Source organism: Kitasatospora phosalacinea, from assembly GCF_030268885.1.
In the GTDB taxonomy this organism is placed as follows: Bacteria; Actinomycetota; Actinomycetes; order Streptomycetales; family Streptomycetaceae; genus Kitasatospora; species Kitasatospora phosalacinea_C.
On sequence record NZ_BSSA01000016.1, the window covers coordinates 57025 to 114695 of the forward strand.

Annotated in this window: 46 protein-coding genes and 3 tRNA genes (2 of these 49 only partly in view); 39 read left to right on the forward strand and 10 right to left on the reverse strand. The window is 72.9% G+C overall.

Features of this window, described 5'->3' with window-relative positions; all coding sequences use genetic code 11:
• Both QSK52_RS22410 and QSK52_RS22415 read right to left on the reverse strand, forming a co-directional pair.
• On the reverse strand, nucleotides 1–349 hold the start of the coding sequence (locus tag QSK52_RS22410; protein ID WP_285737912.1) for a hypothetical protein. Its footprint begins 470 nt before the window's first position; 349 of the gene's 819 nt are visible here — the first part of the coding sequence; it begins with the start codon at nucleotides 347–349; its stop codon lies beyond the left edge, outside the window.
• Nucleotides 350–389: 40 nt separating this feature from the next.
• A complete protein-coding gene (locus tag QSK52_RS22415; RefSeq protein ID WP_285737913.1) occupies nucleotides 390–1307 on the reverse strand; it encodes a hypothetical protein in 918 nt (305 codons plus the stop codon).
• Between the two features lie 161 nt (nucleotides 1308–1468).
• Here QSK52_RS22415 and QSK52_RS22420 point away from each other — a divergent pair, with 161 nt between their 5' ends.
• Complete coding sequence (locus QSK52_RS22420; protein ID WP_285737914.1) at nucleotides 1469–4108, forward strand: valine--tRNA ligase; 2640 nt, start codon at nucleotides 1469–1471, stop codon at nucleotides 4106–4108.
• A gap of 272 nt (nucleotides 4109–4380) precedes the next feature.
• A complete protein-coding gene (locus QSK52_RS22425) occupies nucleotides 4381–4911 on the forward strand; it encodes a hypothetical protein (RefSeq protein WP_285737915.1) in 531 nt (176 codons plus the stop codon).
• A gap of 65 nt (nucleotides 4912–4976) precedes the next feature.
• On the opposite strand, the gene QSK52_RS22430 is transcribed toward QSK52_RS22425, so the two are convergent.
• Nucleotides 4977–6521, reverse strand: coding sequence for a chitinase (locus QSK52_RS22430; RefSeq protein WP_285737916.1), 1545 nt, complete (start codon nucleotides 6519–6521; stop codon nucleotides 4977–4979).
• Nucleotides 6522–6688: 167 nt separating this feature from the next.
• On the opposite strand from QSK52_RS22430, the gene folC reads away from it, so the two are divergent.
• The 20 genes from folC (at nucleotide 6689) to QSK52_RS22530 (ending at nucleotide 30977) form a co-directional block, all read left to right on the forward strand.
• Nucleotides 6689–8080, forward strand: a complete 1392-nt coding sequence (gene folC, locus QSK52_RS22435; protein ID WP_285737917.1) for a bifunctional tetrahydrofolate synthase/dihydrofolate synthase — start codon at nucleotides 6689–6691, stop codon at nucleotides 8078–8080.
• A gap of 6 nt (nucleotides 8081–8086) precedes the next feature.
• The gene (locus QSK52_RS22440) at nucleotides 8087–8449 is read left to right on the forward strand and encodes a DUF4233 domain-containing protein (protein WP_285737918.1); all 363 of its coding nucleotides are present in this window, start codon (nucleotides 8087–8089) and stop codon (nucleotides 8447–8449) included.
• Nucleotides 8450–8568: 119 nt separating this feature from the next.
• A complete protein-coding gene (ndk, locus tag QSK52_RS22445; protein WP_285737919.1) occupies nucleotides 8569–8982 on the forward strand; it encodes a nucleoside-diphosphate kinase in 414 nt (137 codons plus the stop codon).
• Nucleotides 8983–9345: 363 nt separating this feature from the next.
• Nucleotides 9346–10371 carry a rod shape-determining protein gene (locus QSK52_RS22450; protein WP_030458241.1) on the forward strand — a complete coding sequence of 342 codons (1026 nt, stop codon included), beginning with the start codon at nucleotides 9346–9348 and terminating at the stop codon, nucleotides 10369–10371.
• Nucleotides 10372–10441: 70 nt separating this feature from the next.
• Nucleotides 10442–11377, forward strand: coding sequence for a rod shape-determining protein MreC (gene mreC / locus QSK52_RS22455; protein ID WP_285737920.1), 936 nt, complete (start codon nucleotides 10442–10444; stop codon nucleotides 11375–11377).
• Nucleotides 11377–12021, forward strand: coding sequence for a rod shape-determining protein MreD (gene mreD, locus QSK52_RS22460; RefSeq protein WP_285737921.1), 645 nt, complete (start codon nucleotides 11377–11379; stop codon nucleotides 12019–12021). The genes mreC and mreD overlap by 1 nt, the downstream gene beginning before the upstream one ends.
• Nucleotides 12022–12042: 21 nt before the next feature.
• Entirely contained in the window at nucleotides 12043–14277 is a 2235-nt protein-coding gene (mrdA, locus tag QSK52_RS22465; protein ID WP_285737922.1) for a penicillin-binding protein 2, read from the forward strand.
• A complete protein-coding gene (gene rodA, locus QSK52_RS22470; RefSeq protein WP_285737923.1) occupies nucleotides 14274–15473 on the forward strand; it encodes a rod shape-determining protein RodA in 1200 nt (399 codons plus the stop codon). The genes mrdA and rodA overlap by 4 nt, the downstream gene beginning before the upstream one ends.
• An 87-nt stretch (nucleotides 15474–15560) precedes the next feature.
• Complete coding sequence (locus tag QSK52_RS22475; protein WP_285737924.1) at nucleotides 15561–17489, forward strand: TIGR03960 family B12-binding radical SAM protein; 1929 nt, start codon at nucleotides 15561–15563, stop codon at nucleotides 17487–17489.
• A gap of 93 nt (nucleotides 17490–17582) precedes the next feature.
• Nucleotides 17583–18245, forward strand: a complete 663-nt coding sequence (locus QSK52_RS22480) for a hypothetical protein (protein ID WP_285737925.1) — start codon at nucleotides 17583–17585, stop codon at nucleotides 18243–18245.
• Between the two features lie 133 nt (nucleotides 18246–18378).
• Nucleotides 18379–19152, forward strand: a complete 774-nt coding sequence (locus QSK52_RS22485) for a TIGR03936 family radical SAM-associated protein (RefSeq protein WP_285737926.1) — start codon at nucleotides 18379–18381, stop codon at nucleotides 19150–19152.
• A gap of 360 nt (nucleotides 19153–19512) precedes the next feature.
• On the forward strand, nucleotides 19513–23172 hold the full coding sequence (locus tag QSK52_RS22490) for an Rne/Rng family ribonuclease (protein ID WP_285737927.1): 3660 nt from the start codon (nucleotides 19513–19515) through the stop codon (nucleotides 23170–23172).
• Between the two features lie 240 nt (nucleotides 23173–23412).
• Entirely contained in the window at nucleotides 23413–23730 is a 318-nt protein-coding gene (rplU, locus tag QSK52_RS22495; RefSeq protein ID WP_285737928.1) for a 50S ribosomal protein L21, read from the forward strand.
• Between the two features lie 37 nt (nucleotides 23731–23767).
• The gene (gene rpmA, locus QSK52_RS22500; RefSeq protein WP_030906548.1) at nucleotides 23768–24025 is read left to right on the forward strand and encodes a 50S ribosomal protein L27; all 258 of its coding nucleotides are present in this window, start codon (nucleotides 23768–23770) and stop codon (nucleotides 24023–24025) included.
• A 102-nt stretch (nucleotides 24026–24127) separates the two neighbouring features.
• Complete coding sequence (obgE, locus tag QSK52_RS22505) at nucleotides 24128–25588, forward strand: GTPase ObgE (RefSeq protein ID WP_285737929.1); 1461 nt, start codon at nucleotides 24128–24130, stop codon at nucleotides 25586–25588.
• Between the two features lie 191 nt (nucleotides 25589–25779).
• Nucleotides 25780–26916, forward strand: a complete 1137-nt coding sequence (proB, locus tag QSK52_RS22510) for a glutamate 5-kinase (RefSeq protein WP_285737930.1) — start codon at nucleotides 25780–25782, stop codon at nucleotides 26914–26916.
• Nucleotides 26917–26996: 80 nt separating this feature from the next.
• The gene (locus tag QSK52_RS22515; protein ID WP_285737931.1) at nucleotides 26997–27485 is read left to right on the forward strand and encodes a hypothetical protein; all 489 of its coding nucleotides are present in this window, start codon (nucleotides 26997–26999) and stop codon (nucleotides 27483–27485) included.
• A gap of 118 nt (nucleotides 27486–27603) precedes the next feature.
• Nucleotides 27604–28911 carry a glutamate-5-semialdehyde dehydrogenase gene (locus QSK52_RS22520; protein ID WP_285737932.1) on the forward strand — a complete coding sequence of 436 codons (1308 nt, stop codon included), beginning with the start codon at nucleotides 27604–27606 and terminating at the stop codon, nucleotides 28909–28911.
• Between the two features lie 193 nt (nucleotides 28912–29104).
• Nucleotides 29105–29767: a hypothetical protein gene (locus QSK52_RS22525; protein ID WP_285737933.1), complete on the forward strand. Its 663-nt coding sequence runs from the start codon at nucleotides 29105–29107 to the stop codon at nucleotides 29765–29767.
• Between the two features lie 151 nt (nucleotides 29768–29918).
• Entirely contained in the window at nucleotides 29919–30977 is a 1059-nt protein-coding gene (locus QSK52_RS22530; protein WP_285737934.1) for a hypothetical protein, read from the forward strand.
• 81 nt (nucleotides 30978–31058) lie between these two features.
• On the opposite strand, the gene QSK52_RS22535 is transcribed toward QSK52_RS22530, so the two are convergent.
• Nucleotides 31059–32135 (reverse strand): M48 family metallopeptidase, encoded by a 1077-nt coding sequence (locus QSK52_RS22535; protein WP_285737935.1) that lies wholly within the window; start codon nucleotides 32133–32135, stop codon nucleotides 31059–31061.
• A 288-nt stretch (nucleotides 32136–32423) separates the two neighbouring features.
• Between QSK52_RS22535 and QSK52_RS22540 the strand changes: the two genes are divergently transcribed.
• The 15 genes from QSK52_RS22540 (at nucleotide 32424) to QSK52_RS22610 (ending at nucleotide 48975) form a co-directional block, all read left to right on the forward strand.
• Nucleotides 32424–32651: a hypothetical protein gene (locus QSK52_RS22540; protein WP_285737936.1), complete on the forward strand. Its 228-nt coding sequence runs from the start codon at nucleotides 32424–32426 to the stop codon at nucleotides 32649–32651.
• A gap of 241 nt (nucleotides 32652–32892) precedes the next feature.
• Nucleotides 32893–33042, forward strand: coding sequence for a hypothetical protein (locus tag QSK52_RS22545; protein ID WP_285737937.1), 150 nt, complete (start codon nucleotides 32893–32895; stop codon nucleotides 33040–33042).
• Nucleotides 33043–33243: 201 nt separating this feature from the next.
• Nucleotides 33244–33939 carry a nicotinate-nucleotide adenylyltransferase gene (nadD, locus tag QSK52_RS22550; RefSeq protein ID WP_285737938.1) on the forward strand — a complete coding sequence of 232 codons (696 nt, stop codon included), beginning with the start codon at nucleotides 33244–33246 and terminating at the stop codon, nucleotides 33937–33939.
• A gap of 19 nt (nucleotides 33940–33958) precedes the next feature.
• Complete coding sequence (locus QSK52_RS22555; protein ID WP_285737939.1) at nucleotides 33959–36064, forward strand: LytR C-terminal domain-containing protein; 2106 nt, start codon at nucleotides 33959–33961, stop codon at nucleotides 36062–36064.
• A 119-nt stretch (nucleotides 36065–36183) separates the two neighbouring features.
• Complete coding sequence (rsfS, locus tag QSK52_RS22560; RefSeq protein WP_285737940.1) at nucleotides 36184–36621, forward strand: ribosome silencing factor; 438 nt, start codon at nucleotides 36184–36186, stop codon at nucleotides 36619–36621.
• Complete coding sequence (locus QSK52_RS22565) at nucleotides 36618–37265, forward strand: histidine phosphatase family protein (RefSeq protein ID WP_285738024.1); 648 nt, start codon at nucleotides 36618–36620, stop codon at nucleotides 37263–37265. Before rsfS ends, QSK52_RS22565 begins: the two co-directional genes overlap by 4 nt.
• Nucleotides 37266–37385: 120 nt before the next feature.
• Nucleotides 37386–37458, forward strand: a tRNA-Ala gene (locus QSK52_RS22570).
• A 38-nt stretch (nucleotides 37459–37496) separates the two neighbouring features.
• A tRNA-Ala gene (locus tag QSK52_RS22575) sits at nucleotides 37497–37569 on the forward strand.
• Between the two features lie 194 nt (nucleotides 37570–37763).
• Nucleotides 37764–37836, forward strand: a tRNA-Ala gene (locus tag QSK52_RS22580).
• Between the two features lie 92 nt (nucleotides 37837–37928).
• A complete protein-coding gene (locus tag QSK52_RS22585; RefSeq protein WP_285737941.1) occupies nucleotides 37929–39221 on the forward strand; it encodes a hypothetical protein in 1293 nt (430 codons plus the stop codon).
• Between the two features lie 234 nt (nucleotides 39222–39455).
• On the forward strand, nucleotides 39456–42335 hold the full coding sequence (gene leuS, locus QSK52_RS22590) for a leucine--tRNA ligase (protein ID WP_285737942.1): 2880 nt from the start codon (nucleotides 39456–39458) through the stop codon (nucleotides 42333–42335).
• Nucleotides 42336–42653: 318 nt separating this feature from the next.
• On the forward strand, nucleotides 42654–43415 hold the full coding sequence (locus QSK52_RS22595; protein WP_285737943.1) for a hypothetical protein: 762 nt from the start codon (nucleotides 42654–42656) through the stop codon (nucleotides 43413–43415).
• Between the two features lie 118 nt (nucleotides 43416–43533).
• Nucleotides 43534–44478, forward strand: coding sequence for a DegV family protein (locus QSK52_RS22600; protein ID WP_285737944.1), 945 nt, complete (start codon nucleotides 43534–43536; stop codon nucleotides 44476–44478).
• Between the two features lie 805 nt (nucleotides 44479–45283).
• On the forward strand, nucleotides 45284–45754 hold the full coding sequence (locus QSK52_RS22605) for a ComEA family DNA-binding protein (protein ID WP_285737945.1): 471 nt from the start codon (nucleotides 45284–45286) through the stop codon (nucleotides 45752–45754).
• A 440-nt stretch (nucleotides 45755–46194) separates the two neighbouring features.
• Nucleotides 46195–48975, forward strand: coding sequence for a ComEC/Rec2 family competence protein (locus QSK52_RS22610; protein WP_285737946.1), 2781 nt, complete (start codon nucleotides 46195–46197; stop codon nucleotides 48973–48975).
• Nucleotides 48976–49119: 144 nt separating this feature from the next.
• Here the strand turns inward: QSK52_RS22610 and QSK52_RS22615 are convergent, their stop codons facing one another.
• Nucleotides 49120–49383 carry a hypothetical protein gene (locus QSK52_RS22615; protein WP_285737947.1) on the reverse strand — a complete coding sequence of 88 codons (264 nt, stop codon included), beginning with the start codon at nucleotides 49381–49383 and terminating at the stop codon, nucleotides 49120–49122.
• A 152-nt stretch (nucleotides 49384–49535) separates the two neighbouring features.
• Between QSK52_RS22615 and holA the strand changes: the two genes are divergently transcribed.
• On the forward strand, nucleotides 49536–50531 hold the full coding sequence (gene holA / locus QSK52_RS22620) for a DNA polymerase III subunit delta (protein WP_285737948.1): 996 nt from the start codon (nucleotides 49536–49538) through the stop codon (nucleotides 50529–50531).
• A gap of 526 nt (nucleotides 50532–51057) precedes the next feature.
• Here the strand turns inward: holA and rpsT are convergent.
• Together rpsT and QSK52_RS22630 are read right to left on the reverse strand one after the other, a co-directional pair.
• Nucleotides 51058–51321 (reverse strand): 30S ribosomal protein S20, encoded by a 264-nt coding sequence (rpsT, locus tag QSK52_RS22625; protein WP_285737949.1) that lies wholly within the window; start codon nucleotides 51319–51321, stop codon nucleotides 51058–51060.
• Nucleotides 51322–51487: 166 nt separating this feature from the next.
• Nucleotides 51488–51793, reverse strand: a complete 306-nt coding sequence (locus tag QSK52_RS22630) for an antibiotic biosynthesis monooxygenase family protein (RefSeq protein WP_285737950.1) — start codon at nucleotides 51791–51793, stop codon at nucleotides 51488–51490.
• 102 nt (nucleotides 51794–51895) lie between these two features.
• Between QSK52_RS22630 and lepA the strand changes: the two genes are divergently transcribed.
• Nucleotides 51896–53764, forward strand: coding sequence for a translation elongation factor 4 (gene lepA, locus QSK52_RS22635; protein ID WP_285737951.1), 1869 nt, complete (start codon nucleotides 51896–51898; stop codon nucleotides 53762–53764).
• Between the two features lie 87 nt (nucleotides 53765–53851).
• On the opposite strand, the gene QSK52_RS22640 is transcribed toward lepA, so the two are convergent.
• The 3 genes from QSK52_RS22640 to QSK52_RS22650 all read right to left on the reverse strand — a co-directional run.
• Nucleotides 53852–54919, reverse strand: coding sequence for an NAD(P)/FAD-dependent oxidoreductase (locus tag QSK52_RS22640; protein WP_285737952.1), 1068 nt, complete (start codon nucleotides 54917–54919; stop codon nucleotides 53852–53854).
• An 82-nt stretch (nucleotides 54920–55001) separates the two neighbouring features.
• On the reverse strand, nucleotides 55002–55922 hold the full coding sequence (sigJ, locus tag QSK52_RS22645) for an RNA polymerase sigma factor SigJ (protein ID WP_285737953.1): 921 nt from the start codon (nucleotides 55920–55922) through the stop codon (nucleotides 55002–55004).
• A gap of 127 nt (nucleotides 55923–56049) precedes the next feature.
• On the reverse strand, nucleotides 56050–57671 hold the 3' portion of the coding sequence (locus QSK52_RS22650) for an ABC transporter ATP-binding protein (RefSeq protein ID WP_285738025.1). It continues 277 nt past the right edge of the window; only the last 1622 of its 1899 coding nucleotides appear in the window; its start codon lies off the right edge, out of view; the stop codon is at nucleotides 56050–56052.

Here is a 57671-nt window from a genome sequence, read left to right on the forward strand (position 1 = left end):
TGTACTTGCCGGTCTTCGAGACGGTGTCGTAGGCGAAGTAGCCGATCACGCCGACGCCGGCCAGGATCACCGCGGACACGATCGACAGCGTGATCCACAGGCCCTTGCGGGACTTCCGCGGCGGAGCCGGGTAGCCGGGGAAGCCGCCCGCCGGGTACCCGGCGGGCGCACCGGCCGGGTAGCCCTGCTGGGGCGGGACCGCCCCGCCGCCCCAGGGCTGCTGGGGCTGCTGCTGCGGGTAGCCGTATCCGGGCTGCGGGGCGGCCCCGCCCTGCGGGGGTACGGGGGCGCCGGGGGCCGGCGGCGGCCCGAAACCGGGCTGCGGCGGGCCGAACTGGTTGTCGGACACGGCTGGGACTCCGTTCGCGCGTGGAGGTGGTGCTGGGGGTCTACTTGGCGACGGTCGAGGCGTCGCGCAGCTGGCGGGCCAGCGCGGCCGTCTCGCTGACCGAGAGCTGCTTGCCCTTCGGGTCCAGGTTGTTGGCGGTCACCGTGCCGATGGTGGAGTGCGTCGCGAAGATGCACACCGGAATGGTCTCCTTGGAGTCCGCCTCGTCGGAGCCGAGCAGGCCGCAGCTCAGCTTGCTGCCCGGGTCCTTCGAGTCCTGGGCGTCGACGGCGGACAGCTTCTGCTTCCAGACCGCCTTGCCGCCCTCGCCCTCGTCCGCGGAGCCGTTCATCGCCTCGTCGAGCTTGCCGGCCACGGCGTCGATCGCCTTGCCGGGGTCGTCGACCTTGCCCCAACTGCCGCCGAAGCTGGCCAGGTTGGTGGTGCTCTTCTGGTAGGTGACGCTCAGCGAGCCCTCGAAGGTGCCCACCCCGTCCAGGCCCTTCAGCGAGCCCTTCTCGCTGGACGACTTCTTGGTGTAGCCCGCCACGCTGTCCTGCGCCGCGAGCTTGTACTTGCCCACGGTGTCGGAGCCGGCGTTGCTGCCGCCCTTCAGGCCCCACCAGACGCCGCCGCCGATCACGGCCAGGCCCACGACGACCACCAGGGCGATGATCCCGCCCTTGCCCTTGGACGGAGCGGGCGGCGGGTAGCCGCCGTAGCCGGGCTGCTGGGGCGCGCCGCCCCACTGCTGCGGGGGCGCCGGGGGCTGCCCGTAGCCGGGCTGCGGGGCCGGGGGCTGCTGCTGGGGGTAGCCGTATCCGGGCTGCTGCTGCGGAGCGCCGTAGGCCGGCGGCTGCGGAGCGCCGTACGCGGGCGGCTGGCCGCCGCCGTAGCCGGGCTGCGGCGGGGGCGCGCCGTAAGGCTGCTGCGGTTGCCCCTGCGGATACTGCTGCGGTCCCTGCCCCTGGCCGTACATCAGTCGTCAGTCTCCCCCGCCGCTTACGAGTTCCGCGGCCGTCTGGTTCGGTCGGTTGGTCGAGTAAGCGGCACGCTATCGTACGGCCCCCCCACCACGCCCGAGTGGTCCGGACACAATCGGTTCGTAACCGCGGTCCGGCCTTCCGTAAACTGTGCGTCGTGACCGACACGACGAACCAGCGCCCCGCGAGCTCTCACCCCGGGGACGACGCAGCCACCCTCCCGACGACCTACGCCCCGGCCGAGGTAGAGGGCGAGCTGTACGAGCGCTGGGTGGAGCGCGGTTACTTCACGGCCGACGCGAAGAGCGAGAAGCCGGCGTACACCATCGTCATCCCGCCGCCGAACGTCACGGGCGCCCTGCACCTGGGCCACGCCTTCCAGCACACGCTGATGGACGCGCTGACCCGCCGCAAGCGGATGCTCGGCTTCGAGGCGCTCTGGCTCCCGGGCATGGACCACGCGGGCATCGCCACCCAGAACAAGGTGGAGCAGCAGCTCGCCGAGGCCGGCCTGTCCCGGCACGACCTGGGCCGGGAGGCCTTCGTCGACAAGGTCTGGGAGTGGAAGGAGAACTACGGCGGGCGGATCCTCGGCCAGATGCGCCGCCTCGGCGACGGCGTGGACTGGTCCCGCGAGCGCTTCACCATGGACGAGGGCCTCTCCCAGGCCGTCCAGACCATCTTCAAGAAGCTCTTCGACGACGGCCTGATCTACCGCGCCGAGCGCATCATCAACTGGTGCCCGCGCTGCCTGACCGCGCTGTCCGACATCGAGGTCGAGCACGAGAACGTCCCCGGCGAGCTGGTCTCGATCCGCTACGGCGACGGCGAGGACTCGATCGTGGTCGCCACCACCCGCGCCGAGACCCTGCTGGGCGACACCGCGGTGGCCGTCCACCCGTCCGACGAGCGCTACGCGCACCTGGTCGGCCGCACCATCAAGCTGCCGCTGACCGACCGCGAGATCCCGGTCGTCGCGGACGAGCACGTCGACCCGGAGTTCGGCACCGGCGCCGTCAAGGTGACGCCCGCGCACGACCCGAACGACTTCGCCATCGGCCAGCGCCACGACCTGCCGAACCTGACGGTGATGGACGAGCGCGGCGTGATCACCGTGCACGGCCCGTTCCTCGGCCTGGACCGGCTGGAGGCGCGCTCCGCCGTGGTCGGCGCGCTGCGCGAGCAGGGGCGCGTCGTCGCCGAGAAGCGCCCCTACGAGCACGCGGTCGGCCACTGCTCCCGCTGCCACACCGTGGTCGAGCCGCGGCTGTCGCTGCAGTGGTGGGTCAAGGTCGCCCCGCTGGCGAAGGCCGCGGGCGACGCGGTCCGCGACGGCCGGGTCGAGATCCACCCGAAGGAGCTGGAGCGCCGCTACTTCGACTGGGTCGACAACATGTACGACTGGTGCATCTCGCGCCAGCTCTGGTGGGGCCACCGCATCCCGGTCTGGTACGGCCCCGACGGCGAGGTCGTCTGCGTCGGCCCGGACGAGCAGCCCCCCACCGGCGAGGGCTGGGTCCAGGACCCGGACGTCCTGGACACCTGGTTCTCCTCCGGCCTGTGGCCGTTCTCCACCCTCGGCTGGCCGGAGCGGACGGCCGACCTGGAGAAGTTCTACCCGACCGACGTGCTGCTGACCGGCCACGACATCATCTTCTTCTGGGTCGCCCGGATGATGATGTTCGGCCTGTACGCGATGGACGGCGAGATCCCGTTCAGGACCATCGCGCTGACCGGCCTGGTCCGCGACGAGTTCGGCAAGAAGATGTCGAAGTCCTCCGGCACCGCCGTCGACCCGCTGGACTGGATGGACGCCTACGGCGCCGACGCGGTCCGCTTCACCCTGGCCCGCGGCGCCAACCCCGGCGCCGACGTGCCGATCGGCGAGGACTGGGTCAAGGGCTCGCGGAACTTCTGCAACAAGATCTGGAACGCCACCCGCTTCGCCCTGATGAACGGCGCCACCGTCCGGGGCCCGCTGCCCGCGCCGGAGGAGCTCACCGCCGCGGACCGCTGGATCCTGTCCCGGCTGAACGCCACGGTCGCCGAAGTCGACGCGCTGTACGAGGACTTCGAGTTCGCCAAGGTCTCCGACGCGCTGTTCCACTTCGCCTGGGACGAGGTCTTCGACTGGTACGTCGAGCTCTCCAAGACCACGCTGAACAAGGGCGGCGCGCAGGCCGACCACGCCCGCCGCGTCCTCGGCGAGGTGCTCGACGTGACGCTGCGCCTGCTGCACCCGATCGTCCCGTTCGTCACCGACGCGCTGTGGACGACGCTCACCGGCGCCGAGTCGGTGGTCGTCGCCGAGTGGCCGAAGGACTCCGGCTACCGGGACGCCGACGCCGAGTCGGAGATCGCCCAGCTGCAGCAACTGGTCACCGAGGTCCGTCGGTTCCGCAACGACCAGAACCTGAACGCCACCCAGAAGGTCCCGGCCCGGCTGGGGCTGGCCGGCCACCGGCTGGAGGTGCACGAGGCCGCGATCCGCTCGCTGCTGCGCCTGACGCCGCCGGAGGAGGGCTTCCACGCCACCGCCTCGCTGCCGGTGGCCGGGGCCACCGTCGAGCTCGACCTGTCCGGCACCATCGACGTCCCGGCCGAACGCAAGCGCCTGCAGAAGGACCTGGCGGCGGCCGAGAAGGAGAAGGCGCAGGCCACCGGCAAGCTCGGCAACGAGGCCTTCCTGGCCAAGGCGCCGGACGAGGTGGTCGCCAAGATCCGCACCCGGCTGGCGGCCGCCGAGGCCGACGTCGAGCGGATCACCGCCCAGCTCGCGGCGCTGCCGCAGGGCTGACCGCGCGTCAGGAAGGGCCGTCGCTCCCCCCGGGGGCGGCGGCCCTCCGCCTTTTCCCGAGTTCTTCCCGGCGGTCTGTCAATTCCCTTGCCCGCGCGTCGCGGTGCGGATCGCGCACCCCCTATTCGGCGTCATTCCCGGGCAATTGGCGTTCCGCGCCAATTGGAATGCATTGCGCCGACCATCCCCGCGCGTTCAGCGACCTTTGCACTTCCGGTGTGTACGGTGGGCGACGTTCCCATTCGGGCGGGGCACGAACGGAGGGTGCGCGCATGATGGCGACCGGGGAGTTGGTCGACGAACTTCCGGACGAACTTCCGAGGGAAGAAGTGGAGGCGGCCAAGGCCAGGGCGGCGACCCTGCTGCTGGCATTCCGGCACGGCAACCAGGTCGCCTTCGACACCGAGCTGGACCGGCTGCTGGCCGAGCACGTCGAGCGCGAGGTGGCCACCCTGCTGGTCTGGATCGCCGCCGAGGCGGTCCGCAAGGCGTACGCCCCCGAGGTCGCCGACCGGGTGCTGCGCGGCCTGGCCCGGCGCGCCCCGCAGGACACCTCCCGGGTGCCGGTGGACGAGGAGGCCGCGGGCGCCGCCCTGCTGCTGGAGGCCGTCGCCGCGGGCGACGTCGACCGGGTGCGCACCCTGGTGGCGGGGACGCCCGACACCACCTACCTGCTGGGCGGCCTGGTGCAGGCGGTGGCGATGATGCTGCCGCTGCTGCCCGAGGGCGAGGCCGAGGAGATCGCCGCCGAGCTGCGCCGCCGGCACGCCGGCCGGCTGCCGACGCCCCGCGGCACGTACTGACGGATCGTCACTGCGCGCCCCGGAGCGGGTTCCCCGCTCCGGGGCGCGCGGCGCACCGCCTCAGGTCACGGCATCGCGTGCAGGTGCGAGCCGACGGTGTTGGCGATCTGGTTGCCCGCGGTGGCGTCCCAGTTGGTCGACCAGGTCATCGCACCGCCGATGGCCGGCCAGGTCTGGCCCGGCTTGAAGGAGCCGCAGCTGGTGCCGTAGGCCAGGCAGTCCAGTGCGCTGTTCACCACCGACGGGCTGACGTAGCCGCCGCCCGCCGCGCTGGTGGAGGCCGGGACGCCCAGGCCGACCTGGTCGGCGCGCAGGCCGCCCTGCAGCTGGATGCAGGCCAGGCCGGTGAGGAAGTTCTCGGTGCCCTGCGAGTACACGCCGCCGTCGCAGCCGAGCATCGCCCCGCTGTTGTAGTACTGCATGTTGACGATGGTCAGGATGTCCTTGGTGGCCAGCGCCAGCTTGAAGTACTCGCCGCCGGTGGACTGCATGCCGATGGTCTCCGGCGCCATGGTCAGCACGAAGCCGGAGCCGACCTTGGCCTGCAGCGCGTGCAGCGCCTGCGACATGTAGGTGGCGTTGACGCCGTTCTCCAGGTCGATGTCGATGCCGTCGAAGCCGTACTGCTGGATCAGGGCGTACGCCGAGTTGGCGAAGTTGGTCGCGGCGGTGGAGTTGGACACCGAGACGGTGCCGTTCTGCCCGCCGACCGAGATGACGACCTTCTTGCCCGCCGCCCGCTTGGCCGCGATGTCGGCCTTGAACTGGGCCTCGGTGTACCCGCCGAGCTTGGCGGAGAGCGTCGGGTCCAGGGTGAAGCTGATCCCGCCCTGCGTGCTGGTGGCGTCCGCGAAGGCCACCGCGATGATGTCGTACGCGGCCGGGACGTCGCTGATCCGCTGCGGGGTGGCGCCGTTGTAGAAGTCCTGCCAGTAGCCGGTGAGCAAGTGCTTCCTGGGCGGCGGTGGCGGCGTCGTGGTGCTCTGCGAGGGCGACGGCGAGGCGCTGACCGAGACGCTCGGCGAGGGGTCGACCACCGTCCCGGAGGGCGAGGGGGACGGGCTGGTGCCGGTGCCCGGCCCGACCAGCGAGACCTTGTCCACGGTGAACGGGGTCTGCCCGTACCAGCCGTGGAACCAGACCGACACCGAGGTGGTGGACGCGCCGGTGGTGAAGGTCGAGCTCAGGGTGTTCCAGCCGGAGTTGGAGCTCCAGGTGGACGGGTCGGTGCCGCCGGTGCCGGTGACGCCCGCGAACACGTAGCCGCCCTGCACCACGGCGCTCAGGGTGTAGGTCGAGTTCGGCAGCACGGCGACGGTCTGGCTGCAGTTGGCGTAGTCGGTGCCCGCCGGGGAGCCCTGCAGGTCCCAGCCGGTGGCGGCGTTGTTGACCGCGGTGACGGTCGGGCCGCAGGTCCACGGGCTGATGTGGTTGCCGGCCGAGAAGTCGCCGTTGACCACCACGTCGACGTTGGGCGCGACGCCGGCGGTGGCGGTGCCGGTGCCGGCCATCAGCAGGCCGGCCAGGCCGGTGGAGGCCGCGACCAGTCCGGCGAGCAGGGCCCGTCCGGTGCGCCGGTCCGGCCGCGGTTGGGGCTGTGGTGCACGCATGCCATCTCCATGTGGGGGAGTGTCGATGGGGGTGCGGTGCGGGGAGCTTCGAACGTGGAGCGGGTGGGAGCGACTACACGGTGGAGTAGACCAATTCCGGTGTCAAGAGGGCCCGCGCCCCGGGGCGCCCGTCCGGCCCGGGCGTACGGAGTCCTTAGACTGGCGGGGTGAGCGACAAGGCCGAGCCCAACCCCTACACCGTCCGTCCCGCCGACGCCGGCGGCACCGACCCCGAACTGCGCGCCGTCGAGGCCGAGCTGGCCACCCGCTGGCCGGAGAACAAGCTGGAGCCCTCGCTCGACCGGATCGAGGCGCTGATGGACATCCTCGGCCAGCCGCAGCGCTCCTACCCCTCCATCCACATCACCGGCACCAACGGCAAGACCTCCACCGCCCGGATGGTCGAGCAGCTGCTCGGCGCCTTCGAGCTGCGCACCGGCCGCTACACCTCCCCGCACGTGGAGTCCGTCACCGAGCGGATCAGCCTGGACGGCGCGCCGATCACCCCCGAGAAGTTCGTCGAGACCTACCGGGACATCGAGCCCTACGTGCAGATGGTGGACGCCGCCCAGCCGGTCGCGATGTCCTTCTTCGAGGTGCTCACCGGCATGGCGTACGCCGCCTTCGCCGACGCCCCGGTGGACGTCGCGGTGGTCGAGGTCGGCATGGGCGGCTCCTGGGACGCCACCAACGTGATCGACGCCCAGGTCGCCGTGATCACCCCGATCGGCCTGGACCACACCGACAAGCTGGGGGAGACCACCGGCGAGATCGCGGTCGAGAAGTCCGGCATCGTCAAGCCCGGCGCCCTCGCCGTGGTCGCCCAGCAGCAGCTGGACGCCGCCGAGACCATCCTGCGCCGCGCCGTCGAGGTGGACGCCACGGTGGCCCGCGAGGGCATGGAGTTCGGCGTGCTGCGCCGCGAGGTCGCGGTCGGCGGCCAGCTGGTGACCCTGCGCGGCCTCGGCGGCCACGAGTACCAGGACCTCTTCCTCCCGCTGCACGGCGACCACCAGGCGCAGAACGCCGCACTGGCGCTGACCGCCGTCGAGGCCTTCTTCGGCGTCGGCCAGGGCGGTGCCGAGCACCTGGACGAGGACAAGGTCCGGCAGGCGTTCTCCGGCGTCTCCTCCCCGGGCCGGCTGGAGGTCGTCCGGCGCAGCCCCACCGTCATCCTGGACGCCGCGCACAACCCGCACGGCGCGCAGGCCGCGGTCAACGCGCTCGGCGAGGCCTTCGGCTTCACCAAACTGGTCGGCGTGATCGGCACCAGCGGCGACAAGGACGTCACCGGCCTGCTGGAGGTGTTCGAGCCGATCCTCGCCGAGGTCGTGGTCACCCAGAACTCCACCCACCGCGCGATGCCGGTCGACCGGCTCGCCGCCCTCGCCGTCGAGGTCTTCGGCGAGGACCGGGTGCAGGTCGAGCCCCGCCTCGACGACGCGATCGACGCCGCCGTCACCCTGGCCGAGGAGGAGGACCTCGGCGGCGCCGGCGTCCTGGTCACCGGCTCCGTCATCACGGTGGGCGAGGCGCGCCTGCTGTTCGGAAGGAAGTAGCCGCCGATGCGCACCCTGTGCTCCTCCACGCTGATCGGCGAGGCCCTGCTGATCATGTTCGCCGGCCTGGTCGCGATGAAGCTCACCGACGTCGGCACCGGCACCATCTGGGCGGTCAGCGCGGTGGCGATCGCGCTGTGCGTGCTGCTCTGCGGCGTGATCACCCGCCCCGGCGCGGTGCACGTGGGCTGGGCGCTGCAGGTGGCCGTGCTGGCCAGCGGGCTGGTGCTGCCGACCATGTACGCCTTCGGCGTGGTCTTCGGCGGCCTGTGGTGGTGCTCGGTCCACTACGGCCGCAAGATCGACGTGCTCAAGGCCCAGCGGGCGGCCGCCCAGGCCGCGGCCGAGGCGGCCCCGGCCACCGCCTGAGCCGCCCGGCCGACGGACCCGGCCGCCCTGGTCAGCGGCCCCCGACCGGCCCGGCCACCCGGTCGGGGTAGTGTCGGGGGCACAGTCAAGGCCGATCGACACACTCCAGGAGCCGCCCCGTGTCCCAGCGCACTCTCGTCCTGCTCAAGCCCGACGCCGTGGAGCGCGGCCTGGCCGGCGAGATCATCAGCCGGATCGAGCGCAAGGCCGGCTGGCGGTTCGCTGCGATGGAGCTTCGCACCTTCGACCGCGCCACCCTGGAGCAGCACTACGCCGAGCACGTCGGCCGCGACTTCTACGAGCCGCTGCTGGCCTTCATGACCTCCGGCCCGTCGATCGCGCTGATCGTCGAGGGCGAGAACGTCGTCCCCGGCATCCGCGCGCTGGCCGGTGCGACCGACCCGCTGGCGGCCGGTGCGGGCACCATCCGCGGCGACTACGCGACCATCACCCGGGAGAACCTGATCCACGCCTCGGACTCCCCGGAGTCGGCCGAGCGCGAGATCAAGATCTTCTTCCCGGCCCACGCGTGAGGATCCTGTAGCGATCCGGTGCCCCGTGCCCACATCGGGCATGGGGCGCCGTTCCGGGGGAAGCCGCAGCTCAGGAGCCGGATGGCGGGTCCTGTTGCTCCCTCTGGGCGTTAATCGTCAAATCACGGAACCCTACCCTCCGACACGGCGTCCCAATGCCAGGAGAAGCCGATTCGCCCCCGGAGAATGGGCGGCACGCCGTACCCGCCGCCCGCGCTGACCGGCGTGACTACGATGGACCCAACTCACGGGCACGGAGCGGCTGCTCAGCCGCCGTCAGCCCTGCCGCGGGCGCGTACGGCCGGCCCGCTCCCCGCCCTGATCCGAACTCGGGAAGGCTCACGACATCCCATGGCGAACAACCTGTCGTTTCTCGGCCGGGACCTGGCGATCGACCTAGGCACCGCGAACACGCTGGTGTACGTCCGGGGCAAGGGCATCGTGCTGAACGAACCGTCGGTGGTGGCGGTCAACACCAACACCGGCGGGATCCTCGCGGTCGGGGCCGAGGCGAAGAAGATGATCGGCCGCACCCCCGGCAACATCGTCGCGATCCGCCCGCTCAAGGACGGCGTGATCGCCGACTTCGAGATCACCGAGCGGATGCTGCGGTACTTCATCATGAAGATCCACCGCCGCCGCTACCTGGTCCGCCCGCGGGTCGTGGTCTGCGTCCCCTCCGGCATCACCGGCGTCGAGCGCCGCGCCGTGGTCGAGGCCAGCATGCAGGCCGGCGCCCGCCAGGTGCACATCATCGAGGAGCCGATGGCCGCGGCGATCGGCTCGGGCCTGCCGGTGCACGAGCCCACCGGCAACATGGTGGTCGACATCGGCGGCGGCACCACCGAGGTGGCGGTGATCTCGCTCGGCGGGATCGTCACCGCCCAGTCGCTGCGGGTGGCGGGCGACGAGCTGGACAGCGCGATCGTCCAGCACATCAAGAAGGAGTACAGCCTGCTGCTGGGCGAGCGCTCCGCCGAGCAGATCAAGATGTCGATCGGCTCCGCGTTCGGCCTGGAGGGCGAGAAGGACGAGCACGCCGAGATCCGCGGCCGCGACCTGGTCTCCGGCCTGCCGAAGACCGTGGTGATCTCGGCCGCCGAGGTCCGCGAGGCCATCGACGAGCCGGTGAACTCGATCATCGACTCGGTGAAGACCACCCTGGACCAGTGCCCGCCGGAGCTGGCGGGCGACGTGATGGACCGCGGCATCGTGCTCACCGGCGGCGGCGCCCTGCTGCGCGGCCTGGACGAGCGGCTGCGCCGGGAGACCGGCATGCCGGTGCACATCGCGGAGAACCCGCTGGACTCGGTGGCGCTGGGGGCGGGCAAGTGCGTCGAGGAGTTCGAGGCGCTGCAGCAGGTACTGGACGCCCAGCCGCGTCGTTGAGCAAGGCAATTCGAACTACACACCGAGCCGGGCAGAAGAGCACCCGGCACGAAGGGGCGGCGGCGGCACCGTGAGGGACACCCGACAGAGTCGACTAATGCTGGTCCTGCTGGTCCTGGTGGCCTTCGCACTGATCACCGTGGACATCAAGGGCGGCGAGGACTCGCCGCTCGGCGGTGCCCGCCGGGCCGCCGCCTCCGCGCTCGGCCCGGTGGAGGACGCCGCGGCGGGCGCGGTCGACCCGGTGGCCGGCTACATCCGGGCGATCCGCGACGCGGGCACCCACCAGCAGCGCCTGGACCAGATCACCCGCGAGAACACCGAGCTGCGCCAGAAGCTCGCCTCCTCCGACGCCGCCACCGGCCGCACCAAGCAGCTCGACGACATGCTGCGCACCGCCGGCTCCGGCGGCTACACGGTCAAGGCCGCCCAGGTGATCGCGATCGGCGCCGCCCAGGGCTTCTCCTGGACGATCACCATCGACGCGGGCAGCGACGACGGCCTGACCCGGGACATGACGGTCATCGACGGCCAGGGCCTGGTCGGCCGGATCACCACCGTCGCGCCCACCACCGCCACCGTGCTGCTCGCCTCCGACCCGGGCTTCACCGCCGGGGTCCGGTTGGAGGGCAGCGGCGAGATCGGCTTCGCGGCCGGCCAGGGCGCCTCGCCGATGCGGATCGAGCTGCTCAACGGCCGGGCCCAGGTCAAGGCGGGCGACCGGCTGGTCACCTTCGGCTCGCAGAGTGGCCGCCCGTTCGTGCCCGGCGTGCCGGTCGGCACCGTCAAGGAGGTGCAGGCCACCCCCGGCCAGCTCACCAAGACCATCCTGGTCGAGCCGTACGTGCAGTTCACCCGGCTCGACCTGGTCGGCGTGGTGGTCGTCCCGCCGCGCACCGACCCGCGCGACGCGGTGCTGCCGCCGGTGCCCGCCGCGTCCGCCGGCGCCGCGGGCAACCCGCAGGCGCCGATCGCCGCCGTACCGCCGACCACCGGGGGGAACTGATGCCGCGTCTGAACCGGATCCTGCTGTCCGCCGTGCTGCTGGTGCTGGCCCTGGTGATCCAGGTCAGCGTCCTCGGCCGGCTCCAACTGCCCGGCGCCACCCCGGACCTGCTGATGCTGGTGGTGGTCGGCCTGGCCCTGGTGTACGGCCCGGCGGGCGGCTGCCTGGTCGGCTTCTGCGCCGGCCTGCTGGCCGACGTCGCCCCGCCGTCCGACCACGCGATCGGCCGGTACGCGCTGGTGCTGTGCCTGGTCGGCTACGGCGCCGGGCTGCTCAAGCCGGAGGGCGGCCGGCAGCGCTCGGCGCTGTCCGCGCTGGGCGTGGTGGCGGTCGCCGCGGTGGTCTCCACCCTGCTGTACGCGACGGTCGGCGCCCTGGTCGGCGACACCGCGGCCCGGCACGTCGGCCTGACCGGCCTGGTGTTCAGCGCCCTGCTGTACGACGTGCTGCTGGCCCCCTTCACGGTGCCGCTGGTGATGCTGCTGGCCCGCCGCTTCGACGGCGACCGGGCACTCAACGAGACGGTGCGCGGCGCGGACGGCGGCTCCGGCCTCGGCGCGCTGGCCCGCTACCGCACCACCCGCGAGCCCTCCGCCACCCCCTACAAGAAGAAGCGCGCGCTCGGCCTCGCCAAGCGCCCCTGAGCCGGGACGGAGTCCGCGCACGTGAGCAACATCCCCGAGACCGGCCGGACCCGCCGGGTGACGATCCGGCTGGTCGTCCTCCAGGTGCTGGTCCTGTCGCTGCTGGCCACCCTCGGCGGTCGGTTGTGGTACCTGCAGATCCGCAACGGCAAGGAGTTCACCGAGAAGGCCCAGGGCAACCACATCCGCGAGGTGGTGGAGCCCGCCGTCCGCGGCGAGATCCTGGACGCCTCCGGGCGGATCCTGGCCGGCAACGAGACCAAGCTGGTGGTGTCGGTCTCCCGCACCGCGCTGCTGCAGCAGAAGGATAAGGGCAAGGCGGTGCTGACCCGGCTCGCCGAGGTCCTGGGCGTCCCGGCCGACGAGGTGAGGAACAAGGTCCGGCTCTGCGACGCCAAGACGCCGCAGCCGTGCTGGAACGGCTCCCCGTACCAGCCGATCCCGGTCACCCAGCAGGCCACCACCCAGCAGGCGATGCAGATAATGGAGCGCCGCGAGGACTTCCCCGGCGTCACCGCCCAGCCCACCGCGCTGCGCCGCTACACCAACGCGGAGGGCGCCAGCGCCGCCCAGATCCTCGGCTACCTCTCGCCGGTCACCGACGAGGAGGTCACCAAGACCGCCGACAAGGCCGGCCGGGAGCGCCGCCTGCCCTCCGACCAGATCGGCCGGGCCGGCCTGGAGTCGGTCTACGACGACGACCTGCGCGGCACCACCGGCGTCGACCGGCTGGAGGTCGACAACCTCGGCCGGGTGATCGGCAGCGCGGGCAACACCCCCGCGCAGTCCGGCAACAACCTGGTCACCTCGATCGACGCCCGGGTGCAGAAGGTGGTCGAGGACCAGCTGGCCCAGGCCATGGCCGAGGCCCGCAAGGTCTACGACAAGGAGACCAGCCGGAACTACATCGCCGACTCCGGCGCGGCCGTCGTGATGGACGTGCACACCGGCCGCATCGTGGCGATGGCCAGCGCCCCCACCTACGACCCCAACCTGTGGGTCGGCGGCATCTCCGCCAAGGACTACGAGGCGCTGAACAGCAAGGACTCCAACTACCCGCTGATCAACCGGGCCATACAGGGTCAGTCCGCCCCCGGCTCCACCTTCAAGGTGATCTCCACCACCGCCGCCGTGCAGGCCGGCTACGACCTCAACGGGCACTACCCGTGCCCGAAGTCGCTGACCATCGGCGGCCGCGAGTTCAAGAACTTCGAGTCCGAGAGCTTCGGCGACATCTCGTTGGAGAAGGCCCTGGAGGTCTCCTGCGACACCGTGTTCTACGGCCTGGCCTACGACCAGTGGATGAAGGACGGCGGCCTCAAGCCCAAGAAGGACGCCCAGGACTGGTTCTTCAAGACCGCCCACGAGTTCGGCCTCGGCGCCAAGACCGGCATCGACCTGCCCGGCGAGGTGGCCGGCCGGGTCCCCGACCGGCAGTGGAAGCAGGCGTACTACGACGCGATGAAGGACTCCTGGTGCGAGCAGGCGGCCAAGGGCGGCCACGAGTACGCCGACGAGATCGCCCGCGAGAACTGCGCCGACGGCAACCAGATGCGCGCCGGTGACATGGTCAACTTCGCCATCGGCCAGGGCGACACCCTGGTCACCCCGCTGCAGATGGCCCGGATCTACTCGGCGCTCGCCAACGGCGGCACGCTGTACCGGCCCACCATCGGCAAGGCGGTCGTCAGCCCGGACGGCACCCTGGTGCGCGACATCGCCCCGCACGAGGACGGCAAGATCCCCGCCCAGGGCAAGCTGCTGGAGTACATCGACCAGGCCACCGCGGGCGTCATCACCTCCGGCACCGCCGCCTGGAAGTTCACCGGCGCGGGCTGGCCGCAGGGCAAGATCGAGCTGCACGCCAAGACCGGCACCGCCGAGGTCGCCGGCAAGCAGACCACCTCCTGGCTGACCACCTACAGCAACGACTACGCGGTGGTCATGACCATCAGCCAGGGCGGCACCGGCTCCGGCGGCTCCGGCGACTCGGTGCGCCGGATCTACCAGGCGCTGTACGGCGTCGACGACAAGGGCAACATCGACAACGGCAAGGCGCTGCTGCCCAAGCCGCAGGCCGAGCTGCCCAAGTTCAACCCGGACGGCACCGCGATCGTCCCCACCACCTTCAGCTACGAGCCGGGCGCCACCTTCCTGGACCCGGCCCCGCCGGCCCAGGCCGACCAGCCGGCGAGCGTGCTGCTGGCCGCCGTCGCACCCACCCGCGGCGGCGGGTACGGAAGGGGCCGGGCATGACCCCGTACGACTCCTACCGATCCTTCCGCTTCGGGCCCCGGAAGTCCTCGCTGGCCCGGGCGCTGGCCAAGGACTCCCCGCTGCGGCGGCTCGACTGGATCATGATCCTGGCGGCGCTGGCGCTCTCCCTGGTCGGCTCGCTGCTGGTCTGGTCCGCCACCCGCGGCCGGGACTCGCTGACCCACGGCGACCCGCAGTACTTCCTGTACCGGCACCTGACCAACCTGGTGATCGGCATCGGCCTGTGCGTCGCGGTGATCCTGCTCGGCACCCGGCGGCTGCGCACCGCGGTGCCGTTCGTCTACCTGGCCGTGATCCTGCTGCTGTTCGCGGTGCTCAGCCCGCTCGGCTCGACCATCAACGGCGCGCACTCCTGGATCCAGTTCGGCGGCGGCTTCTCCATCCAGCCCGCCGAGTTCGCCAAGCTGGCGATCGTGCTGGGCATGGCCGTGGTGCTGTCCTCCCGGGTCGACACCGGCGAGCGGGAGTTCCCGCCCACCCGCAGCGTGCTGCAGTCGCTGGGGGTGGCGGCCTTCCCGATGGCCGTGGTCATGCTGATGCCGGACCTCGGCTCGGTGATGGTCATGGTGGTCACCGTGCTCGGCGTGCTGCTGGCCTCCGGCGCCGCCAACCGCTGGGTGGTCGGCCTGCTGGCGGGCGGCACCGCCGGGGCGCTGGCGATCTGGAAGCTCGGCGTCCTCAGCCAGTACCAGATCGACCGCTTCGCGGCCTTCGCCAACCCGGCGCTCGACCCGGCCGGCGTCGGCTACAACACCGCCCAGGCCCGGATCGCGATCGGTTCCGGCGGCCTGACCGGCATGGGCCTGTTCCACGGCACCCAGACCACCGGCCAGTTCGTCCCCGAGCAGCAGACCGACTTCGTGTTCAGCGTCGCGGGCGAGGAGCTCGGCTTCGCGGGCGGCCTGCTGATGATCGGCCTGCTCGGCGTCATCCTGTGGCGCGCCTGCCGGATAGCGCGCCAGGCCACCGACCTGTACGGGACGATCCTGGCGGCCGGCGCGGTCACCTGGTTCGCCTTCCAGGCCTTCGAGAACATCGGCATGAACCTCGGCATCATGCCGGTCGCGGGCATCCCGCTGCCGTTCGTCTCCTACGGCGGGTCCTCGATGTTCGCGGTCTGGATCGCGATCGGCCTGCTGCAGTCGGTGCGCTCCCAGCGGCCGATAGGGATCTAGCGCCGGTCATCGGTGTGGAAACAGTGACCCTCGGGGCTCGGCTACCCTGAAGGGTCACTGCTTTTTCTGCCGTAAAGGTCCTTGCGCATGACTGTCGAATCGGTCTTCCCACGCCTGGAGGCCCTCCTCCCGCACGTCCAGAAGCCGATCCAGTACGTCGGTGGCGAGCTCAACTCGACCGTCAAGGACTGGGACTCCTGCGACGTGCGCTGGGCGCTGATGTACCCGGACGCCTACGAGGTCGGCCTGCCCAACCAGGGCACCATGATCCTCTACGAGGTGCTGAACGAGCGCGAGGGCGTCCTCGCCGAGCGCAGCTACAGCGTCTGGCCCGACCTGGAAGCGCTGATGCGCGAGCACGGCGTCCCGCAGTTCACGGTCGACGCGCACCGCCCGATCAAGGCGTTCGACGTGTTCGGCCTGTCGTTCTCCACCGAGCTCGGCTACACCAACATGCTGACCGCGCTCGACCTGGCCGGCATCCCGCTGGACGCCGCCGACCGCACCCTCGACGACCCGGTCGTCCTCGCGGGCGGCCACGCCGCGTTCAACCCCGAGCCGATCGCCGACTTCATCGACGCCGCCGTGATCGGCGACGGCGAGCAGGCCGTCCTGGACATCACCGACATCGTCCGGGCCTGGAAGGCCGAGGGCCGCCCCGGCGGCCGCGACGAGCTGCTGCTGCGGCTGGCGAAGACCGGAGGGGTGTACGTCCCGCGGTTCTACGACGTGGAGTACCTGGCCGACGGCCGGATCGGGCGCGTCGTCCCGAACCGTCCCGGCGTGCCGTGGCGGGTCTCCAAGCACACCGTGATGGACCTCGACGAGTGGCCCTACCCGAAGCAGCCGCTCGTCCCGCTCGCCGAGACCGTGCACGAGCGGATGTCGGTGGAGATCTTCCGCGGCTGCACCCGCGGCTGCCGCTTCTGCCAGGCCGGCATGATCACGCGCCCCGTGCGGGAGCGAAGCATCACCGGCATCGGCGAGATGGTGGAGAAGGGCTTGAAGGCCACCGGCTTCGAGGAGGTCGGCCTGCTCTCGCTGTCCTCCGCGGACCACTCCGAGATCGCCGACATCACCAAGGGCCTGGCCGACCGCTACGCCGAGGACAAGGTCGGCCTCTCGCTGCCCTCCACCCGGGTCGACGCCTTCAACATCGACCTGGCCAACGAGCTGTCCCGCAACGGCCGCCGCTCCGGCCTCACCTTCGCCCCCGAGGGCGGCTCCGAGCGGATCCGCAAGGTCATCAACAAGATGGTGTCCGAGGAGGACCTCATCAACACGGTGGCCGCCGCGTACGGCAACGGCTGGCGCCAGGTGAAGCTGTACTTCATGTGCGGCCTGCCCACCGAGACCGACGAGGACGTCCTCCAGATCGGCACCATGGCGAAGAACGTCATCGCCAAGGGCCGCGAGGTCACCGGCACCAACGACGTCCGCTGCACGGTCTCGATCGGCGGCTTCGTCCCCAAGCCGCACACCCCGTTCCAGTGGGCCCCGCAGCTGTCCGCCGAGGCCACCGACGAGCGGCTCACCAAGCTGCGCGACTCGATCCGCGGCGACCGCAAGTTCGGCAAGAACATCGGCTTCCGCTACCACGACGGCAAGCCCGGCATCATCGAGGGCCTGCTCTCCCGCGGCGACCGCCGGGTCGGCGCCGTCATCCGGGCCGTCTACGAGGACGGCGGCCGCTTCGACGGCTGGCGCGAGCACTTCTCGTACGACCGCTGGATGTCCTGCGCCGAGAAGGGCCTGGCCGGCACCGGCGTCGACGTCGACTGGTACACCACCCGCGAGCGCTCCTACGAGGAGGTGCTGCCCTGGGACCACCTGGACAGCGGCCTCGACAAGGACTGGCTCTGGGAGGACTGGCAGGACGCGCTGGAGGAGGTCGAGGTCGAGGACTGCCGCTGGACCCCGTGCTTCGACTGCGGCGTCTGCCCGCAGATGGACACCCACATCCAGGTCGGGCCGACCGGCAAGAAGCTGCTGCCCTTGACGGTCGTCAACAGCTGACGCACCCTCACCCCGGGGCCCCCGCCACGACCCCGTGGCGGGGGCCCTTTGCCTGGGTATTACCATCGGCCGAACGGCCTACGGGGAGTGACGATGGTTCAGCAGCAGGGGCAGCCGCAGCAGGGCGGGGGGTGCCTGGTCGCGGTGGTGCGGCCGGTGGTGGTGGCGGTCGTGGTGCCGCTGCGGCTGCTGTGGGAGCTGGTGGTGCTGGTCGGCCGCGGCATCGGCTGGGTGGTCGACAAGGTGCTGCTGTGGCCGCTGCGGCTGCTGTGGAACCGGGTGCTGTGGCCGGTGATCTACTGGCTGGTGGTCGTCCCGGTGGGCTGGCTGTGGCGGTGGTTGGTGGTGGTGCCGCTGACCTGGCTGTGGGAGTGGGTGCTGCTGCCGGTCCTGAAGGCGCTGTGGAACTACGTGCTGGCCCCGATCGGGCGCGGGACGGTGTACCTGGCCGTCGGGTTCTGCAAGGTGGTCGCCTGGTTGGCGTACTACCTGGTCGCGGTGCCGGTCCGGGCCTTCTGGCGGTGGGTGCTGGTGCCGATCGGCAAGGGGTTCTACCACGGGCTGTGGCGGCCGGTGCTGTTCCCGGTGCTGCGGGCGCTGTGGCTGGCGTTCGTCTGGGCCTGGCGGCTCGGCGGCCGGATCTGGCGCTTCACCGTGGTCGCCCCGTGCCGCTGGGTGCGCCGCAGCGTCTGGTGGCCCGTCAAGGCGGAGGTCCGCCGGGTGGCCCGGGAGGTACGGCGGGCGCTGTTCGGCTGACGCACCGCGTACCCTTGGTGAGGACAAGGTCCGGCCGGAGCCGCACGCGGTGCGAGGCCGGACGGGGACAACTGACGAAGGACTGAGCCCCCTGGCACGCCGCACGCCCGACGGTCCGCCGCCCGCGCCGACGGTGCAGCGCATCCGTCTCCGCTACACCAAGCGCGGCCGTCTGCGCTTCACCAGCCACCGGGACTTCCAGCGGGCGTTCGAGCGTGCGCTCCGCCGCTCGGCCGTCCCGATGGCCTACTCCGCGGGCTTCACCCCGCACCCCAAGGTCTCGTACGCCAACGCCGCCCCGACCGGCACCGCCAGCGAGGCCGAGTACCTGGAGATCGGCCTGGCCGAGCGCCGCGACCCGGAGGCGCTGCGCCGCCAGCTGGACGAGTCGCTGCCCCCCGGCCTGGACGTCACCGAGGCCGTCGAGGTCGCCACGGGCAACTTCGTGGAGCGCCTGGAAGCCTCCGAGTGGCTGCTGCGCCTGCCCGGCGTGGAGCCCGCCGAGGCCGAGAAGGCCGCCGCCGCCTTCCTGGCCGCCGAGGCGGTCGAGGTCCAGCGGATGACCAAGAACGGCCTGCGCACCTTCGACGCGCGTGCCGCCGTCGCCGCCATCGGGCTCGCCCCGGCGGACGCCGCCCTGGTCGGGATCGGTGACAACACGGGCACGGACGGTGCGGACGATGTTCGTACGGGTGCTCCCTGTGCGATACTGCGCCTGGTAGTACGACACGCCACACCCGCCGTACGACCCGACGACGTATTGTCCGGTCTCCGTTCGACGGCCGACCTCGCGCCGCCGGTCCCCGCAGAGGTGACCAGGCTGGCGCAGGGGCCGCTCGACGAGCAGACCGGCACGGTGACCGACCCGCTGGCGCTCGACCGCGCCGCGGCCGAGGTCGGCCGGTAGGCCGCCCCGCCGCGCGCAACCGCCGTCCGCCGAGTGGGCGGGAGCGCAGGCACGGAGAGAACTCCGGGCCTGCGGCTCCCCGGCCCCCGCGGCTCCCCAGGGGAGCGAGCGTCGTCGCGCGCAGGCCCGGCCACCCCTCGGCCCGGCCCTTGAAAACTGAGAAGACTGGTCAGACCAGAAGACTTTTCGACTCCCCGCGCCCCGCGGGGGGTCGAGCGAGACTACGAGCCCCTGTGCGGTCTCACGTCCGCACGACGGCACCGTGGGAGCCGGACCGCCCGAACGGCGGCCGGCTGGTGAACGCGGTGGAGCGTCGTGCCCGGACGCGGAGCCCGGGGGCCTGACGGGAGACACACCCGCATGCTCGAAAACACCGAACCGCAGCCCGCTGCGGCCGACAACAACGACAACAGCGCCGCCGACGGCACCTCCGCGGCCCCGCCGCGGCGCCGCCGCCGGGCGGTCTCCCGCCCGGCCGGCTCCCCGCAGGGCGCCGCGAGCGAGGGCGCCGAGACCGTCGTCGCGGCCCCGGCCGCCGAGCCGGCCGCTCCGGCGGCCGAGCCCGTCGAGGCGGTCGAGGCGGCGCCCGAGAAGCCGGTCCGCGCCCGGCGCACCCGCAAGCGCGTCGAGGCCCCGGCCGGGGCGCCCGAGGCCGCTGCGGCCGCCGAGGAGCCCGTGGCCGTCGCCGAGGAGCCCGCGGCCGCCGCGGAGCCGGAGCCGGTCGTGGAGGCCGAGCCGGTCGCCGAGGAGAAGCCCGTCCGGGCCCCGCGGACCCGCAAGCGGGCGTCCGCCCCGGTGCAGTCGCCCGCGGCCGCCGAGGAGTCCGAGGCCGTCGCCGCGGAGCCCGCGGCCGCCGCGGAGCCGGAGCCGGTCGTGGAGGCCGAGCCGGTCGCCGAGGAGAAGCCCGTCCGGGCCCGGCGGACCCGCAAGCGGGCGTCCGCCCCGGTGCAGTCGCCCGCGGCCGCCGAGGAGCCCGTGGCCGTCGCCGAGGAGCCCGCGGCCGCTGCCGAGGAGGAGCCGGAGGAGGCCGCGGAGGAGCCCGCAGCCGTCGAGGCCGTCGCGGAGCCCGAGCCGGTCGTCGAGGCCGAGCCGCCGCGCGCCCGTCGGCGGGCCGTCCGCCCGTCCACCGCGATCTTCCAGGCGCCGGTGTTCCAGGAGCCCGCGCCCTACACCGCGCCCGCGCCCGCCGCCAAGGCCCCCGCCGCCAAGACCGCCGAGCCGGTCGCCGCCGAGGCCGGGGCCGAGTCGGCCACCGGCGACGACGAGTTCGAGTACAGCGGCGTCGGCCGCCGCCGCCGGGTCCGCACCGCGGTGCGCGTCCAGCAGCCGGCCAAGCCCGCCAAGCCCGTCCAGCAGCCCGCCAAGGCCGCCGCCCCGGCCGCGCCGGCGCCGGCCGAGGCCCCCGCCGAGGTCGAGGCGCCCGCCGCCGGTCCCGAGCAGGACGCCGAGTGGGAGGACGACCGCCCGTCCCGCCGCCGCCGTCGCGGTGGCCGTCGCCGCCGCCGCGGTGACGCCGAGGACGCGCCCGAGGCGGTCGAGGCGGAGAGCGCCGAGACCGAGGCCGAGGCCGAAAACACCGCCCAGGAGGGCGCCGAGGACCACGACGAGGCCGAGGACGAGCACGAGGACGACCTGGCCGCGGGCCTGTCCTCCTCGCGCCGCCGTCGCCGTCGCCGCCGCCGCAGCGGCGAGGGCGGTGCCGAGCAGGCCGAGACCACCGAGGACGGCGTGCGCACCGTGGTGAAGGTGCGCGAGCCGCGCCGCCGCTCCGCCGAGCCCGCGTTCGACCCGGACGAGGTGCAGTCGATCAAGGGCTCCACCCGTCTGGAGGCCAAGAAGCAGCGCCGCCGCGAGGGCCGCGAGCTGGGCCGCCGCCGCGTCCCGATCATCACCGAGGCCGAGTTCCTGGCCCGCCGCGAGTCGGTCGAGCGGGTCATGGTGGTCCGCCAGAACGGCGCCCGCACCCAGATCGGCGTGCTGGAGGACGGCGTGCTGGTCGAGCACTACGTCAACAAGGAGCAGGCCACCTCGTACGTCGGCAACGTGTACCTGGGCAAGGTGCAGAACGTGCTGCCGTCGATGGAGGCCGCGTTCGTCGACATCGGCAAGGGCCGCAACGCCGTGCTGTACGCGGGCGAGGTCAACTTCGGCGCGCTGGGCGGCCACGGCGGCCCGCGCCGGATCGAGTCGGTGCTGAAGTCCGGCCAGTCCGTGCTGGTGCAGGTCTCCAAGGACCCGATCGGCCACAAGGGCGCCCGGCTGACCAGCCAGATCTCGCTGCCCGGCCGCTACCTGGTGTACGTGCCCGAGGGCTCGATGACCGGCATCTCCCGCAAGCTGCCGGAGAACGAGCGGGCCCGCCTCAAGCAGATCCTCAAGAAGATCGTCCCGGACGACGCGGGCGTGATCGTGCGCACCGCCGCCGAGGGCGCCTCGGAGGAGGAGCTCACCCGCGACGTCCAGCGCCTGCAGACGCAGTGGGAGGAGATCCAGAAGAAGGCCGCCGGCGGCAACGCCCCGGCGCTGCTGTACGGCGAGCCCGACATGACCGTCCGGGTGGTCCGCGACATCTTCAACGAGGACTTCACCAAGGTCATCGTCAGCGGCGCCGACGCCTGGAACACCATCCACGACTACGTCTCCAACGTCGCCCCCGACCTCACCGAGCGCCTGCAGAAGTGGACCTCGGACGTCGACGTGTTCGCCACCTACCGGATCGACGAGCAGCTGATGAAGGCGCTGGACCGCAAGGTCTGGCTGCCCTCCGGCGGCTCGCTGGTGATCGACCGGACCGAGGCGATGGTCGTCATCGACGTCAACACCGGCAAGTTCGTCGGCCAGGGCGGCAACCTGGAAGAGACCGTCACCCGCAACAACATCGAGGCGGCCGAGGAGATCGTCCGCCAGCTGCGGCTGCGCGACCTCGGCGGCATCATCGTGATCGACTTCATCGACATGGTGCTGGAGTCCAACCGCGACCTGGTGCTGCGCCGCCTGCTGGAGTGCCTGGGCCGCGACCGCACCAAGCACCAGGTGGCCGAGGTCACCTCGCTCGGCCTGGTCCAGATGACCCGCAAGCGGGTCGGCCAGGGCCTGCTGGAGTCCTTCTCCGAGCCCTGCGTGCACTGCAACGGCCGCGGCGTGATCGTCCACATGGACCAGCCGGGCCACCACCACGGCAACGGCGGCGGCTCGCACGCCGCGCCCGCGGCCGGTGCGGGCGAGGGCGGCGGCAAGCGCCGTCGCCGGGGCCGCGGCGGGGCCGGGAACGCCGAGGCGGACGCGGTCGAGGGGACCACCGAGGCGATCGGTTCGGTGGAGCCCGAGGAGGTCGAGGAGGCGGTCGAGGCGGCCGAGGTCGCGCTCGACGTCGTCGAGGAGCTGGAGCCGGTCGAGGCCTTCGCCGACGCCGAGGTCGTCGAGCCCGCTGCGGCGGCCGAGCCGGTGGCCGGGGCCGAGGAGAAGCCGAGCCCGGTGGCCGCCCCGGTGGTCGGCGGCCGCACCCGGCGCCGCGCCGTGCGCCGGGCCACCGCCCCGGCCGGGACGTCCGGCGAGGCCGAGATCGTCGTCCTGCAGGCCCGTGCCGAGGCCGCGATGGAGGCCGCGCTGAGCGCCGCCGCCGAGAAGTCGGCCGCGGAGGCGGAGGCCACCGGGGCCGCGGAGGCCACCGAGGTCGCCCGGGCCGCGGCCGAGGTGACGGCCGAGGCCGTCGCCGCGGTGGAGCCCGCGGCCGAGGTCGCCGTCGAGGTCGAGACAGAGCAGCCCGCCGAGGCCGAGCAGCCCGCCGAGGCCGCGGCCGAGGAGGCTCCGGTCGAGGAGGCCGCGCCGAAGAAGCGCGCCGCCCGCAAGACCGCGACCAAGACCGCCGCCAAGAAGACCACGGCGGCCAAGAAGACCGCGGCGAAGAAGACCACCGCCGCGGCGGCCAAGAAGACCACCGCCCGCAAGACCGCCACCAAGCGGACCGGTGCGGCGGCCAAGAAGGCCGCGGCCGCCGAGGGCGAGGGCGCCGCGGAGTGAGGTCGCGACGGGGGCCGGGAGCACCGCTTCGGCGGTGCTCCCGGCCCCCGCGCACGTCCCGGTTTGTCTTCGGATGGACGGGTCCGTATTCTTGACCATCGGCGTGTTGACGCCGCGCTCCAGAGCACCTCACCCCCCGGGTGGACGCCGCTTCCGGCGTCCGACGGGGGAGGCCGCTTGTGTCCGTACCCGGGCGGCTGGCATCCGGAGTTCCGACCGAGTTAGGAAAGTAGGTACCGCATGTACGCGATCGTTCGCGCCGGCGGCCGCCAGCACAAGGTCGCCGTGGGCGACGTGCTGGAGATCGACCGTATCGACGCCAAGCCGGGTGACTCGGTCGAGCTCTCGACCATCCTCGTCGTCGACGGTGACTCCGTCACCTCCGACCCGTGGGTGCTCGGCGGCGTGAAGGCCCACGCCGAGGTCGTCGACCAGACCAAGGGCGACAAGATCGTCATCCTGCGCTACAAGAACAAGACCGGCTACCGCCGTCGTCAGGGCCACCGCCAGAAGCACACCGCGGTGCGCATCACCAGCATCGACTCGGTCAGCAAGTAACCACTTCCTGCGGTCTTCCTAGAAAGGGGATAGCCAGATGGCACACAAGAAGGGTGCGAGTTCCACTCGCAACGGTCGTGACTCGAACGCCCAGCGCCTCGGCGTGAAGCGCTTCGGCGGCCAGGTCGTCTCCGCCGGCGAGATCATCGTCCGCCAGCGCGGCACCCACTTCCACCCGGGCGCCAACGTGGGCCGTGGTGGCGACGACACCCTGTTCGCGCTGACCGCCGGTGCCGTGGAGTTCGGCAACCGTCGCGGCCGCAAGGTCGTCAACATCGTGGCCGTCGAGGCCTGAGTCCGTACAGACTCGCTGTGAAGGGTGGGCCGGGATGATCCGGGCCCACCCTTCCGCTTTACCGCAGGACAACCTCATTTCTTCGCACGGGAGGCACCCCTCATGACCACCTTCGTGGACCGCGTCGAACTGCACGTCGCCGCGGGTAACGGAGGCCACGGCTGCGCCTCCGTGCACCGGGAGAAGTTCAAGCCGCTGGGCGGCCCCGACGGGGGCAACGGCGGTGAGGGCGGCTCGGTGATCCTGGTCGTCGACTCGCAGGTCACCACCCTGCTCGAGTACCACCACTCGCCCAAGCGCAAGGCCGCCAACGGCAAGCCCGGCGCGGGCGGCCACCGCACCGGCGCGGTGGGCGCGGACATCGTGCTGCCGGTGCCGGACGGCACCGTCGTCCTGGACCGCAAGGGGAACGTGCTGGCCGACCTGGTCGGCCACGGCACCAGCTTCGTCGCCGCCCAGGGCGGTCGCGGCGGCCTGGGCAACGCGGCGCTGGCCTCCGCCCGCCGCAAGGCGCCCGGCTTCGCGCTGCTGGGCGAGCCCGGCGAGGCCCGCGACATCGTGATGGAGCTGAAGTCCGTCGCCGACGTCGCGCTGGTCGGCTACCCGAGCGCGGGCAAGTCCTCGCTGATCTCCGTGCTCTCCGCCGCGAAGCCGAAGATCGCCGACTACCCGTTCACCACCCTCGTCCCCAACCTCGGTGTGGTGACCGCCGGTTCGACCGTCTACACGATCGCCGACGTGCCCGGCCTGATCCCCGGCGCCAGCCAGGGCAGGGGCCTCGGCCTGGAGTTCCTGCGGCACGTCGAGCGCTGCGAGGTGCTGGTGCACGTGCTGGACTGCGCCACCCTGGAGCCGGGCCGCGACCCGCTCACCGACCTGGAGACCATCGAGGACGAACTCGCCCAGTACGGCGGCCTGGAGGACCGGCCGCGACTGGTCGCGCTCAACAAGATCGACGTCCCGGACGGCCAGGACATCGCCGACCTGACCCGCGCCTCGCTGGAGGAGCGCGGCTACCGGGTCTTCGAGGTCTCCGCGCTCGCCCACAAGGGCCTGCGCGAACTCTCCTTCGCGCTGGCCGAGATCGTCGCCGCCGCGCGTGCCGCCAAGCCGGTCGAGGAGAGCACCCGCATCGTCATCCGGCCCACCGCCGTGGACGACGCCGGCTTCACCATCGAGGAGGAGGACGGCGCCTACCGGATCCGCGGCGGCAAGCCCGAGCGCTGGGTCCGCCAGACCGACTTCTCCAACGACGAGGCCGTCGGCTACCTCGCCGACCGGCTCGCCCGGCTCGGCGTCGAGCAGGAGCTCTGGAAGATCGGCGCCAAGGAGGGCGACACCGTCATCATCGGCTCCGACGAGGACGCCGTGGTGTTCGACTGGGAGCCCACCATGGCCGCCGGTGCGGAGATGCTCGGCCGCCGCGGCGAGGACCACCGCTTCGAGACCCAGCGCCCCGCGGTGGACCGCCGTCGGGAGCGCCAGCGCGGCCGCGACGCCGCGGAGCAGGAGTACCTGGACTTCGAGGCGCTCTCCTCCGGCCGCGAGCAGCTCGACCAGTAGGCGCGGGCCCCGGCCCGGGCGGGCGCGTCCGGGGCGTGTTCCGGTGCCGCAGGGGCGTGGACTTCACCGTCCGCGCCCCTGTTCGCGCTCTCCGAACCGGCGACGTCTCACGCCTCGTCGCGATTTCGTGACCCGCAACCGCGCTCGCTAGATTGCGGACGTACAACAGGCTGCGTCGGAAGGTCGGGCTGATGGTGGATCAGTTGCTCCGCGAGGAAGTCGTCTCGGCGCGGCGGATCGTGGTGAAGGTCGGCTCGTCCTCGCTGACCACCGCCGCCGGCGGCCTGGACGCGGACCGGGTGGACGCGCTGGTGGACGCCCTGGCCAAGCTGCGGACCCGCGGGGACGCGCCGGAGGTCGTGCTGGTCTCCTCCGGCGCCATCGCGGCCGGCCTGGCCCCGCTCGGACTGGCCAAGCGCCCCAAGGACCTGGCCCGGCAGCAGGCCGCGGCCAGCGTCGGCCAGGGCCTGCTGGTGGCCCGGTACACCGCCTCGTTCGCGCGCTACGGGATCCGGGTCGGCCAGGTGCTGCTGACCGCCGAGGACGCCAGCCGCCGGGCGCACTACCGCAACGCGTACCGGACGCTGGACCAGCTGCTGACCATGGGCGCGATGCCGATCGTCAACGAGAACGACACCGTCGCCACCGCCGAGATCAAGTTCGGCGACAACGACCGGCTGGCCGCGCTGGTGGCGCACCTGGTGCGGGCCGACCTGCTGGTGCTGCTCTCCGACGTGGACGGCCTGTACGACGGCGACCCGGCCAAGCCCGGCAGCAGCCGGATCGCGGTGGTGCACGGCCCCGAGGACCTGGCGGGCGTGGAGATCGGCAGCGCGGGCAAGGCGGGCGTCGGCACCGGCGGCATGGTCACCAAGGTCGAGGCGGCCCGGATCGCCACCGGCGCGGGCATCCCGGTGGTGCTGACCGCCGCCAGCCAGGCCGCCGACGCCCTGGCCGGCCGTCCCACCGGCACGCTGTTCCTGCGCACCGGCAGCCGCTCCGCCGACCGGCTGCTCTGGCTGGAGCACGCCTCCTCGCCGCGCGGCGCGCTGACCCTGGACGACGGGGCGGTGGCGGCCGTCGTGCACGGCGGCAAGTCGCTGCTGCCCGCCGGGGTGACCCGGGTCGAAGGGGAGTTCGCCGCGGGCGATCCGGTCGACCTTCTTGGCGAAAACGGTCACATCGTCGCCCGCGGGCTGGTCAACTTTGATGCGAGGGAGTTGCCCCGTCTGCTCGGCCGGTCCACCCGAGAACTGGCCCAGGAGCTCGGCGCCGCGTACGAACGCGAGGTCGTCCACCGCGACGACCTGGTCGTGCTGCGCGGCTGAGCACGGGCGGCGGGGCCGGTACGGGGGGTGGGAGCAGCGGACCGGGGGGTCCGCGCGACACGCTGAACAGGAGGCCGCCGGTGGTTCGCAGGCGGGAGGAAGCGCTGCCGGAGCAGAGGTCCGAGCGGCGGCTCACCAGCATCGAGGGCGGCCGGGGCGTCGAGCAGCGGGCTCCGCGGGAGGCCGACCGGGACGCCGGGCAGGAGTCCCGGGGCTCCGTGCGGGAGCAGACCCGGATGTGGCACGTGGTGCTGAGCGTGGCCGGAGCGGCGACACCGCTGCCCGAACTGCGGACGGCACTGGAGAAACTGGCGCACGACCACTCGTTCTTCCTGACCGCCCGCTACGCCGCCGACCACGCCGAGGTCCGCTACTGGGAGGAGGCGCGGGACCTGCACGACGCGGCGGCGATCGCGCTGCGGCTGTGGGGCGAGCACAAGGCCAGCGCCAAGCTCCCGGCCTGGGAGATCGTCGGCCTGGAGGTGGTGGACCGTCCGACGTACCACAAGCGGGTCGCCGAGGGCTTCGGGGACCCGCCGCCGCAGCTCGGCGGGGTGCACCCGTACTGAGCGCGCCGCCGGTCCCGCGGGCGCGCTCGCGGGTGCCGGTGCGGGGGCGTCCGCGCGGACGTCTCAGCGGGCGAAATGCGCGGCGGGGCGGGGGCGCCGGCTCGCTAGGCTTGGCCGCATGAGCGATCTCACCGCCACCGCCGACAGCCCCGTCCTCGCCGCCGCGCGCCGTGCCCGGGAGGCGGCCGCCGCCCTGGCGCCAGTGCCGCGCTCGGTGAAGGACGCCGCGCTGCTGGCGATCGCGGACGCGCTGGTCGAGCGCTCCGCGGAGATCACCGCCGCCAACGCGGAGGACGTGGCGCGGGCCCGGGCGGCCGGCACCGCCGAGTCGGTGATCGACCGGCTGACGCTCACCGCCGAGCGGATCGCCGCGATCGCCTCCGACGTCCGCAGCGTGGTCGGCCTGCCCGACCCGGTGGGCGAGGTGGTCCGCGGCTACACGCTGCCCAACGGCCTCGACGTGCGCCAGGTGCGCGTCCCGCTGGGCGTGGTCGGCATCATCTACGAGGCCCGGCCGAACGTCACGGTGGACGCCGCGGCGCTCTGCCTGAAGTCCGGCAACGCGGTGCTGCTGCGCGGCTCGGGCTCCGCGTACCGCTCCAACACCGCGCTGGTGGAGGTGCTGCGCGCGGCGGTGGCCGGCGCGGGCCTGTCGGCCGACGTGATCCAGCTGGTGCCGGGCGAGGGCCGGGAGTCGGTGCAGGAGCTGATGCGCGCCCGCGGCCTGGTCGACGTGCTGATCCCGCGCGGCGGCGCCTCGCTGATCCGCACCGTGGTCGAGGGTTCGACCGTCCCGGTGATCGAGACCGGCACCGGCAACTGCCACGTGTACGTGGACGCGCAGGCCGACCTGGCGATGGCCGTCGGCGTGCTGCTCAACTCCAAGGCCCAGCGGGTCAGCGTCTGCAACTCCGCCGAGACGCTGCTGGTCCACCAGGACGTCGCGGACGCCTTCCTGCCGCTCGCGCTGGCCGCGCTGGCCGAGGCCGGGGTCACCGTGCACGGCGACGACGCGGTGCTCAAGGCCGCCGAGGGCACCGGGGTGACGGCCGTCCCGGCGACCGAGGAGGACTGGGAGACCGAGTACCTCTCGCTGGACCTGGCGGCCGCCGTGGTGCCCTCGCTGGAGGCGGCGGTCGAGCACATCCGCCGGTACTCCTCGGGCCACACCGAGGCGATCGTCACCGGCTCGCAGCCCGCCGCCCGCCGCTTCACCCAGCTCGTCGACTCCACCACGGTGGCCGTCAACGCCTCCACCCGGTTCACCGACGGCGGCGAGTTCGGCTTCGGCGCGGAGATCGGCATCTCCACCCAGAAGCTGCACGCCCGCGGCCCGATGGGGCTGCCGGAGCTGACCAGCACCAAGTACATCGTCACCGGCGACGGGCACGTCCGCGGCGAGGCCCGGCAGACCGTCGGCGGCTGAACCCGGCCCGCCGGGGCCGCGGGTGCGCGGGTCCGGCGGGGTGCGTGGGGTCGGCGGGATCCGTGGGTCCGGCGGGGTGCGTGGGGCCGGCGGGATTCGCGGGTCCGCGGGGCGCGGCCGAATGCCGTAGTCCGTCCGGACCCGATCGGCGAGACCCACAGACAAACGCCCCGGCCGGTAATACATTGAATCCGTGGCTGAGGATGTGGGGGGCTCGCCGTACTCCGACGGCGCCGACCACGGTGGTGCGGACGACGAGTTCGCCACCGTGGTCTTCGACGAGAACTTCGTCCGTTCCGCCGCCGTGCACGAGCCGAGCGCCCTGGAGCGGCAACTCGCCGCCGCCGAGGCCCGGCTGGAGCCGGAACAGGCGGGAGCGGCCCGGAGCTACGAGTTCACCGAGTCCGCGGAGTTCGGCGAGTTCGCCGAGTTCACGGAGTTCGCCGCGGGGGGCGAGGCGCTGCCGCTGGAACTGCGCCCGCTGCCCGGAGGACTGGACGAGGACCGCTTCTACCCCGACCCGTGGTCGGGCTGCGACCGGCAGGAACGGCGCACCCGCCGTCCCCGGGTCCGCGCCTTCGACCCGCTGCGCGGCGGCACGGTCGCCCAGCAGCGCTGGCACCGGCCGGTGGCCTGGGTGCTGGCGCTGGTGATGGGCGTCGGCCTGGTCGCGCTGTCGGTCGCCGCGGTCTACCGGGGCGTCGGCGGGGGCGGGCAGGAGACGCCGACCCGGCCGAGCAGCGGTAGCAGCAGCCAGAGCGGCGGCGGGCCGAGCCGCGGGAACGGCGGGAGCGGCGGGAGCCCGGCCGCGGTGCCCGGGCAGCCGTCCGCGGCGGCCGCCGTGCCCGTCGGCTGACGGCCGCGCGGCCCCCTGGCGGCCGCTCCGCCCACGCCTCGGACGCCGCTCCGCCCGCCTCGGCCGCCCTCCGGCCGCCCGTCACGCGCCGTCGCGCGCTCGTTACCCGCGCGCCCTCGTCGCGGACGGCCCGCGAGTCTACCCTGGTGTCATGGGTGACCCGCGCGAGCCTCCTGGGGGCACGCCCGAGGGTGGTTCCAACGATGACGAGTTCCGGTCCGTCGTCTTCGACGAATCGTTCGTCCGCGCTGCCCGGATCCAGGAGCTGTCCGCGCAGGAACGGCTGTCCGGCGCCCTCGGACGGGCCACCCGGCCGCGCGGCTGGGGCTGGCTGGCGATGCCCCGGCAGGCCCTCGCCCTGCTGCTGGTGGTCGCGCTGGCCTTCGCCGCCGCCGTCTACTTCGGGATCAGCTCCCCGCGCGGCCAGGTCGCGCCGCCCAGCGGCACCCAACTGACCGTCGGCCTCACCCCGCTCGCCCCCGCCGGAGCGGTCACCGCGGCCGCCGACCACGCGAACCCGTTCGCCGGGCTGCCCGCCGGGTACGCCGACGGTCCGGCCGGACTCGGGCTGCCGGCCGCCACCGCCACCGCCCACTTCACCGGCTCCCAGGTGCAGCGGGCCCTGGACTCCGTCCAGCACTACCTGGTGCTCTCCGAGCTGACCCCGGCCACCCTGACCGCCAACGAGACCGAGCAGGTCCGCGCCCTGATCACGGCCGGGGAGCTCGCCCAGTACGACGAGAGCACCAACTCGCCCCGCGACGACCAGCACCACGCCGCCACCGGCTGGATGGTGCGCTTCGACCCCGGGCAGGTCGCCCTCGCCACCGACACCGTCAAGGCCACCGGCGTCGTCCGCATCGGCGAACTCAACGGCGACACCCTGGAGGTCACCACCGACCACACCCTGGTGTACGCGCTGCGCCCGGCCGGCACCACCAGCGACCCCTCGGTCACCCTGTACGCGGTGCGCCGGTCGGTGCGCATCGACATCGACCGCACCGACCTCGACACCGGCCGACTGCGGGTGGTCGACGCCGCGGTGCAGGCCGGGCCCAGTTCCTGCGCGGCCGGGCAGAGCGCCTACCTGCAGCCGCTGCTGGCCACCGCGGCGGGCGTCCGCCCGAGCACCCCGCCCGCCGTGGACCCGGCCGACCACGCGCGGCCGGCCTGGCAGTCCTGCGGGGTGCTCGGGCCGATCACCGGCTGAACCAGGGGCGCGGCGGCGGGCCCGGTGCGGCGGGCGGGACCGGTGCGGTGGCGGGACCGGCGCGTGGCGGGCCCGGTGCGGTCAGCCCTGGGAGTCGCCGTCCTTGCTGCTGCCGCCGCCGTCCCCGTTGCCGCGGCCCGCGCCGGTGAAGGTGTCGCGGAGCTTGCCGCCGACCGTGCCGACGCCGTTGCCCAGGTCGCGCAGCAGGCCCATCAGCGGGTCCTTGCTCTCCTTCACCGACTGCGAGTACGACTCGGCGGCGGCCTTCCACTGCGCGCTGACCGAGGCGTCCGGGTCGTCGCCGCGGCGCGGGTACGCCCCGGCCATGATCGAGCGGTACTCCTCGCTCTCCGCCCACTTCTTCAGCTTGGCCACCCGCACCACCGCGAACGGGTGCGACTGCGGCAGCACCTGGAGCAGCTTCAGCACGCTGTCGCGCAGGTCGCCCGCCTTGTCGTACTCGGCGGCCTGCTCCAGGAACGCGTCCACGTTCATCTCGGCCATGTGGGCGCCGCCGGCCAGCTTCATCAGCGACCGCATCGACGCCTGCAGGTCCTGTCCCGCCAGCAGACCGGCCCGGTCGCTGGACAGCTCCGCCTTGCGGAACCACTCCTTGAGCGCGGTGATCAGCGCCATGATCGCCAGGTTGCCCAGCGGTATCCAGGCGACCCGGGTCGCCAGGTTGGTGAGGATCAGCAGCATGGTCTGGTAGACCGCGTGCCCCGACATCGCGTGACCGACCTCGTGGCCGATCACCGCGCGCAGCTCCTCCTCGTCCATCAGCTCGACCAGGCCGGTGGTGACCACGATCACCGGGGTGTCCATGCCGATGCAGTACGCGTTGACCTTCGGGTCCTGGGAGACGTACAGGTCCGGGACCTTGTCCAGGTCCAGGACGTACGCGGCGTCCCGCACCATGTCGTACAGCTCCGGGAACTGGCGCTCCGAGGTCTTGACCGCGGTGGCCAGGAACATCAGGCGCACGCTGCGCTCCGACACCAGGCCGGCCAGCTTCTTCAGGACGTCGTCGAAGCCGCTGAGCTTGCGCATCGCCACCAGGCCGGAGCGGTCCGCCGGGTGCTCCCACGCCCGGGTGGAGATCTCCGGGAAGCGCTGGCGGCGGCGGCTCGGCGCGGAACCCTTGGTCATGTCGGTCATTGAGTACCTCTCCTGGATCGACGCCGGCACCGGCTCCCCGGCCGGCCCCCGCTGCTTTCCACTTCAACGTCGGTGTGTCCGTACTCGTCCCCGCGGTCACGCTACGCCGTCCGCACCGCCGCGCGGGAGACCCGGGCGGCCCCGCGGACGCTCCGCCGGGGCCCGTCGTCGGCCCGTCGACGGGTTGCCGCCGGCTCGTCGCCGGTCCGCCGACACCCGGGGGCGCCGGGCCGGGACGGCCGTAAGCGGGACTACCCTGGCTGTGCCGTACCGAACAAGGAGCCCGTGATGTCCACTGCCGCCCTGGTCCAGCTCGCCGGACCGATCTCCACCGAGAACGGCCCCGGTCTGTTCCTGCGGTTCATCCTGATCGCCTCCTTCGTCGGAGTCGGCCTGATGGTGTGGGCGCTGGCCCGGGCCAGCCGCGACGGCGCCAAGCGCGACGCGGCGCGCGAGGCCGCCCGCGAGGCGGAGCGGGCCGGGACGGCCGGGCGCACCGCCGACGACCTGGGCTGATCCGGGGACGGGGCCGACCCGGGCCGGGCCGGACACCGGCCGGACACCACAGCCGGGCACCGGCCGGACACCAGCCGGGCACCGGCCCGGCGCGGGTCGGGTCCGCGTCGACGGCTCATGGGTGGTCAGACGCGGTGGGCCGCCGCGCGGTTGCGTGTCAGGCCCCCGTACGATGAGCGCGCGGGCCGTACGGTCCGTGACCGCCTGGTCCTCACACCGAGCCGAGAAGGTCCCGCCGATCATGAGCTCTGCTGCCCTGCCCGCCATCGTCCGCCTCGCCGAGGAGGGCGGTAACCACGACAGCCTCAACCCCCTGCTGACGGGCGGCTCGGCGCTGTTCATCCTGCTGCTCCTGCTGTTCATCACCACCCGCTTCAACCGCGACCGCTGAGCCGCGGCCGACCGGTCGCCCCGACCCGTCGCGCTGCCGCCCCCTCCGCCGTGCTTCCGTCGCCGTGCGTACGCGACCGTGCGTCCGCGGCCCGGGGCGCCGGGGCGCGGTGAGGTGGGGGGCGGCCGGGAGCGCGGTGCGGCCGGGGAGCGCCGACGGGCCGAACCCCCGGGACATCCGGGTCGCGTAAGGTGTGGCGCCATGAGAGAGCAGGTCGAGACCTCCGGGACGAACGTGGCGCCGGGCACCTCCGCGCCGGGCACCCCGGCGCCGGACGCCACCCCGACACCGGACGGCGGTGCGCGCAGGCGACGGCTGGGCGTGATGGGCGGCACCTTCGACCCCATCCACCACGGGCACCTGGTCGCCGCGAGCGAGGTGGCGAGCGCCTTCCAGTTGGACGAGGTGGTCTTCGTCCCCACCGGGCAGCCCTGGCAGAAGTCCGACCGGCACGTCTCGCCGGCCGAGGACCGCTACCTGATGACGGTGATCGCCACCGCCGAGAACCCGCAGTTCTCGGTCAGCCGGATCGACATCGACCGCAACGGCCCCACCTACACCGTCGACACCCTGCGCGAGCTCCGCAGCCTCCACCCCGACGCCGAACTCTTCTTCATCACCGGCGCCGACGCCCTCGCCCAGATCATCTCCTGGCGCTCCTCCGAGGAACTCTTCGACCTCGCGCACTTCATCGGCTGCACCCGGCCGGGCCATACTCTCTCCGACACCGGCCTGCCGGTCGGCGGCGTCTCGCTGGTCGAGGTGCCCGCACTCGCCATCTCCTCCACCGACTGCCGGGTGCGCGTCGCCAAGGGCGAACCCATCTGGTACCTGGTGCCGGACGGCGTGGTCCGATACATCCACAAGCGGGCGCTGTACGCGTCGGCCCGGCCTTGATGCCCCCGGGAGGGACGACGTGACCGGAACGTCCGACGACCAGAACTGGTTCGGCCAGCAGCCCCCGTCCCGGCCCCGGCGGCCCCAGCAGCCCCAACAGCAGCCCGGCTACTACGAGCAGCAGCAGGGGTACGCGCAGCAGCAGGGGCAGCAGGGGCAGCAGGGGCAGCAGGGTTACGAGGGGTACGAGGGGTACGACGGCTACGGGCAGGCGCAGCAGGGTTACGGCCAGCAGCAGTCGTACGGGCAGGGCGGTCAGTACGACCAGTACGGCTCCCCGTACCAGCAGCAGCCCGGAACGTACCCGCAGGACCCCTACGGCGGCGGGCAGCAGGCTGCGGCGCCCGGGTACCCGGCGCAGGGCTACCAGCAGGGCGGTTACCAGCAGCCCGGGTACGAGCAGTCCGGGTACGAGCAGAGTGGCTACGAGCAGAGTGGCTACGAGCAGGGCGGTTACGAGCCGCAGGGGTTCGAACGGCGCGGCCACGAGGGGCAGTTCGGCGGGCAGCAGGCGGGCGGGGAGGCGTACGGGCAGCAGTCCTACGACTCCTACTACGGTCAGCCGCAGCCCGCGCAGGGGCTGCACCAGCAGGGGGCGGCACCGTCCCCGGTGACGGCTCCCGGCCAAGTGCCGGGGCAGGTGCCCGGTCAGGTGTCCGGGCAGGTCCCGCCGCGGGCGGCGGGGCGTTCGGTGCCTCCGGTGAGCCCGGTGGCCGCGCCCGCGGCCGCAGCGGGTGCCGTGGTGCCGCCGCGGCCGGGCGCCGGTGCGGGGACCGGGTCGGCGGGGGAGGGGGCGGAGGAGCCGTCCGAGCAGGTCGGCGGGCGGGCGGCCGCGGCGGCCCGGGCCAAGGCCAAGGGCGGCGACTCGTACACCACGGGCGAGTTCAGCTTCGTCGACGAGCAGACGGAGGAGTCCGAGGACGCGATCGACTGGCTGAAGTTCGCCGAGTCGCGCAGCGAGGTGCGGGCCGAGCGTCGGCGGCGGTTGCGCAACCGGCTGCTCTCGCTGCTGGTGGCGGTGGTGGTGCTGGCGGTCGGTGGGACGGGCTACCTGTGGTGGACCGGGAAGCTCGGCGGCGGCGACGACGCGTCCGCGGCGGCCGGTGGCCGGTACGTCAACGTGGTCCACCTGCGCGACCCGCAGGGCAAGGTCACCACGGCCCTGCTGGTCGACGACGAGGGCGGGAAGAAGGCGACCGTGCTGCTGCTGCCGGACAACCTGCAGCTGCCCAGCAACGGCGCCTCCTCCACCACCACGGTCGGCAAGTCCCTGGACGACATCGGCGCCTCCGCGACCCGCGACGGCCTGTCCGCGGTGCTCGGCGCCAAGGTGGCCGGCACCTGGCGGCTGGACACCCCGTACCTGCTGCTGCTGGTCTCCCAGCTCGGTGGCGTCAAGGTGGACACCAACGCCGAGGTGCGCGAGGACAACAAGCCGGACGGCAAGGTGCTTGCCGCGGCGGGCAAGGGCGTCCTGCTGAACGGGCGCGCCGCCGTCGCCTACGCGACCCTGCAGGCGCCCGGGGAGGACCGGGACGCCCAGCTCGCCCGCTTCGGACAGGTGATGGCCGCGGTGATCAACACCATGCCGACCACCATGGCCGACGCCACCGACGACGTGCACCGGATGAACTCGGTCGCCGACCCCTCGCTCCCGGAGAGCGCGCTGGCCGGCGTGCTGGTCAACCTGGCCAAGCAGGCGAAGGCGGGGCACCTGTCCACCGCCAAGCTCACCGCCAAGCCCGACGGCACGCTGGACGACGCCACGGCGGGCACGCAGGTGAAGGAGATCCTCGGCGGCACCATCGGCAGCGCCAAGGGTACCGGTGGCTCCACCCGCGTCGCCATGGTCAACGCCTCCGGCAGCGAGGACGCGGGGACGGGCGCGCTGGCCGCGGTCATCAACGCGGGCATGGACGTGCTGCCCTCCAGCGCGAAGGCTCCCGTGCAGGCGACCTCCGAGATCCGCTACACCGACGACGCCAAGCGGCCCGCGGCCCTCACCCTGGCCACCAGCATGAATCTGCCGGACTCGGTGGTGAAGAAGGCCACCGAGGCGCAGAACGCGGACCTGGTCCTGGTGATCGGCAAGGACTACCAGCCGCCGGTGCAGAAGTCGCCGTGAGGACCCGGTAGGACGCCGCGAAGGCACGGTCGGAGCCCCCGGGCGGAAAACGCTCGGGGGCTCCGTCGCGTTCGTGAGATCCTGGGAGGGTATCCCCACAGCCGATCCGGAAGAGCATCGTGACCGTCACCGACCGAAGCCAGGAACTCATCACCGTCGCCGCCCAGGCGGCGGCCGACAAGCTGGCGCACGACATCATCGCCTTCGACGTCAGCGAGGTGCTGTCGATCACCGACGCCTTCCTGATCGCCTCCGCCGCCAACGACCGCCAGGTGCGGGCGATCGCGGAGGAGATCGAGGAGCAGCTGCGCGAGAAGCTCGACGTCAAGCCGGTGCGCCGGGAGGGCGAGCGCGAGGGCCGCTGGATCCTGCTCGACTACCTGGACATCGTGGTGCACGTCCAGCACTCCGAGGAGCGCTCCTTCTACTCGCTCGACCGCCTGTGGAAGGACTGCCCCGAGCTGCCGATCCCGGAGGACGCGCTGGCCACCCGCAACCGGCCGGAGAACGCCGTCACCGACGCCGCCGGCAACGCCGTCTCCGGGGGCGACCTCTGAGCCGCTCGGGGGCCTGGCCGCGCATCGTCCTCTGGCGGCACGGCCAGACCTCCTGGAACCTCGAATCGCGGTTCCAGGGCACCACGGACATCGAGCTCACCGACCAGGGCATCTTCCAGGCCCAGCGGGCGGCCCGACTGCTCGCCGGGCTCCGGCCCGACCTGCTGGTCTCCTCCGACCTGCAGCGGGCCCGGCGCACCGCCGCCGAGCTCGCCGCGCTCACCGGCCTCGAGGTGCACCACCACGAGGGCCTGCGGGAGACCTACGCGGGGGAGTGGCAGGGCCTCACCAACGCCGAGATCCGGGCCCGGTACCCGGAGCAGTACGAGGCGTGGGCGAACGGCGAGCAGGTGCGGCGCGGCGGCGGCGAGCTGGCCACCGAGGTGGCCGACCGGGCCGTCCCGGTGGTGCTGGACGCGGTGGACAAGCTGCCCGAGGGCGGCACCCTGGTGGTGGTCAGCCACGGCGGCACCATCCGCACCATGATCGGCCGGATGCTGGGCCTGGAGCCGCAGCTGTGGGAGCGCTTCGGCGGCCTCTCCAACTGCTGCTGGTCGGTGCTCGGCCAGGACTCGCGCGGCTGGCGGCTGCTGGAGCACAACGCGGGCACGCTGCCGCAGCCGGTCATCGGCGACGAGACCTGAGGCGGGGTCCGACGGCCGGGCGACCCGGATTTCACAGTTCCGACTCTGACCAGCTAGAGTCTTCCTCGTTCGCAGCGAGGAACGCAGACGGGAAACCGGGGGCGGGAGTCGCGGAACTGCGGGGCTATAGCTCAGTTGGTAGAGCGATTGCATGGCATGCAATAGGTCAGGAGTTCGATTCTCCTTAGCTCCACTCCGCACCGGTGGTCCGTGAGTGGTCGTCAGTGTCGCGGGGCTATAGCTCAGTTGGTAGAGCGATTGCATGGCATGCAATAGGTCAGGAGTTCGATTCTCCTTAGCTCCACAGCAGTTCCGCGAGGCCGCCACCCGAAGAGGGTGGCGGCCTTCGGTGTCTCCGGGGAAGGGTCCGCGGGGGAGGGCGTCGCGGGAGGGGATGCCGCGGACGGGCCCCGGGGAACGGATTAGGGCCGGGGGCGCCGACCGTGTACAGTTGGCGATGTCGCCGAGGGAAACCGCAGGTGACAGCAGTAAGAGCATGGGGCTATAGCTCAGTTGGTAGAGCGATTGCATGGCATGCAATAGGTCAGGAGTTCGATTCTCCTTAGCTCCACAGCAGTCCGGAGGCCGTCCCGCGAGGGGCGGCCTTCGGCCGTTCACCGGACTTCCCTGCCGGGCGGGCGGCGGGGCCGCTACCGTCGTGCCATGGCCGACCTGGTGCGGAAGCGGAACGACGAGCTCGCCCGGATACTCCACCAGCTCGGATGGAGCCCGGAGCGGCTGGCCCGCGAGGTGAACGCGGTGCTCCCGAGCGGCATGGCGATCAGTTCCACCGCACCGTACAAGTGGCGCGACCGGGGCATGGTGCCGCGCTCGCCGCACGACCAGACCGTCTGCGAGGTGCTGGGCCGCAGCGTCGGCATCGCCGTCACCTACGAGCAGCTCTGGGGGCAGATGGGCTCCCGCCGCGGCGCGAAGATGCTCTCGCCCCGGTTGCTGACCGACCCGTGGACCGCCGACACCGCGCAGACCGCACTCCGCGAGGCGGGCACCGACGGCGCACCGGTGCGCCTGACCGACCTGTTCCGCGGCGACGAGCTGGAGCAGGCGGCCCGGCACTGGGCCTCCCCGCCCCCGCCGGTCACCGGCGGGGAGGGGGCGCTGCGGATCGCCCCCGAGCAGTTGGCCGACCTGCGGCTGTCCTACGACTCCAAGCAGCGGCTGGAACGCACCTACGGCGGCGGCCTGATCCTCGACCTGGCCAAGGCCGAACTCGCCATGGTGGGAAAGCTGTTGGAACTCGGCAGCTACGACGAACCGCTCGGCCGCGAGCTGTACGGGGCGGCCAGCCGACTGGCCCGGCTGGTCGGCTGGGCCAACTACGACATGGGCAACGACGCCGCCGCGCAGCGGGCCTTCGTCGCCGCGCTGCGGGCCGCGCACGTCTCGGGCGACCCGCGGCTCGGCGTCGGCGTGGTGGGCTGCCTCGCCGTCCAGGCGACGTACAACTCCGGCGGGCGGGGGCTCGACCCGGTGGCGATGCTCTCCACCGCGCTGCGCGCCGCGGACGCCGTGCTGACGCCGCGCGAGCGGGCCCTGCAGTTGGGGCGGATCGCCCGGGCGCACGGCCGCAAGGGGGAGCAGATCAGTGCGGAGGCCGTCGCCGAGCGGGCGTTCCGGGTGCTGGAGGGCGTGGAGGGGCACGGGCAGGAGCGGGCCGACCTGGAGGGCATGGTCGGCGAGGGGTACCTGCTGCTCGGCGAGCACGAGCAGGCGCGCAGCCTGCTGCTGTCCTCGATCGACTCGCTCTCGGTGGAACGGGCCCGGGCCAAGGCGCTGTTGATGGTGCGCCTCGCCGATTCCTACCGCCGCACCGGCGAGCGGGCCGAGGCCGAGCGGACCGCGGACCGGGCGCGGCAGCTCGCGGCGGGCATGCAGTCGGCCCGGGTGGCGCGGGCCCTGCGGGACTTCGACACCGCGATGCGCGCGGAGGCGTAGCGGTGCGCGGAGGCGCGGTGGCAGGCCGTGCGGGGGGTTGACGTGGTGAGGCGAAAGGGGGTTGAGGGGGTGCGGTACCCTGAGCCCATGCGAACTGTGCGCCTGCTTCTTAGCCGGCCGCGCTGACCAGGACCGGCTCGAGGGCCGGAGTCGGCGTGGCGTCCCCTCCTGCGGAGGGGTTTTCTGCTTTCTACGGCCTGTTCGCTGACTGATGACGATGGAGCTTGAAGGACCATGAGCGAGACGACCCCAGCTTCCGGCGCGGCCGAAGCCGCCACCGAGCCTTTCCGCTACGGCGCCGCGCTGGCCGCCGAGATCGAGTCCCGCTGGCAGGACCTGTGGGAGAAGGAGGGGACGTTCAACGCCCCCAACCCGACCGGCCCGCTGGCCGACGGGACGTCCGTCGCCGCGAAGCCGCACAGCTTCATCATGGACATGTTCCCGTACCCGTCGGGCGCCGGCCTGCACGTGGGCCACCCGCTGGGCTACATCGCCACCGACGTGTACGCCCGCTACCAGCGGATGACCGGCCACAACGTGCTGCACACCCTGGGCTACGACGCCTTCGGCCTGCCCGCCGAGCAGTACGCCGTCCAGCACGGCGTCCACCCGCGGGTGTCCACCGAGGACAACATCGCCAACATGCGCCAGCAGCTGCGCCGGCTGGGCCTGGGCCACGACTCGCGTCGCTCGATCTCCACGATCGACCCCGACTACTACCGCTGGACGCAGTGGATCTTCCTGCAGATCTTCAACTCCTGGTACGACGAGGACGCGGCCAGGGCCCGTCCGATCGCCGAGCTGGTCGCCCAGTTCGAGTCCGGTGAGCGCGAGGTGCCGGGCGGCCGCGCCTGGGCCGAGCTGTCCGGCGTCGAGCGCGACGAGGTGCTGGGCGAGTACCGGCTGGCGTACTCCAAGGAGGTGCCGGTCAACTGGTGCCCCGGTCTGGGCACCGTGCTGGCCAACGAGGAGGTCACCGCGGACGGCCGCTCCGAGCGCGGCAACTTCCCGGTGTTCAAGTCCAACCTGCGCCAGTGGATGATGCGGATCACCGCCTACGCGGACCGCCTGATCAGCGACCTGGACCTGCTGGACTGGCCCGAGGCGATCAAGCTGCAGCAGCGCAACTGGATCGGCCGCTCCGAGGGCGCCCGGGTCGACTTCGGCGTCGGCGACGACACCGTCACCGTCTTCACCACCCGCCCCGACACCCTGTTCGGCGCCACCTACATGGTGCTGGCGCCCGAGCACGCCCTGGTCGACGCCGTCGTCCCGGCCGAGTGGCCGGCCGGAACCCGTGACGAGTGGACCGGTGGCGCCGCCGACCCGGCCACCGCCGTCGCCGAGTACCGGGCGGCGGCCGCCGCCAAGTCCGACGTCGAGCGCCAGGCCGACGCCAAGGTCAAGACCGGGGTGTTCACCGGCGCCTACGCGACCAACCCGGTCAGCGGCGAGCAGATCCCGGTGTTCATCGCCGACTACGTGCTGATGGGCTACGGCACCGGCGCGATCATGGCCGTCCCGGCGCACGACAGCCGCGACTTCGCCTTCGCGCAGGCGTTCAACCTGCCGATGCGCTGCGTCGTCCGGCCCACCGACGGCCGCGGCGAGGACCCGCACACCTGGGACGACGCCTTCGACACCTACGACTCGGTGCTGGTCAACTCCGAGCGCGACGGCATCTCGCTGGACGGCCTGTCCGTGGTCGACGCCAAGGCCCGGATCACCGCCTGGCTGGCCGAGCAGGGCATCGGCGAGGGCACCGTCAACTACCGCCTGCGCGACTGGCTGTTCAGCCGCCAGCGGTACTGGGGCGAGCCCTTCCCGATCGTCTACGACGAGACCGGCGCGATGCACGCGCTGCCCGAGTCGATGCTGCCGGTCGAGGTGCCGGAGGTGGACGACTACTCGCCGCACACCTACGACCCCGACGACGCCGCGTCCTCCCCGAAGACCCCGCTGTCCCGCAACGAGGACTGGGTCAACGTCGAGCTGGACCTGGGCGACGGCGTCAGGACCTACCGCCGCGAGACCAACACCATGCCCAACTGGGCGGGTTCGTGCTGGTACGAGCTGCGCTACGTCGACCCGGTCAACTCCACCTCGGTCGTCGACCCCGCCAACGAGGCCTACTGGATGGGCCCGACCGCGGAGAAGCCGGCCGGCGGTGTCGACCTGTACGTCGGCGGCGCCGAGCACGCCGTGCTGCACCTGCTGTACGCCCGCTTCTGGCACAAGGTGCTGCACGACCTGGGCCACGTCTCCTCGGTCGAGCCGTTCCACAAGCTGTTCAACCAGGGCATGATCACCGCCGACGTCTACCGCGACGCCCGGGGCTTCCCGGTGCCCGCGGCCGAGGTCGTGGACCCGGAGGGCAACGGCCAGTACTTCTGGCAGGGCGAGCCGGTCCGCCGCGAGGCGGGCAAGATGGGCAAGTCGCTGAAGAACGCGGTCGCCCCCGACGAGATCGCCGACGAGTACGGCGCGGACACGCTGCGCCTGTACGAGATGGCGATGGGCCCGCTGGACGTCTCCCGCCCCTGGGACACCCGGGCCGTGGTCGGCTCGTACCGTTTCCTGCAGCGGCTGTGGCGCAACATCGTCTCGGAGGTCACCGGCGAGCTGGTGGTCACCGACGAGGAGCCGGACGAGGCGACGCTGCGTGCGCTGCACAAGGCGATCGACGGCATCCGCGGCGACATGGCGGGCATGCGGTTCAACACCGCCGTGGCCAAGGCCATCGAGCTGAACAACTTCCTGGTGAAGCGCGGCTCCACGCCGCGGTCGGTGGCCGAGCAGGTCGTCCTGCTGATCGCCCCGCTGGCGCCGCACATCGCCGAGGAGCTGTGGCGCCGCCTGGGCCACGAGCAGTCGCTGGCCTTCGCGGACTACCCGGTGGCCGACCCTGCGTACGTGGTAGACGAGACCGTGACCTGCGTCGTGCAGGTCAAGGGGAAGGTGAAGGCCCGCCTGGAGGTCGCGCCGTCCATCTCGGACGCCGACCTGGAGGCGCTGGCCCTGGCCGACCCGACCGTGGTCGCGGCCATCGGCGGCGCGCAGGTGCGCAAGGTCATCGCGCGTGCGCCGAAGCTGGTCAACATCGTCACCGGCTGACGGGACCAGGGCCGACGCGCTGTCGGCCAGCTGGGGCCGGTCGTTCCCGTGGAGGGGCGGCCGGCCCTTCGCCGTGTGCGGATGCGGTCGGGTCGACCGCCGGAGGAGTGCGAACAAGGTGGCTCCGTTCTTGGGGGAATGCGCGCGGGATCTCAGGGAGATCGCTTGGGGACATCCCTGAGCTGTCCCTGATCTCGGGCGGGAGGGGCGCCCACGGCCTGCTGTCGGCCGCCGCTCCGGGCTACGGTGGAGGTCTGGCGGACAAGCGGACCGCAACGGGCGGTCCAAGGCCGGTCACGGGCGGAAGGTGGGCTCCCGATGGAAGCGCTCGGTGTGGTGGTGGCGCTGGTCGCGCTGTTCGGGGTCGCGTTGCTGGTGATGGCCGTGGTCGGAACGGTGAAGGCGGCGAAGGCGATGGCGGCCAAGGTCGACCGGCACAGCGCCAACGCCCAGCGGGCGATGGAGAACGCCGCCCTGAAGGCGAAGAGCATCGCCAGGCCGGGCGAGCAGGGCCGGATCGCCGCGCTCCGGCTGTCCCTGCGCACCGCACTGGACTCCACCCGCCAGGTCCTGCAGTCCGGCCTGCCGCAGGACGGCCAGCTCGGTGACGCCCTCCACCTGCTCACCCGCCTCGACTCGCACGCCGCGGAGCTCGATGCCGAACTCCGCATGCTGGAGCGCGAGCCGATCAGCGGCCGGGTCGCCGCCAAGCTCCCGGAGCTGCGCGAGCGCGTCGAGCGGATCACCCACTCCGCGGACTCCCTGCGGTGGGCCGCCCAGGACCGGATGCGCCGCTTCGCCGACGACGAGCTCGCCCGGCTCGGCAAGGAGTGCCAGGACGAAGCCGGAGCGCTGCGCCACTGGACCCCGGCCGAGGGGGCTGCCGAGGGCGCGGACTTCCTGAAGGGCCCCCGGGGGACGGCCGCCGCTTCCGCCGAGGAGCCCGTCGACCGCAGGAAGGGACTCGCTGCCGGTCGCCCGACCAGCGCCGAGGAACTGCTCGGGCTGGCCGCCGAGCCGCTCTCCCGCCTCGCCGACCGCCTCCGCAAGCCGAACCCGGCGGGACCCAACCGCCCCTGACCCCGCGTCACGAGGCGGTTGCCGTCCGTGCTCGGAGAAGTTACCCGGCGCATTCGGGGGCAAACCATCGAACTGCGGGCGCTGTCCTCCCGGCCCGGCGGCGGGTAACCTCCGGCTCATGCCCGGCCACCTCGCACTTGTCACGGATTCCACCGCGTATCTGCCCCAGGAGGCGGTGGACCGGCACCGCATCCGCGTGGTACCGCTCAGCGTCGCGGTCGGTGACGAGGTCTTCGCGGAAGGCGTCGAGATCTCCCCGAAGGACGTCGCCGAGGCCCTGCGTTCCAAGCAGCGGGTGACCACCTCCCGTCCCAGCCCCGAGACCTTCGCCGCCGCCTACCGGGCCGCCGCCGAGGCCGGTGCGCGGGGCATCGTCTCGGTCCACCTGTCGGCCGAACTCTCCGGCACGGCGGAGGCCGCCCAGCTGGCAGCCTCCGCCGTGCCGATCCCGGTCCGGGTGGTCGACAGCCGGCTCGTCGGCATGGCCCTGGGCAGCTGCGTCCTGGCCGCCGCCGAATCGGCCGAGGCCCTGGACGCGGTCCGTGCCGGTGCGGGAGACGCTGCCCCCGGGGCCGGGGCGGTCGGCGACGGCGGGGCGGGCGCCGAGGCCACCGAGGCGGACCTCGACCTGGTGGTCGCCGCCGCCGAGGGCCGGGCCGCCGGTACCGCGGGCTTCTTCTACGTCGACACCCTGGAGCACCTGCGGCGCGGCGGGCGGATCGGAACCGCCCAGGCGCTGGTCGGCTCCGCGCTGGCGGTGAAGCCGCTGCTGCACCTGGCCGGAGGCCGGATCGAGCCGCTGGAGAAGGTCCGCACGGCCTCCCGGGCGATCGCCAGGCTGGAGGAGATCGCCGTCGAGCGCGCCGGGCAGCAGGCGGTCGACATCACCGTCCACCACCTCGCCGCCGAGCACCGGGCCGAACCGCTGGCGGAGCGGCTGCGGGACCGCGTCCCCGGCCTGCAGGAGCTCTACGTCAGCGAGGTCGGAGCTGTCATCGGCGCGCACGTCGGCCCCGGTCTACTGGCCGTAGTGGTGTCTCCGATCATCGCATCGTCGCACTGACGCGGGCTGGAATCACCCGTTCGAGCGACAGGAGTTATCCACAACCCCGAGTTGTCCACAGGGTCGGGCGAATTCTCCGACGACTCGTCAGGGCCGATCTACTGTCCTCGCCATGAGGACCGTCACCACACCCCAGACCCGCCGACGTCAGACCACCGAGACCGCCCGGGCCCGCCTCGACCGCCTCTTCCCGGCCGACCCGCCCACCGATCCCGACGACCGCCTCGGGCCTCCCCCCGGAAGCACCGCAGAGCCGACTCCACGGCCGGAGCACGGTGCGGAGAGCGCCGGGGCGGGGGCGTCGCAGTACGAACCGGAAGGGCCGCCGGAGACCGGACGCAGCGCCGCTGGGTCCGCTGAACCGGCCGAGCCGGAGTCGGCGGCTGCGTCCGCGCAGCCCGCCGCCGACCCGTGTGCCGCGGCCGACCGTGCAACCCTCTCCGGCCGCGGCAGTACCGGCTCGCCGCCGGAACGGGACCCTCCCGCAGAGGAGTCCGCTCCGGGCGGGACCGCCACGCCGAAGCCCACCGCGACCGTCGACCCTCCGGACCCTCCGGACGGCAGCTGGGCCGACACCCCGTGGGACCCGGATCCGCCGCCCGCACCCCGACCCACCCCGAACCCGGTCGCCGCGCCTTCCACCACCCCGCCGAAACTCCCGCTGCGGTTCCGCCTCCCCGCCGCATGTGCCCTCGACCGCCGAGCCGTACTCGGCCTGACCGTCCTGCTCGTCCTCGCCACCGGCTACGCCGTCCAGCACTTCTGGCTGGCCCGGCCGCACCCCGTTGCCGTTCCGACCATCGCCATGGCGGAAACCGTTTCCGACCGGGCCGGGGGAGGAGCGCCCGCACCTCCGTCGACCAGCCCACCCCTCGTCATCGACATCGCCGGGAAAGTCCAGAGCCCCGGCCTGCGGACCCTCCCCGCGGGTTCACGGGTCGCCGACGCCCTGACCGCCGCGGGCGGACCGCTGCCCGGTGCCGACACCAGCCTCCTCAACCTCGCCCGTCCACTCACCGATGGAGAACAAATCCTCGTGGGCACCGACCCGCTGCCCGGTGGTGCGGTCCCGGCCGCCCCCACGGGCCCCGTGAGCCTCAACCGCGCCGGGGCGGAGCAGCTCGACTCGCTCCCCGGCGTGGGGCCCGCACTGGCCCAGCGCATCCTGCAGTACCGCCTCACCCACGGCCCCTTCCAATCGCTCGACCAACTCCGCCACGTCCCGGGCATCGGAGCGCGGAAGTACGAGGACCTCAAGCCGTTCCTGACCCTCTGACCTCCCACTCCCCGCTGTCTTCCGGAACTGCTGCCAGGCCGATCCAGGCCCGTTCTCCACAACCCCCGCGAGGAGGTGCCGCCCCGCCCGACGAGCCGCTGCACCACGCGTTTCCGGTCGACAGGGCCGCCGCCTGCCACCCGGATGCACCGAGCCACCGGGCCCACCCCGCCGAGGCCCGCTCCCGCCCTGCCCCCCTACTGGGGAGAAGGCGCCCCACCGCCCGATCCCGCGCTCTGTCCGGGCCTCACCTCCTGTGCCGAGGCCGCCGCGAGAACACCCCCGTCCCGCTGATCGGAGACCCGCCCCCTGCACCGACCCCTGCCGCTCCGTACGGGGCGAGCAGCCCCCGTACCGGGCGAGCCCGTTGAAACCCGGCCGCTGCCGCCACCACCACCCGCACGATGCCGACCACCGCCCACGCCGAGAGGAGGTGCCCGATGTCGGCCGCACCCGCCCGCACCCACCACCTCGCCCACCACCGGACCGACTACCGACTGCTCCTCCCGGCCTGCACCGCATGGGCGGTCACCGCCGCAGTCCTCGGACTGGGCCCCGACCGACATCCGACACTGCTCGTGGCCGCCCTGGCCGCCGCGGCGGTTGCCCCCGCCCTGCTCCGTACGAAAGGCCCTCGCCGTGCGCTCCACCGCCTGACCGCCGCCGTCCTGCTGACCGCTGCCGCGGCAGCCACCACCACCGTCCTGCACACCGCCGACCTACGCCGGGGCCCGCTGCCCGCACTGGCCCGCCCACCCCTCGCCCCGACCGCACCACCGTCCACCCGGGCCGGGCAGCAGGCCGACGTCGACGAGCGGGGTGCGACGGAACCGGCCGAGGAGAAACCCGCCAACCCCGAGGTCACCGTCGAGTTGACCGTCACGGGCGATCCGAAGCAGCACGACCCGCACACCCGGGGCAGTTCGCTGTCCCGCCCCACCCTCACCGTCGCCGCCCTCGTCACCCGGATCCGCACCCACCCCGCCCCCGGGGGCGGCCCCGTTCCGGCGCCCACCGCCACCCGCACACCCGTCACCCTGCTGATCCGCTCCCAGGAGGACTACCCGTGGCAGCAGTTGACCCCTTCCACCGAACTGGAGTTGCGAGCAGAAGTACTGCCGGAACAACCGCAGGCCGCGGGCGGATCGGGAGGCGGGCGCCGTACCGGCAGCGCGGCGCTGCTCGTCCCGCAGGGGCCGCCTCGCCTCATCGCGCCGCCGAACCTCCCGCAGCGCCTCGCGGCCCACCTCCGCAAAGGGCTCCGCGACGCTTGCGACCACCTGCCGCCGGACACCCGGGGGCTGCTCCCCGGGTTGGTGGTGGGTGACGTGTCCAGACTGCCCGAGGACCTGTCGGACGCCTTCCGGGCCACCGACCTCGGTCACCTGGTCGCGGTGAGCGGCGCCAACCTGGCGATCGTCCTGGCCGTCCTGGTCGGCGGTGCACCGAGCGACCCCGACCTCCCCGCCCGCGGCGGCCTGGCCGGGCTGCTGGGCCTCTCGTTCCGGACGACGGCCCTGCTCGGGACCGTACTGACGCTGGCCTTCGTCACCGTCTGCCGACCCGACCCGAGCGTGCTCAGAGCCGCTGCCACCGGGCTGATCGGACTACTGGCACTGGCCACCGGCCGACCGAGGAGAGGCGTCCCGGCGCTGGCCGGTGCGGTCCTGGTCCTGGTCCTGGCCGACCCGTACCTGGCCCGCTCGTACGGGTTCCTGCTCTCCGTGCTGGCCACTGCCGGGCTGCTGGTGCTCGGTCCGCGGTGGACGGCGGCGCTCCGGGCCCGTCGCTGGCCGCACCACCTGGCGTCGGCGGTCGGTGCCACCGCGGCGGCACAGGCGTTCTGCTCGCCGGTCACCGTGCTGCTCGCGCCCCGGATCAGTCTGGTCGGAGTGCCGTGCAACCTGCTGGCCGAGATCGCGGTCGCCCCCGCCACCCTGCTCGGGTTCGGTGCGCTCGCGATCGCGCCCCTCTCGCAGGGAGCGGCGGAGTTCCTGACGGACCTCGCGGCGCTGCCGGTCGGCTGGCTGGCCACCGTCGCCCGGTACGGGGCGGGACTGCCAGGAGCCGAACTGGCCTGGCCCGCCGGGCCGTTCGGGGCGGTCCTGCTGGTGGTGGTGATCGTCTCGCTGGTCTGGGCGGTACCGCCGCTGCTGGCCGGCCGACGGCTGCGGCGCCGTCGGAGCAGGGCACTGGTCGCCCTCGTGGCCGCCCTGCTGCTGCCGCTGGTGCTGCTGCGCCCGCCGGCCGTCGTCCGGTTGGCGACCGGCTGGCCCGCACCGGGCTGGCGGCTGGCGGCGTGCGACGTCGGGCAGGGCGACATGACGGTGCTGCCCGTCGGGCCGGAGAGCGCCGTGGTGGTGGACGCCGGGCCGGACCCCAAGGCGGCCGACTCCTGCCTGCGGAGCCTCGGCGTGGTCAGGGTTCCGCTGCTGGTCCTGACCCACTTCCACGCCGACCACGTGGAAGGCGTTCCAGGGGTGCTGCGCGGTCGGTCGATCGGAGCGATCGAGGTGACGAGCACGGAAGAGTCGGACGGCGAACGGTCCCGGGTGCTCCGTTGGGCGGCGGCCGACGGCATCCCGGTGGAGCACGCGCAGCGCGGTGAACGGCGCACCGCCGGTGCGGAACTGTCCTGGGACGTCCTGTGGCCTACCTCGCCCCCGGCGGTCGACGCCGAGGGGCCGAACAACTCCAGCATCGCGATCCTCGCAGTGCTCGGGCCGCCCGCAGCCCCGCTGCGAGTCGCCCTGCTCGGAGACCTGGAACCTCCGGCCCAGGCCGCGGTGCTGGCGCTCGGCGCACCGCCCCGGCCCCGTCTCCGGGCGCCGGGGGAAGGAACGGACGGTGGGACGCCAACTGCCCCGGCCGACGAGGAGGACGGGTCCGCAGCCCTGACGGGGAGGGCGGTGGCCGCCGACGGGAGCGCGGCCCGGAGCGGTCCGGGGCCGCCGGGGGTGGGGAGGGTGGACATCCTCAAGGTGGCGCACCACGGATCGGCGAACCAGGACTGGTCGTTGATGGCCGCGCTCCGCCCGCGGCTGGCCCTGATCTCCTGCGGGGCGGGCAACCCGTACGGGCATCCGGCACCTCGGACCATTGCCGGGCTGAAGGCGCTCGGTGCGACGGTGGTCCGGACCGACCGCTCCGGGGACGTCGCGGTCCTGGGCGACGCGCGGACCTTGGCCGTGGCGACGCACCCGCACCCGGGCCACGGCTGACTGCCGGACCGGGGCGGGCACCGGAGCGGCGGGAGGTGGCGGGAACGCCCGCCCGAACGGGTGCGGCACCTCGTTCGGGCGGGACCGGTGGGCGTCGTGGACGAGCGTCGTGGGTGGGCGGTCGGGCGCTGGGAGGGGCGGGCGTCAGCCCTGCTCCCGCCAACCGTCCTGTTCGGCGACGAGCTGGTCGAGCTCGGTCAGCAACCGGGGGGTCCAGCCCTCGTCCTCGGGGGCCTCGACCACCACCAGCCACTGGGCGTCCTCGGCGTCGTCCTCCCCGGCGAGGGCGTCCCGGACCACCTCGACGTCGCCCAGCTCGGGCCAACGCGCGCTCAACTCCTCAGCAACCTCCTCCGCCGCATCGCGGTCGGGGAGGACGAGCAACTGACGGTCATTGTTCTCGATCACGTCATCATTCTCCTCAGCCCCGGGGCGGGTCCGGCATCGACCCCGCCTCCCGATCGGGGCGCGGACACGGGCACGGGAAGGGGTCAGGAAGGTGGGAGGGGAAGGGCCGTGGCGCGGTGGGCTGTCGTCGCGGCGTGCGATCCTGGTACGCGATGGCCAGGAAGAGTGCACCCGACGACCTGCTCGCCCCGCTGACCGTTGCGGTCGGCCAGGAGGAGCTGCTGCTCGACCGCGCGGTTGCCGAGGTGGTGGCCGCGGCGCGGGCGGCGGACCCGGAGACGGACGTCCGGGACCTCGCACCGGGAGCCCTGCAGCCGGGCCAGTTGGCGGAGCTCACCACGCCCTCGCTCTTCGCCGAGCGGAAGGTCATCGTGGTCAGGGCCGCGCAGGACCTCTCGGCCGACTCGGTCAAGGAGGTCAAGGCGTACCTGGAGTCGCCCGCCGAAGAAGTGATCATGGTGCTGGTGCACGCGGGCGGCGCCAAGGGCAAGGGGCTGCTGGACGCGGCGAAGAAGGCGGGCGCCCGGGAGGTCGCCTGCGCGAAGCTCACCAAGGCGAGCGAGAAGCTGGCCTTCATCCGCAACGAGTTCCGCACCCTGGGGCGGGCCGCCACCCCCGAGTCCTGCCAGGCGCTGCTGGACGCCCTGGGCAGCGACCTGCGGGAACTGTCCGCCGCGTGCAGCCAGTTGACGGCCGACGTGGAAGGTCCGATCGACGAGACGGCGGTCGCCAAGTACTACAGCGGTCGCGCCGAGGCGACGGGCTTCGAGGTGGCGGACCTCGCGGTGACCGGCCGGGCCGCCGAGGCCCTGGAGCGGCTGCGCTGGGCCCTGGCCGTCGGCCAGCCGCCGACCGGCATCACCTACGCGCTGGCCTCCGGCGTCCGCAGCATCGGCCGACTCGCCTCCGCGGGCCGCAACCTGCGGCCCGGCGACCTGGCGCGCGAACTCGGCATGCCGCCCTGGAAGGTCGACCGGGTGCGCCAACAGATGCGCGGCTGGACCGGCGACGGAGTGGCCGCCGCGCTGACCGCCGTCGCCGAGGCCGACGCCGCCGTGAAGGGCGGCTCCGACGACCCCGCGTACGCGCTCGAGCGGGCCGTCGTCGCGGTCGCCCGCGCCTCCAGGGCCGGCTCCCGCCCCTACTAGCAGCTGGGCAGGACCCCGGGGAGGGGCTCCCCGGAGCGGAGAGGGAAACGGGCGCAGGGGGCCGGTCGACGCAGCAGGCCGTGCCGCCCGCGTCAGACGCACAGGTGCAGGCCGGGGTCGTTGCGGCCTGGTGGTCGGGTGGTCGGGTGGTCGGGTGGTCGGGTGGTCGGGTGGTCGGGTGCTCCGGTGGTCGGGTGGGCTCGGGCGTCGAGTCCGGTCGAACCCGGCGCGGCCGGGCCCGGGGCCGGAACGCCGACTGCCCGCCCGGGAGGCCCGGGCGGGCAGTGGGGCGAGGGCCCGCGCGGGGCGCTCTCACCGTGGAGCTGTGAAGCTGGATGTACCGCACCCGCGTGGCGAACGCAGGCCGCGTGCGGTACGGGTCGTGCTGCTCGTCGGAGGCCGGGTAGAGGGCCGGAGCTCCGGGAGCGGGTGGTCGGCGGTGGCGGGTAGAGGGCCGCGGGTTCACGCCGACCGGGTGGTGCCGGGGCACCGGGCGCACGGCGGGGCCGTGCGCGGAGGGCCTGGATCAGGCAGCGACGTTGACGCGCTTGGTGATCGCCGACTTCTTGTTGGCGGCCTGGTTCTTGTGGATGACGCCCTTGCTCACGGCCTTGTCGAGGGCCTTGGAGGCGGCGCGGGCGAGCTCGGTGGCCTTCTCGGTCTCACCGGCGGCAGCGGCCTCGCGGGCCTTGCGCAGGGCGGTCTTCAGCGAGGACTTGACGGCCTTGTTGCGCAGGCGCGCCTTCTCGTTGGTCTTGTTGCGCTTGATCTGGGACTTGATGTTCGCCACGAAAGAGCCTCAGTCTGTGTGAATCGTTGCTACGACGGGTCGCACCCCATGTCGCCGTTCGGACCTGCTGAGAGGGCATGCCGATGGCGGAGTGCAGCCGCCCACGCTACCAGGGCCGCCCCGGCCGACCCAAACCGGGCCGCCGGGCCCCGCGGCCGACGGCCCGTCAGGCGGTGAGCAGCGGTTCGCCGTAGTGCTCGACGGTCGGGAACGGGTCGTAGAAGCGGTGCAGCAGTTCGCGCCAGCGCCCGTACTCGGGGGAGCGGCGGAAGCCCTCGGTGTGGTCCTCCAGGGTGTCCCAGCCGACCTGCAGCAGGAAGCGGGAGGTGCTGCCCGCGTCCAGGCAGCGGCGCAGTTCGAGGGAGCGGAAGCCGCGCTGGGCGGCGATCAGCGGGCGGGCCTCGGCGAAGGCGGCGAGGAAGGCGTCTTCCTGGCCGGGGCGGACGTCGAGCAGGGCGCTTTCCAAGATCATGGGGTGATCGTCCCGCACGCCCGATCGGGCGGGAAGGACCGGGGCCGTTCGGCATGGGAGGATGGACGGAACCATATTGATCGGATCAGAAATCGGACCAAGGTGCCCGCGACCCCCAGCAACGTGCCAGAGCCCAGCCGTACTGACCCGGCGGTGATCCGCAACTTCTGCATCATCGCCCACATCGACCACGGCAAGTCGACGCTCGCCGACCGGATGCTGCAGATCACCGGCGTGGTGGACCCCCGGCAGATGCGCGCCCAGTACCTCGACCGGATGGACATCGAGCGCGAGCGCGGCATCACCATCAAGTCCCAGGCCGTCCGCCTCCCGTGGGCGCCGCGGTCCGGTGAGCACGCGGGCACGACGCACATCCTCAACATGATCGACACCCCCGGCCACGTGGACTTCACGTACGAGGTGTCCCGCTCCCTCGCGGCCTGCGAGGGGACCATCCTGGTGGTCGACGCCGCCCAGGGCATCGAGGCGCAGACCCTCGCCAACCTGTACCTGGCGCTGGAGAACGACCTCACGATCATCCCGGTGCTCAACAAGATCGACCTCCCGGCCGCCCAGCCGGAGAAGTACGCCGCCGAGATCGCGCACATCATCGGGTGCGACCCGGACGACGTGCTGAAGGTCTCCGCGAAGACCGGCCTCGGCGTCGAGGACCTGCTCGACCACGTGGTCGAGAAGATCCCGGCCCCGGTCGGCGTCAAGGAGGCCCCGGCCCGCGCGATGATCTTCGACTCGGTGTACGACGCCTACCGCGGCGTGGTCACCTACGTCCGCGTGGTCGACGGCCAGCTCACCAAGCGCGAGCGGATCGCCATGATGTCCACCGGCGCGACCCACGAGCTGCTGGAGATCGGCGTCATCTCGCCCGAGCCCAAGGTCGCCGACGGCCTCGGCGTCGGCGAGGTCGGCTACATCATCACCGGTGTGAAGGACGTCCGGCAGTCCAAGGTCGGCGACACCATCACCTCGCAGAACAAGGGCGCCACCGAGCCGCTCGGCGGCTACAAGGACCCGCGCCCGATGGTGTTCTCCGGCCTCTACCCGCTGGACGGCTCGGACTACCCGCTGCTGCGCGACGCCCTGGACAAGCTGCGGCTGAACGACGCCGCGCTGGTCTACGAGCCGGAGACCTCGGTCGCGCTCGGCTTCGGCTACCGCTGCGGCTTCCTCGGCCTGCTGCACCTGGAGATCATCCGGGAGCGCCTGGAGCGCGAGTTCAACCTCGACCTGATCTCCACCGCCCCGAACGTGATCTACCGGGTGATCATGGAGGACGGCACCGAGCACACCGTCACCAACCCGAGCGAGTTCCCCACCGGCAAGATCGCCGAGGTGTTCGAGCCGGTGGTGCGCGGCACCATCCTCGCCCCGAACGAGTTCGTCGGCGCGATCATGGAGCTCTGCCAGTCCCGCCGCGGCACCCTGCAGGGCATGGACTACCTCTCCGAGGACCGGGTCGAGCTGCGCTACACCCTGCCGCTGGCCGAGATCGTCTTCGACTTCTTCGACCAGCTGAAGTCCAAGACCCGCGGCTACGCCTCGCTCGACTACGAGCCCATCGGCGAGCAGTCCGCCAACCTGGTCAAGGTCGACATCCTGCTGCACGGCGACGCGGTGGACGCGTTCTCCGCGATCGTGCACAAGGACAAGGCCTACAACTACGGCGTGATGATGGCCGGCAAGCTGCAGAAGCTGATCCCGCGCCAGCAGTTCGAGGTGCCGATCCAGGCCGCGATCGGCTCCCGGGTGATCGCCCGCGAGACGGTCCGGGCGATCCGCAAGGACGTCCTCGCCAAGTGCTACGGCGGTGACATCTCGCGCAAGCGGAAGCTGCTGGAGAAGCAGAAGGAGGGCAAGAAGCGGATGAAGATGGTCGGCCGGGTGGAGGTCCCGCAGGAGGCCTTCATCGCCGCGCTGTCGACGGACGCGGAGGCCCCGAAGGAGAAGAAGTAGTCTCCGGGGCAGCACGACGGCGGTGGGCCGGTTCCCCCTCCCGGGAGGGGGAACCGGCCCACCGCCGTCCTCGTCGAGAGGGGCCGCTCACCGCAGCGACAGCGGCAGGCCCTTGACGATGCCCGCCTTGACCAGCCGCCCGGTCGCGCCGGTCAGCACCCGGGGCCGCACCGAGTCGTCGCCGTGGATCAGCTGCACCAGCGCCTCGCCGCGCCCCAGGCTGAGGCACTGGGTGGCGTACCGGTACGAGAAGGGCTTGTCGGTGCGGCCGGTCAGCAGCTTGGCCAGGTAGTGGCCCTGGGGCATCGCGGTGGCGCAGGCCATCCGCAGTTCGCCGATGCCGGGCACCTCGACGGCCGCGGCGTCCCCGATCACGTACACCTCGGGGTGGGAGACCGAGCGCAGGTGGTCGTCGACCAGAGCGCGGCCCTGCGCGTTGACGGCCAGGCCGGAGGCGGCGGCCAGCGGCTGCGGCTCCATCGAGGCGGCCCACACCACCACCTCCGCGGGGATCTCCCCGTCCTCGCAGGTCAGGCCGTGCGCGGTGACGGCGGTGACCCGTCGGTTCTCGTCGACCCGCGCCCCGAGGCGGTCGAGCACCGCCAGGACGTGCGCCCGGCCGCGCTCCGACAGCCAGCCGCCGACCCGCCCGGCCGCGACCAGCCGAACCTGCCAGGCCGGGTACGCCTCGGCGAGCTCGGTGGCCAGTTCGATGCCGGTCGCCCCGCCGCCGACCACGGCGAGCATCCCGGGCGCGCCCTCGGCGAGCCGCCGGCGCAGTTCCTCGGCGCGCTCCGTCGGGTACGCGTGCTCGGCGGCGCCCGGCACCCCGCCCCAGCTGGTGCGGCTGCCGAGCGCGTACACCAGGGTGTCGTACGCCACCCGCTCGCCGTCCTCGGTGAGCACCTCGCGGGCGGCCAGGTCGAGTTCGACGGCCCGGGTGGCCCGGTGGGTGACCTTGCGGCCGCGCAGCACCCGGGCGATCTCGGGGCGGGCGACCTGGCGTCCGGCGGCGAGCTCGTGCAGCCGGACCCGGTGGGTGAAGCGCTGCTCGGGGGCGATCAGGGTGACCCGGTCCGGCCCGCGGCCGATCCTGGCGGCGGCGGACAGCCCCGCGTAGCCCGCGCCGATCACCACGATGTGCTTGCCGGTCATCTCGTCCTCCTCCGTGATCCCGCCCGGTTGCGGTTCTGGAAGGGGGACTGGACAGCCCGCCGGAACGTGACCGTGATCCGGGTCACACCTCCTGGAGGTGTCCGAGCTTCTCCGGGTTCACCATCACGTACACGGCGGTGACCAGGCCGTTCTCGACGCTGAACGCCAGGACGCCGCCGACCGTGCCGGGCGCCGCGTACCAGACCGCGCCCGCCTCGCCGTTGACCAGCGTCGGCACCAGCGGGCGGTCGGGGGCGACCGCGCGGGTGGTGAACTTGCGCAGCAGCCGGGTGACGTACGGCGCGCCGTGCACCGGGCGGCGCACCGCATTGACGACACCGCCGCCGTCGGCGTGCCAGACCACCTCGGGGTCGAGCATCGACACCAGCGTCGCCAGGTCGCCGCCGGCCGCCGCGGCGGTGAAGGCCGACACCACCCGGTGGTGCTCGACCGGGTCGACCGCCGCGCGCCGGCCGCCGCCGCGGACCCGGCGGCGGGCCCGGGAGGCGAGCTGGCGGGCGGCCTCGGGGGAGCGGTCCAGCACCGGGGCGATCTCGTCGAAGCCGACCGCGAACACGTCGTGCAGCACGAACGCCGCCCGCTCGGCCGGGGTCAGCTGCTCCATCACCGCCAGCATCGCCACCGACACCTGCTCGCCCAGCTCGGCCACCTCGGCGGGGGAGTCCGCGGCGTCCGACAGCACCGGCTCCGGCAGCCACTCGCCGACGTACGCCTCCCGGCGGGCCCGGGCCGAGCCCAGCTGGTCGTAGCAGAGCCGGGTGACCACCGTGGTCAGGTACGCGCGCGGGTCGGTGACGTCCGTCCGGTCGGCGGACTGCCAGCGCAGCCAGGCGTCCTGCAGCACGTCCTCGGCGTCGGCGACCGAGCCCAGCAGGCGGTAGGCCACCGCGCCCAGGTAGCGGCGCTCGGCCTGGAAGGCGGCAGCGGCGGCGAGGGCGTCGTCGGTGACGGCGTCGGCGGCGGCGGTGTTCGGATCGGGCACCCGGCCACCGTAGCGCGGCGAACGGCGGCCGCGGCAGGCGGCACTGACCCGGCGTCAGGAACGCGGACGCGCCGGGGGAGGGCCGCGGTGCGGCGGCCCTCCCCCGGCGCGGCGGGCGGTGCGGCGGTCAGTCGACCTCGGCCACCGCCTCGGCGAACTGGGCCCGGTACAGGCGGGCGTAGGCGCCGTCCGCGGCGATCAGTTCGTCGTGGTTGCCCTGCTCGACGATCGAGCCGTTCTCCATGACCAGGATCACGTCGGCGTCCCGGATGGTGGAGAGGCGGTGCGCGATCACGAAGCTGGTGCGGCCGGTGCGCAGTTCGGCCATCGCGCGCTGGATCAGCACCTCGGTGCGGGTGTCGACGGAGCTGGTGGCCTCGTCGAGGACCAGGATCGAGGGCTGGGCGAGGAAGGCCCGGGCGATGGTGATCAGCTGCTTCTCGCCCGCGCTGACGCCGGTGCCCTCGTCGTCCAGGACGGTGTCGTAGCCCTCGGGCAGCGTCCGGACGAAGCGGTCGACGTGCGCGGCCCTCGCCGCCGCGACGACCTGCTCGCGGGTGGCGCTCTCGGCGCCGTACGCGATGTTCTCGGCGATGGTGCCGCCGAACAGCCAGGTGTCCTGGAGCACCATGCCGATGCCGGAGCGCAGCTCCTCGCGGGACATCGCGGCGATGTCCACGCCGTCCAGGGTGATCCGGCCGCCGCTGACCTCGTAGAAGCGCATCAGCAGGTTGACCATGGTGGTCTTGCCCGCGCCGGTCGGGCCGACGATGGCCACCGTGTGACCCGGCTCGACCTTCAGGGACAGGCCCTCGATGAGCGGCTTGTCGGGGTCGTAGCGGAAGGAGACGTCCTCGAACGCGACCCGGCCGTGGAGCTCGGCGGGGCGCTCGGGGTGCTGCGGCTCGGGGGACTGCTCCTCGGCGTCCAGCAGTTCGAAGACCCGCTCGGCGGAGGCCACGCCGGACTGCACCAGGTTGGCCATCGAGGCGACCTGGCTGAGCGGCTGGCTGAACTGCCGGGAGTACTGGATGAACGCCTGCACGTCGCCGATCGACAGTGCGCCGGAGGCCACCCGCAGGCCGCCGACCACCGCGACCAGCACGTAGTTGATGTTGCCGACCAGCATCATCGCGGGCTGGATGATGCCCGAGATGAACTGCGCCCTGAAGGACGCCTCGTAGAGCGCCTGGTTCTCCTTCTCGAAGAGCTCGGCGGCCTCCTTCTGGCGGCCGAAGACCTTCACCAGGCTGTGCCCGGTGAACATCTCCTCGATGTGCGCGTTCAGCCTGCCGGTGGAGCCCCACTGCTTGATGAACTGCGGCTGGGCGCGCTTGCCGACCTTGGTGGCGACGACCACCGAGACCGGTACCGAGACCAGCGCGATCACGGCCAGCAGCGGGGAGATCCAGAACATCATCGCCAGCACGCCGACGATGGTGAGCAGCGAGTTCACCACCTGGCCCATGGTCTGCTGCATGGACTGGTTGATGTTGTCGATGTCGTTGGTGACCCGGCTGAGCACCTCGCCGCGCGACTGGCGGTCGAAGTAGCTGAGCGGCAGCCGGGACAGCTTCGCCTCGACCTCCTCGCGCAGCCGGAACACCGTCCGGTTGATCGCCAGCGCGGCCAGTCGGCCCTGGAAGACGCCGAACACGATCGCGGCCAGGTAGATGCCGAGCACCCAGAGCAGGACGGTGCCGATGGCGTGGAAGTCCATGCCCTGGCCGGGCGTGAAGTCGATGGTGG

What these genes read in the sequence shown, in the direction of transcription:
- QSK52_RS22415 (WP_285737913.1), bottom strand. Translation starts at nt 1,307, where the DNA reads ATGTACGGCCAGGGGCAGGGACCGCAGCAGTATCCGCAGGGGCAACCG.
- QSK52_RS22425 (WP_285737915.1), top strand. Translation starts at nt 4,381, where the DNA reads ATGATGGCGACCGGGGAGTTGGTCGACGAACTTCCGGACGAACTTCCG.
- QSK52_RS22430 (WP_285737916.1), bottom strand. Translation starts at nt 6,521, where the DNA reads ATGCGTGCACCACAGCCCCAACCGCGGCCGGACCGGCGCACCGGACGG.
- QSK52_RS22440 (WP_285737918.1), top strand. Translation starts at nt 8,087, where the DNA reads ATGCGCACCCTGTGCTCCTCCACGCTGATCGGCGAGGCCCTGCTGATC.
- mreD (WP_285737921.1), top strand. Translation starts at nt 11,377, where the DNA reads ATGCCGCGTCTGAACCGGATCCTGCTGTCCGCCGTGCTGCTGGTGCTG.
- rodA (WP_285737923.1), top strand. Translation starts at nt 14,274, where the DNA reads ATGACCCCGTACGACTCCTACCGATCCTTCCGCTTCGGGCCCCGGAAG.
- QSK52_RS22475 (WP_285737924.1), top strand. Translation starts at nt 15,561, where the DNA reads ATGACTGTCGAATCGGTCTTCCCACGCCTGGAGGCCCTCCTCCCGCAC.
- QSK52_RS22480 (WP_285737925.1), top strand. Translation starts at nt 17,583, where the DNA reads ATGGTTCAGCAGCAGGGGCAGCCGCAGCAGGGCGGGGGGTGCCTGGTC.
- QSK52_RS22490 (WP_285737927.1), top strand. Translation starts at nt 19,513, where the DNA reads ATGCTCGAAAACACCGAACCGCAGCCCGCTGCGGCCGACAACAACGAC.
- rplU (WP_285737928.1), top strand. Translation starts at nt 23,413, where the DNA reads ATGTACGCGATCGTTCGCGCCGGCGGCCGCCAGCACAAGGTCGCCGTG.
- rpmA (WP_030906548.1), top strand. Translation starts at nt 23,768, where the DNA reads ATGGCACACAAGAAGGGTGCGAGTTCCACTCGCAACGGTCGTGACTCG.
- obgE (WP_285737929.1), top strand. Translation starts at nt 24,128, where the DNA reads ATGACCACCTTCGTGGACCGCGTCGAACTGCACGTCGCCGCGGGTAAC.
- proB (WP_285737930.1), top strand. Translation starts at nt 25,780, where the DNA reads ATGGTGGATCAGTTGCTCCGCGAGGAAGTCGTCTCGGCGCGGCGGATC.
- QSK52_RS22520 (WP_285737932.1), top strand. Translation starts at nt 27,604, where the DNA reads ATGAGCGATCTCACCGCCACCGCCGACAGCCCCGTCCTCGCCGCCGCG.
- QSK52_RS22530 (WP_285737934.1), top strand. Translation starts at nt 29,919, where the DNA reads ATGGGTGACCCGCGCGAGCCTCCTGGGGGCACGCCCGAGGGTGGTTCC.
- QSK52_RS22535 (WP_285737935.1), bottom strand. Translation starts at nt 32,135, where the DNA reads ATGACCGACATGACCAAGGGTTCCGCGCCGAGCCGCCGCCGCCAGCGC.
- QSK52_RS22540 (WP_285737936.1), top strand. Translation starts at nt 32,424, where the DNA reads ATGTCCACTGCCGCCCTGGTCCAGCTCGCCGGACCGATCTCCACCGAG.
- QSK52_RS22545 (WP_285737937.1), top strand. Translation starts at nt 32,893, where the DNA reads ATGAGCTCTGCTGCCCTGCCCGCCATCGTCCGCCTCGCCGAGGAGGGC.
- nadD (WP_285737938.1), top strand. Translation starts at nt 33,244, where the DNA reads ATGAGAGAGCAGGTCGAGACCTCCGGGACGAACGTGGCGCCGGGCACC.
- QSK52_RS22585 (WP_285737941.1), top strand. Translation starts at nt 37,929, where the DNA reads ATGGCCGACCTGGTGCGGAAGCGGAACGACGAGCTCGCCCGGATACTC.
- leuS (WP_285737942.1), top strand. Translation starts at nt 39,456, where the DNA reads ATGAGCGAGACGACCCCAGCTTCCGGCGCGGCCGAAGCCGCCACCGAG.
- QSK52_RS22595 (WP_285737943.1), top strand. Translation starts at nt 42,654, where the DNA reads ATGGAAGCGCTCGGTGTGGTGGTGGCGCTGGTCGCGCTGTTCGGGGTC.
- QSK52_RS22600 (WP_285737944.1), top strand. Translation starts at nt 43,534, where the DNA reads ATGCCCGGCCACCTCGCACTTGTCACGGATTCCACCGCGTATCTGCCC.
- QSK52_RS22605 (WP_285737945.1), top strand. Translation starts at nt 45,284, where the DNA reads ATGGCGGAAACCGTTTCCGACCGGGCCGGGGGAGGAGCGCCCGCACCT.
- QSK52_RS22610 (WP_285737946.1), top strand. Translation starts at nt 46,195, where the DNA reads ATGTCGGCCGCACCCGCCCGCACCCACCACCTCGCCCACCACCGGACC.
- holA (WP_285737948.1), top strand. Translation starts at nt 49,536, where the DNA reads ATGGCCAGGAAGAGTGCACCCGACGACCTGCTCGCCCCGCTGACCGTT.
- QSK52_RS22630 (WP_285737950.1), bottom strand. Translation starts at nt 51,793, where the DNA reads ATGATCTTGGAAAGCGCCCTGCTCGACGTCCGCCCCGGCCAGGAAGAC.
- QSK52_RS22640 (WP_285737952.1), bottom strand. Translation starts at nt 54,919, where the DNA reads ATGACCGGCAAGCACATCGTGGTGATCGGCGCGGGCTACGCGGGGCTG.